The sequence below is a fragment of the Micromonospora purpureochromogenes genome, from assembly GCF_900091515.1.
Lineage (GTDB): Bacteria > Actinomycetota > Actinomycetes > Mycobacteriales > Micromonosporaceae > Micromonospora > Micromonospora purpureochromogenes.
Genome location: NZ_LT607410.1, coordinates 5828139 through 5881821, shown reverse-complemented (window position 1 = coordinate 5881821; position 53683 = coordinate 5828139). Strand labels below are relative to the sequence as shown.

Annotated in this window: 56 protein-coding genes, 3 tRNA genes and 3 pseudogenes (2 of these 62 only partly in view); 40 read left to right on the top strand and 22 right to left on the bottom strand. The window is 71.6% G+C overall.

The features are described 5' to 3' along the window. On the top strand, window positions 1-83 hold the end of the coding sequence (locus GA0074696_RS26830; RefSeq protein ID WP_088963652.1) for a YcnI family copper-binding membrane protein. It extends 655 nt beyond the left edge of the window; the window shows 83 of its 738 coding nt (coding positions 656-738); the start codon falls outside the window, past its left edge; its stop codon occupies window positions 81-83. A 134-nt stretch (window positions 84-217) separates the two neighbouring features. Next, window positions 218-1153 carry a hypothetical protein gene (locus GA0074696_RS32695; protein WP_088963651.1) on the top strand — a complete coding sequence of 312 codons (936 nt, stop codon included), beginning with the start codon at window positions 218-220 and terminating at the stop codon, window positions 1151-1153. Window positions 1154-1300: 147 nt separating this feature from the next. Here GA0074696_RS32695 and GA0074696_RS26820 read toward each other — a convergent pair whose 3' ends face one another. Next, a complete protein-coding gene (locus tag GA0074696_RS26820) occupies window positions 1301-2551 on the bottom strand; it encodes a glycosyltransferase family 87 protein (protein WP_088963650.1) in 1251 nt (416 codons plus the stop codon). 72 nt (window positions 2552-2623) lie between these two features. On the opposite strand from GA0074696_RS26820, the gene orn reads away from it, so the two are divergent. Both orn and GA0074696_RS26810 read left to right on the top strand, forming a co-directional pair. Then, window positions 2624-3214 carry an oligoribonuclease gene (orn, locus tag GA0074696_RS26815; protein WP_088963649.1) on the top strand — a complete coding sequence of 197 codons (591 nt, stop codon included), beginning with the start codon at window positions 2624-2626 and terminating at the stop codon, window positions 3212-3214. Window positions 3215-3325: 111 nt separating this feature from the next. Further along, window positions 3326-3401, top strand: a tRNA-His gene (locus GA0074696_RS26810). A 50-nt stretch (window positions 3402-3451) separates the two neighbouring features. Here the strand turns inward: GA0074696_RS26810 and GA0074696_RS26805 are convergent. Beyond that, the gene (locus GA0074696_RS26805) at window positions 3452-4738 is read right to left on the bottom strand and encodes a L,D-transpeptidase (RefSeq protein WP_088963648.1); all 1287 of its coding nucleotides are present in this window, start codon (window positions 4736-4738) and stop codon (window positions 3452-3454) included. 234 nt (window positions 4739-4972) lie between these two features. Next, a complete protein-coding gene (locus GA0074696_RS26800) occupies window positions 4973-6235 on the bottom strand; it encodes a L,D-transpeptidase (protein ID WP_088963647.1) in 1263 nt (420 codons plus the stop codon). Window positions 6236-6419: 184 nt separating this feature from the next. Here GA0074696_RS26800 and GA0074696_RS26795 point away from each other — a divergent pair. The 6 genes and pseudogenes from GA0074696_RS26795 (at window position 6420) to GA0074696_RS26780 (ending at window position 9610) form a co-directional block, all read left to right on the top strand. After that, window positions 6420-6495 (top strand) — tRNA-Lys (locus GA0074696_RS26795). 234 nt (window positions 6496-6729) lie between these two features. Beyond that, window positions 6730-6999, top strand: a complete 270-nt coding sequence (locus GA0074696_RS31005; protein ID WP_157746121.1) for a hypothetical protein — start codon at window positions 6730-6732, stop codon at window positions 6997-6999. Between the two features lie 32 nt (window positions 7000-7031). Then, a complete protein-coding gene (locus GA0074696_RS31000) occupies window positions 7032-7712 on the top strand; it encodes a recombinase family protein (protein ID WP_157746120.1) in 681 nt (226 codons plus the stop codon). Between the two features lie 275 nt (window positions 7713-7987). Next, window positions 7988-8113: pseudogene (locus GA0074696_RS32460) on the top strand (MarR family transcriptional regulator); the annotation flags it as partial. Window positions 8114-8181: 68 nt separating this feature from the next. Continuing rightward, a complete protein-coding gene (locus GA0074696_RS30990; protein WP_231925161.1) occupies window positions 8182-8793 on the top strand; it encodes a hypothetical protein in 612 nt (203 codons plus the stop codon). A gap of 142 nt (window positions 8794-8935) precedes the next feature. Further along, window positions 8936-9610: a YdcF family protein gene (locus tag GA0074696_RS26780; protein WP_088963645.1), complete on the top strand. Its 675-nt coding sequence runs from the start codon at window positions 8936-8938 to the stop codon at window positions 9608-9610. 6 nt (window positions 9611-9616) lie between these two features. Here GA0074696_RS26780 and GA0074696_RS26775 read toward each other — a convergent pair whose 3' ends face one another. Then, window positions 9617-10843, bottom strand: coding sequence for a helix-turn-helix domain-containing protein (locus GA0074696_RS26775; RefSeq protein WP_172894461.1), 1227 nt, complete (start codon window positions 10841-10843; stop codon window positions 9617-9619). Window positions 10844-11213: 370 nt separating this feature from the next. On the opposite strand from GA0074696_RS26775, the gene amcA (GA0074696_RS31255) reads away from it, so the two are divergent. From amcA (GA0074696_RS31255) to GA0074696_RS26750, 6 genes and pseudogenes are all read left to right on the top strand, one after another. Beyond that, a complete protein-coding gene (amcA, locus tag GA0074696_RS31255) occupies window positions 11214-11378 on the top strand; it encodes a multiple cyclophane-containing RiPP AmcA (protein WP_172894459.1) in 165 nt (54 codons plus the stop codon). Then, window positions 11375-11722: a hypothetical protein gene (locus tag GA0074696_RS26770; RefSeq protein WP_088963644.1), complete on the top strand. Its 348-nt coding sequence runs from the start codon at window positions 11375-11377 to the stop codon at window positions 11720-11722. The genes amcA (GA0074696_RS31255) and GA0074696_RS26770 overlap by 4 nt, the downstream gene beginning before the upstream one ends. Further along, the gene (gene amcB / locus GA0074696_RS26765; protein WP_088963643.1) at window positions 11719-12855 is read left to right on the top strand and encodes a cyclophane-forming radical SAM peptide maturase AmcB; all 1137 of its coding nucleotides are present in this window, start codon (window positions 11719-11721) and stop codon (window positions 12853-12855) included. The genes GA0074696_RS26770 and amcB overlap by 4 nt, the downstream gene beginning before the upstream one ends. Further along, entirely contained in the window at window positions 12852-13034 is a 183-nt protein-coding gene (gene amcA, locus GA0074696_RS26760) for a multiple cyclophane-containing RiPP AmcA (RefSeq protein ID WP_088963642.1), read from the top strand. Before amcB ends, amcA (GA0074696_RS26760) begins: the two co-directional genes overlap by 4 nt. Window positions 13035-13095: 61 nt before the next feature. Then, window positions 13096-13758 (top strand): pentapeptide repeat-containing protein, encoded by a 663-nt coding sequence (locus GA0074696_RS26755; protein ID WP_088963641.1) that lies wholly within the window; start codon window positions 13096-13098, stop codon window positions 13756-13758. A gap of 15 nt (window positions 13759-13773) precedes the next feature. Continuing rightward, window positions 13774-13938 (top strand): annotated as a pseudogene (locus tag GA0074696_RS26750) (kinase); the annotation flags it as partial. A 10-nt stretch (window positions 13939-13948) separates the two neighbouring features. Here GA0074696_RS26750 and GA0074696_RS26745 read toward each other — a convergent pair. Beyond that, window positions 13949-14470, bottom strand: coding sequence for a toll/interleukin-1 receptor domain-containing protein (locus GA0074696_RS26745; protein WP_231925160.1), 522 nt, complete (start codon window positions 14468-14470; stop codon window positions 13949-13951). Window positions 14471-14760: 290 nt separating this feature from the next. Between GA0074696_RS26745 and GA0074696_RS26740 the strand changes: the two genes are divergently transcribed. Beyond that, window positions 14761-15654 (top strand): phosphoribosyltransferase-like protein, encoded by an 894-nt coding sequence (locus GA0074696_RS26740; RefSeq protein WP_456238176.1) that lies wholly within the window; start codon window positions 14761-14763, stop codon window positions 15652-15654. A gap of 341 nt (window positions 15655-15995) precedes the next feature. Here GA0074696_RS26740 and GA0074696_RS26735 read toward each other — a convergent pair whose 3' ends face one another. Further along, window positions 15996-20204, bottom strand: a complete 4209-nt coding sequence (locus GA0074696_RS26735; RefSeq protein ID WP_172894457.1) for a phospholipase A2 — start codon at window positions 20202-20204, stop codon at window positions 15996-15998. Between the two features lie 463 nt (window positions 20205-20667). Then, entirely contained in the window at window positions 20668-20874 is a 207-nt protein-coding gene (locus tag GA0074696_RS26725) for a hypothetical protein (protein ID WP_157746118.1), read from the bottom strand. A gap of 237 nt (window positions 20875-21111) precedes the next feature. On the opposite strand from GA0074696_RS26725, the gene GA0074696_RS32080 reads away from it, so the two are divergent. Together GA0074696_RS32080 and GA0074696_RS26715 are read left to right on the top strand one after the other, a co-directional pair. Further along, on the top strand, window positions 21112-22086 hold the full coding sequence (locus tag GA0074696_RS32080; protein ID WP_231925159.1) for a helix-turn-helix domain-containing protein: 975 nt from the start codon (window positions 21112-21114) through the stop codon (window positions 22084-22086). 97 nt (window positions 22087-22183) lie between these two features. Next, a tRNA-Lys gene (locus tag GA0074696_RS26715) sits at window positions 22184-22259 on the top strand. Between the two features lie 153 nt (window positions 22260-22412). Here GA0074696_RS26715 and GA0074696_RS26710 read toward each other — a convergent pair. After that, the gene (locus tag GA0074696_RS26710; protein WP_088963637.1) at window positions 22413-23234 is read right to left on the bottom strand and encodes an alpha/beta fold hydrolase; all 822 of its coding nucleotides are present in this window, start codon (window positions 23232-23234) and stop codon (window positions 22413-22415) included. A gap of 374 nt (window positions 23235-23608) precedes the next feature. Here GA0074696_RS26710 and GA0074696_RS32690 point away from each other — a divergent pair. The 4 genes and pseudogenes from GA0074696_RS32690 to GA0074696_RS30980 form a co-directional block, all read left to right on the top strand. Then, window positions 23609-24016 (top strand): annotated as a pseudogene (locus tag GA0074696_RS32690) (low temperature requirement protein A); the annotation flags it as partial. Then, a complete protein-coding gene (locus GA0074696_RS32075; RefSeq protein ID WP_331716512.1) occupies window positions 23907-24728 on the top strand; it encodes a low temperature requirement protein A in 822 nt (273 codons plus the stop codon). The pseudogene GA0074696_RS32690 and the gene GA0074696_RS32075, both read left to right, overlap by 110 nt. A 395-nt stretch (window positions 24729-25123) precedes the next feature. Next, window positions 25124-26146, top strand: a complete 1023-nt coding sequence (locus GA0074696_RS26695; RefSeq protein ID WP_088963635.1) for a DUF4331 family protein — start codon at window positions 25124-25126, stop codon at window positions 26144-26146. 414 nt (window positions 26147-26560) lie between these two features. Beyond that, window positions 26561-27202, top strand: coding sequence for a hypothetical protein (locus GA0074696_RS30980; protein WP_157746115.1), 642 nt, complete (start codon window positions 26561-26563; stop codon window positions 27200-27202). A gap of 109 nt (window positions 27203-27311) precedes the next feature. Here GA0074696_RS30980 and GA0074696_RS26690 read toward each other — a convergent pair whose 3' ends face one another. Next, entirely contained in the window at window positions 27312-27893 is a 582-nt protein-coding gene (locus GA0074696_RS26690) for a TetR/AcrR family transcriptional regulator (RefSeq protein WP_172894455.1), read from the bottom strand. A gap of 217 nt (window positions 27894-28110) precedes the next feature. Here GA0074696_RS26690 and GA0074696_RS26685 point away from each other — a divergent pair, with 217 nt between their 5' ends. Both GA0074696_RS26685 and GA0074696_RS26680 read left to right on the top strand, forming a co-directional pair. Beyond that, window positions 28111-29553, top strand: a complete 1443-nt coding sequence (locus GA0074696_RS26685; RefSeq protein WP_088963633.1) for an MFS transporter — start codon at window positions 28111-28113, stop codon at window positions 29551-29553. A gap of 129 nt (window positions 29554-29682) precedes the next feature. Then, window positions 29683-30402, top strand: a complete 720-nt coding sequence (locus tag GA0074696_RS26680; protein WP_088963632.1) for a Clp protease N-terminal domain-containing protein — start codon at window positions 29683-29685, stop codon at window positions 30400-30402. 174 nt (window positions 30403-30576) lie between these two features. Here GA0074696_RS26680 and GA0074696_RS26675 read toward each other — a convergent pair whose 3' ends face one another. Both GA0074696_RS26675 and GA0074696_RS26670 read right to left on the bottom strand, forming a co-directional pair. Then, complete coding sequence (locus GA0074696_RS26675) at window positions 30577-31098, bottom strand: hypothetical protein (RefSeq protein ID WP_088963631.1); 522 nt, start codon at window positions 31096-31098, stop codon at window positions 30577-30579. Window positions 31099-31212: 114 nt separating this feature from the next. Continuing rightward, window positions 31213-31413 (bottom strand): DNA repair protein, encoded by a 201-nt coding sequence (locus tag GA0074696_RS26670; protein WP_088964827.1) that lies wholly within the window; start codon window positions 31411-31413, stop codon window positions 31213-31215. 221 nt (window positions 31414-31634) lie between these two features. Here GA0074696_RS26670 and GA0074696_RS26665 point away from each other — a divergent pair, with 221 nt between their 5' ends. Continuing rightward, on the top strand, window positions 31635-32297 hold the full coding sequence (locus GA0074696_RS26665; RefSeq protein WP_172894453.1) for a GNAT family N-acetyltransferase: 663 nt from the start codon (window positions 31635-31637) through the stop codon (window positions 32295-32297). A 332-nt stretch (window positions 32298-32629) separates the two neighbouring features. Beyond that, window positions 32630-32986 carry an STAS domain-containing protein gene (locus GA0074696_RS26660; RefSeq protein WP_088963629.1) on the top strand — a complete coding sequence of 119 codons (357 nt, stop codon included), beginning with the start codon at window positions 32630-32632 and terminating at the stop codon, window positions 32984-32986. A 49-nt stretch (window positions 32987-33035) separates the two neighbouring features. Here the strand turns inward: GA0074696_RS26660 and GA0074696_RS26655 are convergent, their stop codons facing one another. Beyond that, the gene (locus GA0074696_RS26655; protein WP_088963628.1) at window positions 33036-34487 is read right to left on the bottom strand and encodes a glycoside hydrolase family 3 protein; all 1452 of its coding nucleotides are present in this window, start codon (window positions 34485-34487) and stop codon (window positions 33036-33038) included. A 153-nt stretch (window positions 34488-34640) separates the two neighbouring features. Between GA0074696_RS26655 and GA0074696_RS26650 the strand changes: the two genes are divergently transcribed. Beyond that, window positions 34641-35816, top strand: coding sequence for an ROK family transcriptional regulator (locus tag GA0074696_RS26650; protein ID WP_088963627.1), 1176 nt, complete (start codon window positions 34641-34643; stop codon window positions 35814-35816). Between the two features lie 127 nt (window positions 35817-35943). On the opposite strand, the gene GA0074696_RS26645 is transcribed toward GA0074696_RS26650, so the two are convergent. Continuing rightward, window positions 35944-36957, bottom strand: coding sequence for an ABC transporter permease subunit (locus GA0074696_RS26645; protein WP_088963626.1), 1014 nt, complete (start codon window positions 36955-36957; stop codon window positions 35944-35946). Then, window positions 36954-37973: an ABC transporter ATP-binding protein gene (locus GA0074696_RS26640; RefSeq protein ID WP_088963625.1), complete on the bottom strand. Its 1020-nt coding sequence runs from the start codon at window positions 37971-37973 to the stop codon at window positions 36954-36956. The genes GA0074696_RS26645 and GA0074696_RS26640 overlap by 4 nt, the downstream gene beginning before the upstream one ends. 93 nt (window positions 37974-38066) lie before the next feature. Between GA0074696_RS26640 and GA0074696_RS26635 the strand changes: the two genes are divergently transcribed. Next, the gene (locus GA0074696_RS26635; RefSeq protein WP_172894451.1) at window positions 38067-38948 is read left to right on the top strand and encodes an ABC transporter ATP-binding protein; all 882 of its coding nucleotides are present in this window, start codon (window positions 38067-38069) and stop codon (window positions 38946-38948) included. Between the two features lie 68 nt (window positions 38949-39016). Then, the gene (locus GA0074696_RS26630) at window positions 39017-39919 is read left to right on the top strand and encodes a ribokinase (RefSeq protein ID WP_088964826.1); all 903 of its coding nucleotides are present in this window, start codon (window positions 39017-39019) and stop codon (window positions 39917-39919) included. Between the two features lie 58 nt (window positions 39920-39977). On the opposite strand, the gene ftrA is transcribed toward GA0074696_RS26630, so the two are convergent. Next, window positions 39978-40937, bottom strand: coding sequence for a transcriptional regulator FtrA (ftrA, locus tag GA0074696_RS26625; RefSeq protein ID WP_088963623.1), 960 nt, complete (start codon window positions 40935-40937; stop codon window positions 39978-39980). A gap of 72 nt (window positions 40938-41009) precedes the next feature. On the opposite strand from ftrA, the gene GA0074696_RS26620 reads away from it, so the two are divergent. Further along, window positions 41010-41468, top strand: coding sequence for a rhodanese-like domain-containing protein (locus GA0074696_RS26620; RefSeq protein WP_172894450.1), 459 nt, complete (start codon window positions 41010-41012; stop codon window positions 41466-41468). 11 nt (window positions 41469-41479) lie between these two features. On the opposite strand, the gene GA0074696_RS26615 is transcribed toward GA0074696_RS26620, so the two are convergent. After that, window positions 41480-42250: a hypothetical protein gene (locus tag GA0074696_RS26615; protein ID WP_088963622.1), complete on the bottom strand. Its 771-nt coding sequence runs from the start codon at window positions 42248-42250 to the stop codon at window positions 41480-41482. Window positions 42251-42364: 114 nt separating this feature from the next. On the opposite strand from GA0074696_RS26615, the gene GA0074696_RS26610 reads away from it, so the two are divergent. Then, a complete protein-coding gene (locus GA0074696_RS26610) occupies window positions 42365-43870 on the top strand; it encodes an alpha/beta fold hydrolase (RefSeq protein ID WP_088963621.1) in 1506 nt (501 codons plus the stop codon). A 48-nt stretch (window positions 43871-43918) separates the two neighbouring features. Here the strand turns inward: GA0074696_RS26610 and GA0074696_RS26605 are convergent, their stop codons facing one another. Beyond that, complete coding sequence (locus tag GA0074696_RS26605; RefSeq protein WP_088963620.1) at window positions 43919-44401, bottom strand: DUF6232 family protein; 483 nt, start codon at window positions 44399-44401, stop codon at window positions 43919-43921. Window positions 44402-44938: 537 nt separating this feature from the next. Between GA0074696_RS26605 and GA0074696_RS26600 the strand changes: the two genes are divergently transcribed. Next, the gene (locus GA0074696_RS26600) at window positions 44939-45340 is read left to right on the top strand and encodes a nuclear transport factor 2 family protein (RefSeq protein WP_088963619.1); all 402 of its coding nucleotides are present in this window, start codon (window positions 44939-44941) and stop codon (window positions 45338-45340) included. Here GA0074696_RS26600 and GA0074696_RS26595 read toward each other — a convergent pair. Beyond that, window positions 45286-45807, bottom strand: a complete 522-nt coding sequence (locus GA0074696_RS26595; protein WP_088963618.1) for a DUF6232 family protein — start codon at window positions 45805-45807, stop codon at window positions 45286-45288. The genes GA0074696_RS26600 and GA0074696_RS26595 overlap by 55 nt on opposite strands. 97 nt (window positions 45808-45904) lie before the next feature. Between GA0074696_RS26595 and GA0074696_RS26590 the strand changes: the two genes are divergently transcribed. From GA0074696_RS26590 to GA0074696_RS26575, 4 genes are all read left to right on the top strand, one after another. Continuing rightward, window positions 45905-46678, top strand: a complete 774-nt coding sequence (locus tag GA0074696_RS26590; RefSeq protein WP_088963617.1) for an enoyl-CoA hydratase-related protein — start codon at window positions 45905-45907, stop codon at window positions 46676-46678. A gap of 121 nt (window positions 46679-46799) precedes the next feature. After that, window positions 46800-48422 (top strand): acetolactate synthase, encoded by a 1623-nt coding sequence (locus GA0074696_RS26585; protein ID WP_088963616.1) that lies wholly within the window; start codon window positions 46800-46802, stop codon window positions 48420-48422. A 149-nt stretch (window positions 48423-48571) separates the two neighbouring features. Then, window positions 48572-49543, top strand: a complete 972-nt coding sequence (locus GA0074696_RS26580; RefSeq protein WP_088963615.1) for an ATP-binding cassette domain-containing protein — start codon at window positions 48572-48574, stop codon at window positions 49541-49543. Then, window positions 49540-50352 carry an ABC transporter permease gene (locus GA0074696_RS26575; protein WP_088963614.1) on the top strand — a complete coding sequence of 271 codons (813 nt, stop codon included), beginning with the start codon at window positions 49540-49542 and terminating at the stop codon, window positions 50350-50352. Before GA0074696_RS26580 ends, GA0074696_RS26575 begins: the two co-directional genes overlap by 4 nt. A gap of 121 nt (window positions 50353-50473) precedes the next feature. Here the strand turns inward: GA0074696_RS26575 and GA0074696_RS26570 are convergent, their stop codons facing one another. Genes GA0074696_RS26570 through GA0074696_RS26560 form a run of 3 tightly spaced genes read right to left on the bottom strand, consistent with a single transcriptional unit; the run spans window position 50474 to window position 51630 of the window. Next, window positions 50474-50884, bottom strand: coding sequence for a PLD nuclease N-terminal domain-containing protein (locus GA0074696_RS26570; RefSeq protein WP_088963613.1), 411 nt, complete (start codon window positions 50882-50884; stop codon window positions 50474-50476). 27 nt (window positions 50885-50911) lie between these two features. Beyond that, window positions 50912-51211 (bottom strand): DUF202 domain-containing protein, encoded by a 300-nt coding sequence (locus tag GA0074696_RS26565; protein WP_088963612.1) that lies wholly within the window; start codon window positions 51209-51211, stop codon window positions 50912-50914. Further along, complete coding sequence (locus tag GA0074696_RS26560; RefSeq protein ID WP_172894448.1) at window positions 51208-51630, bottom strand: YidH family protein; 423 nt, start codon at window positions 51628-51630, stop codon at window positions 51208-51210. The genes GA0074696_RS26565 and GA0074696_RS26560 overlap by 4 nt, the downstream gene beginning before the upstream one ends. Window positions 51631-51641: 11 nt before the next feature. Here GA0074696_RS26560 and GA0074696_RS26555 point away from each other — a divergent pair, with 11 nt between their 5' ends. Continuing rightward, complete coding sequence (locus tag GA0074696_RS26555; protein WP_088963610.1) at window positions 51642-52439, top strand: GNAT family N-acetyltransferase; 798 nt, start codon at window positions 51642-51644, stop codon at window positions 52437-52439. Between the two features lie 2 nt (window positions 52440-52441). Next, window positions 52442-52849: a hypothetical protein gene (locus GA0074696_RS26550; RefSeq protein WP_088963609.1), complete on the top strand. Its 408-nt coding sequence runs from the start codon at window positions 52442-52444 to the stop codon at window positions 52847-52849. Window positions 52850-52853: 4 nt separating this feature from the next. On the opposite strand, the gene GA0074696_RS26545 is transcribed toward GA0074696_RS26550, so the two are convergent. Next, a complete protein-coding gene (locus GA0074696_RS26545; RefSeq protein ID WP_088963608.1) occupies window positions 52854-53060 on the bottom strand; it encodes a hypothetical protein in 207 nt (68 codons plus the stop codon). A gap of 218 nt (window positions 53061-53278) precedes the next feature. Here GA0074696_RS26545 and GA0074696_RS26540 point away from each other — a divergent pair, with 218 nt between their 5' ends. Beyond that, window positions 53279-53683, top strand: partial view of an electron transfer flavoprotein subunit beta/FixA family protein gene (locus tag GA0074696_RS26540; RefSeq protein ID WP_088963607.1) — the 5' portion only. 375 nt of this gene lie beyond the right edge of the window; the window shows 405 of its 780 coding nt (coding positions 1-405); the start codon lies at window positions 53279-53281; the stop codon falls past the right edge of the window.

Sequence of the window (53683 nt, the reverse complement as noted above, 5' to 3'; positions counted from 1 at the left end):
GTCTGGTGGCCGGGCTGGCCGGTCTGCTCCTCGGTGGACTGGCCTTCGCCCGGACCCGCCGGGAGGCGACGCCGAAGGCGTGACCCGGTGCGACCGTCGGCCCGTCGGAGTCGCTCCGGCGGGCCGACGGCTGTCCGTCCCGAGCGATATGCGCAGATCACGGCGGTCTCGTCGGTAAGGTCGGCCGGGTACCCGGTCACCAAAGGAGACGGAACGGATGCGGTTCGTGCGGTCGCTCGTCGGAATGCTGCTGTTGGTCGTCGGGATTCCCGCCCTGCTGGCGGGGGGCGGCCTCAGCCTGGTCGCCCGGCACGCGAGCACCGACGGCACCTTCAACGCCCGCTTCGAGCCGGTGCGCACCGCGGGCCGGGCGGTCGTGGTGGAGGACCTGGACGCGCTGCTGCGCGCGGAGGCGCCGTTCACCCGGGTCGGCGAGGCGAGGCTGCGGCTGACGGCGCGTACCGCCGACGGGCCGGCCTTCGTCGGCCTGGCGCCCGCCGACGAGGTCCGCCGCTGGCTCGCCCCGGTCCCGCACGTCACGGTCGACCGGATCGCGCTGGCCCGCGGGCCGTTGCCGGTCCGGTTGACCGACGCCGGCGCCGCGCCGGCCGCCGGGCCCGCCGGCGCGGTCCCGGCCGCCCCGCTCGACGCGCCCTTCTGGGTACGCGAGGGGATCGGCGCGGTCGAGTGGACCCCGGGTGAGCTGACCGGCCGCCGGTTGAGCCTGGTGGTGATGCGCCCCGACGGCGGCGCGGACCTCGCCCTGGACCTGCGGGCCGAGCTGCGGTCGGACTGGTTCCGCCCGGTGGCCTGGGGTGCGCTGGCCGGCGGGCTCCTGCTGATCGTGCTGGGAGTGCTGGTGCTGCTGCGCCCGGTACGCCCGCGCGAGGTGGTCTTCGTGGTCGAGCCGGACCAGGTCCCGGTGCTCGCCGGTCGGCTGGGCGTCAGCTCGCTCAGTGGCCTCGGCGCGGCACCCGAGCCGGAGCGGCAGCTGGTGTCGGTCGGGGCGCCCGAGCGGTCCCGAGCCGCCATCGGCGCGGTGCCGGCGCGGCGTCCGGAGACCCTCGCCGACCTGCCACCGTGGCCGCCGGAGCGTCCGGAGGAGACGGCCGAACCGGTGCCCGGAAGCTCCCGGCCCGCCGGCGCGGACTGACCCGCCACGGCGAACGGCCCGCCGCGCTGCCGACGCGGAGGGCCGTCCTCACCGGGGGATCGGTGCTACCCGACAGACGTCTGCGGTAGGTGTCGCCAGATTAGCGGCGAAAGTAAGCCACTGGAAGATCTGTCCATTTGGCGCAACTTATCCGTGGGTCGGCTCCGCCCGGCGGCGCACCGGGAGCGTCACCAGCAACAGCAGGGCCAGCAGCACGTAGGCGTTGCGCACCAGGAACTCCGCCGGGGTGTCGGTACGCGCCGGGGCGACGCCCCAGTCGAAGAAGGACACCACCCCGTAGATGATCACGAACGCCGTGCCGATCGCGAGCGCGAGCAGCCGACGGCGGCGCCGGGCCCCCGCCACGGTGTCCCGGTCCGCGCGCAGCGCCGCGTCCACCAGCACCACCACGGCCGGGATGAACCAGTAGAAGTGGTGGGTCCAGGTGATCGGGCTGACCAGGCCGCCGACCAGCCCGGTGAGGGTCAGCCCGGTCAGTTCGTCGCCGGCCCGGGCGGCGCGGGCCGCCCGCCACAACCCGTAGCCGGCGACGACCGCGACCAGGGCCAGCCAGAGCAGCTGGTTCGGTCTGGTCGGTGCGTCGATGCGGCTGAGCAGTCCGAACAACGACTGGTTGCCGGTGTAGTCGGTGCGGCCGACCCGGTTGGTGGCCCACAGCTCGTGCGTCCAGAAGCGCCAGGAGTCCCGGGGCGCGAACGCCGCGGCGAGCAGGGTCGCCGCCGCCGCGGTGACACCGGCCACCACCGCCGCCCGCCACCGCCGGCTCACCAGCAGGTAGGCGATGAAGATGCCCGGAAAGAGCTTGAGCGCGGTCGCCAGCCCCACGCCCACCCCGGCCCAGCGACCCCCCCGGGGTACGGCGAAGAGCAGGTCGGCCAGGATCAGCACCACCAGCAGCATGTTGATCTGCCCGAAGGTGATCGTCTCCCGGGTGCTCTCCACCGCGAACACCAGCAGCACCGCCACCGTGAGCGCGAACGTCCGGGGCAGCCCGTGCCGTTCGATCACCGGGGCGACCAGCCAACGGGTGGTCACGATCACGCCGATCGCGGTCAGCACGGTGAAGACGGCGATCGTCACGCCCAGCGGGAGCAGCGCGAACGGCCGCAGCAGCAGCGCGCTGAACGGCGGATAGGTGAAGTACAGCTCGCCCTGGACCCGGTCCGGCTGCACGTAGTCGTAGAGCGGATGCCCGGACGACCACCAATCCATCGCCCGCATGTAGATCTTCAGGTCGAAGAAGTCGTGGACCGTGCCGGGCAGGTAGAGGGCCGGCAGCACGGCGGCCAGCGCCAGCACCGTGACGACCCGACGGACCGTCCGGCCCCCCTGGTCGTCGGAGCTGACGGCGGGTGGCGCGACCGGTTCTGCTGGCACGGGGAAACCCTAGCGGTCCGCTCCGCCACCGGTGCCGAGGCGCGACACCTGGGCTGCGGCTAGTCTGTCCCGGTGGCTGACCTTCTCGTCTGGATCGACTGTGAGATGACCGGGCTGGATCTCGCCGGCGACGCGCTGATCGAGGTCGCCGCGCTCGTCACCGATCCCGACCTCAACGTGCTGGGTGAGGGGGTCGACGTGGTCATCCACGCCGACGAGGCGGCCCTCGCGGCAATGCCGGAGATCGTGCGCACGATGCACGGCAAGTCCGGGCTGACCGAGGAGGTGCGGCGCTCGACCGTCACCCTGGCCGAGGCCGAGGACATGGTGCTGGAGTACGTCAGCAGCCACGTCAAGGACCCGCGTACCGCCCCGCTGTGCGGCAACTCGATCGCCACCGACCGGGGCTTCATCGCCCGGGACATGCCCCGCCTCGACGCCCACCTGCACTACCGCATGATCGACGTGTCCTCGATCAAGGAGCTGACCCGGCGCTGGTACCCCCGGGTGTACTTCGGCCAGCCGCAGAAGGGCCTCGCCCACCGGGCGCTGGCCGACATCCGGGAGAGCATCCGCGAGCTGGAGTACTACCGGCGGACGATCTTCGTACCCCTGCCCGGACCGGACGTGGAGACGGCCAAGGGGATTGCCGCCCAGCTGTAGACCGGGGCGTGGGTCCGCGCGGGCGGGGGGTGCGCAACCCGCTGGACGAGTGCGGCGGGGGTGTGGCTATTATTAGTCCGCACCGCCTGGGCGACCGGCGCGGAAGGCATGGTGGCTGTAGCTCAGTTGGCAGAGCACCGGGTTGTGGTCCCGGTTGTCGTGGGTTCAATTCCCATCAGTCACCCCAGACACGAAGGCCCCCTCCTCGCGGAGGGGGCCTTCGTCGTGTCCGGCCGGTCAGGGGGTCGGGTCCACGCTGGGAGCCTCGTCGCCGGGGGTGGCCTCCGGGCTCGGGGTGGCTTCCGGCTCCTCGTACGGCACGGCGCTGCCCTTGACGTACTCGTCCCAGCTCATGTTCCAGTCGGTCCAGCCGTTGCCGTTCTGGAGCTTCCGCTCGGTGCCCTTGACCGTGATCGGGTCGCCGATGCGGGTGTTCTCGAACAGCCACTTCCCGTCGGCCATCGAGACGTTCACGCAGCCGTGCGAGACGTTGACGCTGCCCTGCTTCCCCTCGGACCAGGGCGCGGCGTGGATGAACTCGCCGCCCCAGGTGAGCCGCTGGGCGTAGTCGATCTTCGTCCGGTACCCGTCCTCGGGGCCCAGCTCCTCCAGCGTGTCGAAGACCGTCTTGCGCAGCTTCTCGATCACCACCATGGTCCCGCTGGACGAGGGGGTGGTCTTCTTGCCGAGGCTGACCAGGATCGTCTTGACGACCTTGCCGTCCCTGGTGACGGTCATCCGCTTGGTCTTGTTGTCCACCTGCATCACCAGCGACGGGCCGATCTTGACGTCCACGGTCAGGTCGGAGCGGCCGTACCAGCCGTCGCCCATCGGCAACCCGCCGGCCTGCACCCGGTACGACACGGTGGTGCCCGACTGCCAGAACTCCTTCGGGCGGTAGCGGACCTCGGTGGGGCTGGACCAGTGCCAGATCCCCTCCTGCGCCGGCGTGGAGGTGACGGTCATCCGACGCTGGACGTCGTCGCGGTAGTCCTCTCCGATGGCCCGGCCGAACCGGACGATCAGCGGCATGCCCACCCCGACCACCTGGTTGTCGCCGAGGAAGCTGGTGATCCGTACCTGCTTGTCGGGCTTGGCCATCACGGTGAAGGCGCTGGTCGCGGTGGCCGGCTTGCCGTCGTCACCGGTCGCCGTGACGGTGGCGGTGTACTTCTCGCCGTACTCCAGGGCGCCCGCGGGGAGCCAGCTCTTGCCGTCCGCGGCGAGCTCGCCCTCGACGGCCTTGCCGCTGGCGTCCGTGAGTTCGACGCTGGTCTCCTTGGCGTCCTTCGTGGTGAAGGTGATGCCGGTGGAGGCCGGGACATCGGTCGCGTCGGCCCTGGGCTCGGTGATGGTGGCCGCGGCCTTCGGGGCGCTCTCGCCGCCGCCCTGCCAGCTCGACGGCTTGTCGTCGCCGGAGCCCGTGCAGGCGGAGGTGAGCGCCAGCGTCGCGGCGAGGAGCCCCGCCGCGAGTGCGCGGCGCCGCCCGGCGTGCCGGTTCAGCCGGTGGTGGGTAGCTCGCATGTTTCCCTCACAGTCGTGGTCCCCGATGCCCCATCCTCTCCCACTGACGCGAGAGAGCGCCGGTCGGTTGCCGGCCGTGAACAGAAACACGCCGATGGGGGGTGCGAATACCGGTAAAATGTGGGGCTTTCGCGAGGGCTGCTCGGTTCCTCCCGGCCCCACGCTCCAGTGACCGGCGCGGGTCGGGCCCGCTCCGGTCGGGCCGGCGTGACCGCCGACCCGACCGGGTGGGTGTTACAGCAGCGGACCGGAGCCGCCGTCCGGCACGGGCAGGGCGCTGCCCTTGACGAACTCCGACCAGCTCAGGCTCCAGGCCGTCCAGCCGTTGCCGGGGGCCACGCGGCGCTCGGTGCCCTTGATGGTGATCGGGTCGCCGATCTTCGTCTGCTCGAAGAGCCAGCGGCCCATCGCCATCGAGACGTTGACGCAGCCGTGCGAGACGTTCTGCCGACCCTGCACCCCCTCGGACCAGGGCGCCGCGTGGATGTACTCGCCACCCCAGGTCAACCGCTGGGCGAAGTCGATCTCGGTGCGGTACCGGTTGTCCGGGTCGGGGTCGTCCATGGTGTCGAAGACCGTCTTCTCCTTCTTCTCCATCACCACCAGGGTGCCGCTGGAGGAGGGAGTGCTCTTCTTGCCCAGGCTGACCGGCAGGGTGCGGACCACCTCGCCGTCCTGGTACACGGTCATCTTCTTGGTGCTGTTGTCGACCTTCATCACGAAGGACCGGCCGATCTTGGCGGTCGCCGTCCGGTCGACGTTGCCGTAGCGGCCGTTGCTCAGCGGCATGCCGGCCAGCGCGATCCGGACGTCGAGGGTGGTGCCCGGCTTCCAGTACTCCGGGGCCCGGTAGTAGGCCTGGGTGCCGTTGTAGACCCAGTGCCAGGCGCCCGGCTGCGGCGGGTCGGTCTTGACGAACATCCGCTTCTGCACCGTCGCCCGGTCTTTCTTCGGGATGCCCGGGCGGAACTCGACGACCACCGGCATGCCCACGCCGTACGTCTTGTCGTCGAAGAGGTAGAGGCCGGAGCTGATCATCGACTTCGGCTTGGCCATGGTGGTGAAGGTGCTGGTGCCCTGCCGGGTCTCGCCGCCGGCGCCGGTGCCGGTCACCGTGGCGGTGTACTCGGTGCCGTACTTCAGCGGGGCCGCCGGCACCCATGAGGAACCGTCCAGCCGCATCTTGCCCGCGACCTGCTTGCCGTCGGCGGAGGCGAGGGTGACCGAGGACACCGTGCCGCCGCCCGGCAGCTTCGCGCTGATCTCGGTGCTCACCGGCTTGTTCTTCGCCCCGTCGGCCGGGCTCACCGTCAGGCTCTCAGCCGGCGCGGAGGGCTCGGCCCCCTGCGGGGACGCGGGCGCGCCCGTACCCGGAGCCGTGCGGCCGCCGACGAACTCGGCGGCCTTCTTCTGGTCGTCTTCGCACCCGGTCAGTGCCAACGACGCCACCAGGGCCAGGGCACCCAGCATCGCCCCGGCCCGCGTGAACCTGCCCATTCCCACCTCAGTTCTCGCGTGCCTGGCGACATGGTGCCGTATCGACTCCGCCGTCCTGGTCCCGCCCAGCGGTCGACGGAGCGACTTGTGGCTTTTGCCCGTTAAGCTCAGCCGAACAGGGGAGCCGGGTATCGGATTGGAACCCGGCTCAGGGACCTGCTAATGTTCTCTCCGTTGCCAACGAGCGCCGCTAGCTCAACTGGCAGAGCAGCGGACTCTTAATCCGCGGGTTCGGGGTTCGAGTCCCTGGCGGCGCACCAACGATCAAGGCCCTCACCTGGTGGTTCACACCGGGCCGGGGCCTTTTTCGTGTCCGGTGGTGGTGGGTGGTCGCTCGGTGGGTGCTCGGGAGCCGTTGGACCGGCCCAGCGTGGCCGGGACGATGCGGCCAGGCGAGCCGCCGGCCGTCTGTCGGAGCGTGGCTCGGCAGGACCCCATAGGCCAGTTATGCCGGTTCTGTTTGCTATTGGGCACAAGGAAGATGCGATCGTTTAGTGGGAACGGACCATCGCCCGGCGAACCTGTATTCGGTCGTCCACGTCGGTCTCCCTCTCTTCTTTCACGACGAGAGGGAGGGCAATATGATCTTGGGGGACCTGCCGGGTGGCTTCCTGCTAGCTATCGCCTTGGCTGTCTTCCTGGCACTGGCCGCCTTGGCAGCCGCGGTGGCCGTGCTGCACCCGCAGCGGCAGCGACGCAACGATGCCTTTCGAGTACTTGCGTTGCTGGTCAGCCTGTTTCGACGTACGGGTGGTGCACCGTGACGTCAACGCGGAGGAGCGCGTACCGTGGGCCGATGCGCCGAACGGTGCCGGTCCTTGCTTACGTACGCTCTTTGCCGGAGGAGTCCGCTGCGGTCTTGAGCGCGCAGGCTGCAGCGATCCGCCGGGCAGTCGTCGCCCGCCAGCTTCCTGTGCCGTACGAACTCGTGTGGACCATCCGCGATGAGGCGGCCGAACACCCCAAGCGACTACCGGAAGCCTTGCGGCGATTGGAGATGGGCGCTGCTCAAGCACTGTTCGTCACGCGGTGGGACCGGCTCGGCCCAACCAACTTCGTCACAGGAGGGCTCAGACGTCACGCCATCGAGTTCGGCTGGGCGCTGGAAATCCTCGATGACATGCTCGACGATCAGGCCGATAACGTAGGCAGCAGTGGCCTGCGCTCTGCGCGAACCATAGAAGGTCTCGCCGAGGCCCGTTCCATCGGCATACGGCTCGGACGGCCCAGGCGCTGTAAGGACGACGTGCTTCGGACGGTGGTCGAGAAGTCCCTGCTGGGCGTCCGCCAAGTCGATATCGCTGAGCAATTGAATGAGAGAGGGGCGCCAACCCCGGGTGGCGGTGAACGCTGGTATCCCTCGCACGTCTCACGTCTGCTGCGCACGCAGGACGCTCGGCAGTACCGGCGGTTTCTCCTAGATTGTTTGGACGATCAAAGCGGTGCATCTCTCGAGAGACCCGCGGGAGAAGCTTGAAGGGGTTGGCGTCGGTGGGGACGCGGCGGGGTCCGGCCCAGCGGGGTTCCCGGCTGGCCGTGGTTATCGGTCCTTTGGCGTCGGAGACGGCCCGGTCGTGCCTATAGGCGGAATGCCGGTTCTGCGGCTTCCATCATCAGCTTTTCATATGAATCCATGAACAGTGATCATGGAAAAGTCTCACAACCCCGTTTTGAGGGTGTGGGAGCTCCATCGAGGGGCCACCGGCTTCGATCGGGATGGCCGGCCGTTGATGGGTAGGGGACCATCGATGGGTGGCCGACGGTGTGCAGGTGACGCCTCGGCGGTGGCGAATCCTGTCGTTCCTGGCGTTGCACGGTGTGGCCACGACGGATGACGTCGCGGTGGTGCTGGGGGTGTCTCGGTTGACCGCGCACCGGGACCTGACGTGGCTGCACGCTGCGGGGCTGGTGGGCCGGGAGCGGTCGGCGGAGGACCGGGCGCACGCGTGGTGGTATCGGATCACCGGGGAGGGCACGAGCTGCTCGGCCGCGACCTCGAAGTCTCCGGGCGGCCGGTGCCGTTGCACTTGGGTCAGCGGCAGTGGGGTGCTGCGCATTACCTGTTGTTCCTGCCGTTGCTGGCGGTGTCTCGGCAGGATCCGGGCCGGTGTGGGTTGTTCCAGTGGTTGGCGACGTTGGACACGTCGGTGTGGTTGCGGGAGCGGGACATGGCGCATCTACGTGCTGACGGGTACGGAGTGTGGCTCGAGGACGGCCGGTGCGTGCGGTTCTTGGCGCACGTCGATCCCGGTCCGGTTGGTGATGCCATCGCCGAGCGCGAGCAGTCCACCGCAGGCCTCGGCGCGGTCCTGGCCGGTTACCGCCGCACCGACCCCGTCGTGCCGGTCGGTGCGGTGCTGGTCATCGCCCGCGACGCGGCCCGGGAGGTCAACCTGCTGGCGGATCTGGTGAGCTGGCCGTTGCGGGCGCCGGTCGCGGTCACCACCGTCGACCTGCTGCACCAGCATTGGCCCACGAGCAGGTGTGGCGCACCCGAGGATGGGCGCCACGCGTCATCGGTTGATCGACCTACCCGAGGCGGCTGCCGATGGCGCTGATGGCGTCGGCTCTGTCTGAATATCCCTCGGTGGGCGGAGAAGCTAGAGCTGATTCGGACCGACCGGGCCTGGCCTACGCTGACGCCATGAGGGAACGGGGCGTGAAGCAGACTCCGGTGATGGCCCTACCTGGCGGGCGCTGATGGACCAGCAGGCGGCGCTGCCGACTCACGTGCTCCCGGAGGAGGTCCGGGCTGACGTGGAGACGTTGTGGCGCTACCACGACATGCGCCACGAGTTGCGCCCGTGCGACGTGGGGATCGGGTTGGGCAGCCATGACCTCGGCGTGGCTGTCATCGCAACGCGCTTGTTCCACGAGGGCCTGTTTCCAAGGATCGTGTTCACCGGCGCGAACGCCCCGACGACCGTCGAGCGGTTCCCGCGTGGAGAAGCAGTGCACTACCGCGAGTACGCCGTCGAGCAGGGCGTACCTGCGGAAGCGATTCTCGTGGAGCCGCGTGCCACGAACACCGCCCAAAACCTGGAGTACTCGCGTCAGCTCCTGGCCAAACACCGGATCCCGGTGAAGTCGGTGCTGATCATGTCGCGGCCCTACCAGCAGCGTCGGGCCTACGCCACGTGCAGGCTGATGTGGCCGGAGGTCGATGTGGTGTGCGCGTCGAATCCTCTGGAACTGGACGACTACGTGCGCAGCATCGGCGATCCGCGGCGGGTGGTGGACATGCTGGTGGGCGACACGCAGCGGATCGAGGTGTACGCGGAGCGCGGGTTCGCGATCCCGCAGGAGATGTCGGACGAGGTACGGGCGGCCTTCGGTCGCCTGGTGGCGGCTGGCTACACGAGTCGGCTGATCTGAGCCCAGCTACGAGCGCGGCCCTCCCGACCGGACGCCCATTCGGTCGCTGAGTTCGACGGCCAGTCGGGGTGGCCGGGGGCGGGTGAGGATGTCCCGGACGAGGTCGCGGGAGAGCCGGTGGTAGCGCACCTGGTCGGGGCCGATGACCTCGGCGTCCAGAAGCGCGGCGAGCGCGTCGTCGATGCGGTTCCACCGGGCAAGGGCTCGGGCGGTTTCGATGGCGTGCCGAACCTGCCGCTCGACGGGCACGGTGCTGGTGTCGAGTGGGGCGCCGATGGCGATGGCGCGTTGCACGTCGCTGAGTTCCATCGCCACGGTCGTCTTGTGGATCGACACGTTAGTCGGCCCGAACGCGGTCCACACGTGGTTGCCATCGGCACCGAGCCGCTGTGCGGCGGCATCGGCCTCGGCGATGTGGGTGTCGGCCGAGGCGCGGTCGTCGTCCCGAGCGGCGGCCAGCGCGCAGACGAGGTGCAGGCTCCCGTAGACCGACAGCAGCTGCGGAGTCGGCTTGACGAGCCGTGGCTCCAGGAACTGCGCCGCCGTGGCGGCGAGGCCGCGGGCTTGGCCGTACTCTCCGATGGACGCCAGCGAGTGCGCGGCGGAGCGGCTGAGTGAGCCAATGACGACGTGATCGTGGCTGGCGTTGGCGGCGGCCAGACCTCGGCTGGCGGCGGTCAACGCGAGGTCACCTTCGCCCAGCTTGGTAAGGAACAATGCGGCGAGCTGATGGGCGTAGGCGGTCATCGCATGCGCGCGCTGGCCGTCGTCTCCGTCGTACGCCTCGGTGGCGGTGAGGCAGTCGTGGATGAGGTAGGGCAGCCGGCGGGCGAGGATGCCGTACCGCGAGTGCTGGTAGGCGGTCCAGATCTCGGCGACGTCGTTCTCGATCTCGCGCAGGGCGGGAGCCTCGACGTCCCCCGTGCTGGCCAGCGCTGGCGCGAGGTGACGATAGTCGTGAAGCGCGGCCCGCAAGGCCGGGATCGTCTCGCGCCCTGAGTCGTCCGACCACTGGAACAGGCTCGGTGCACCGATCAGGTCGCCGAGGGACACGTCCAGGGCCTTGGCGATCGCGCGAATGACCGACAGCCGGTCCAGGTCGGCCCGGTTCGTCTCGACCTTGCGTAACCACTCCTGCGTCTTGCCGACCAGACCGGCCAGCACCTCCTGGGAAAGCCCTCGCCGACGCCGGTAGAAGGCGACGCGCTGGCCGATCGTCATGTCGTCCGTCATCCCTCGCACACCATCACCCTGCCCGCTGAAGGCCGCCGGACCCGGTACGGATTTTCCCGGTCCTCCGTACGGACCGCCCCTACGTTCAGTTCACCCCAGATCACCGGCGCGTGTCGATGCCGGTGTCGGGGATGACAGACAGGGAGCTGCAGATGGAGGGATCGATGAGCGGCGCACCACACCACGGCTTGGGCCGCTGGCTCGGCCCGTCTGGGAGCGAACTGTCTCGGCGCTTTCCCCGCCTGCGTACCGCCATGAGGGCTGCGCGGGTGGGTGATCGGCGGTCTGCTCCCCGCCGCCGTGATGCGGCGGCGGGCTCGCCCTTCCTCCGGCGAGCCCGCCGCTCATCGTCCCTGGTGGGGGTGGCGGCATGACGATGTACGTCTCGCGTAACGCCATGGCCAGCCAGTCCCGGCGCCCCGAGTCCAGGTGGACGTCCTCACAGGGGCAGGTGTGGCCCGCTGACCCGCCGCTGCTCACCTTTGTGTGGCGTCGGCTGTTCGAGCAGCAAGCCCGCGAGGGCGGTCGCCGGTGACCGGGCCGCAGCGCCGTATCGCGGCGAACCGGCTCGCGCCAGCCGAGGTGGAACATCTGCCGATGCGCCCCCTGTGGCTGTGCCGCCGGTGCGGGCAGCGGTGGCCTTGCGGCGCGGCGAAGCTCGCGCTCATAGCTGAGTACCGAGAAGTGCCGGTGAGCCTGTTCCTCTACCTGACTGGCTGCCTGCACGATGCGATCGACGACCTTCACCGGCTCAACCCGAGCGTCACGGGCAGCGCCGCCGACATGTTCGACCGGTTCCTCGGCTGGCCCGCCCGCCACACCCACGCCTACCGCGTCAGCACCACCACGGCCGTCAGCATCGAGGAGGCCTCCTCGTGAACGGCATCGGCCTCATCAACGCCACCGGCCAGCCGGCGGTCGCCGGCAGCTTCCACACCCTGGTCGTGCAGCCGACGAGCTTCTGCAACCTCGACTGCACCTACTGCTACCTGCCCGACCGGAGATCCCTCCGCCTGATGAGCGACGCGGTCGCGCAGGCCTGCGCGGAGTCGATCGCCCAGCAGAACAGCGGTCATCCGGTGAGCGTCGTGTGGCACGGGGGCGAACCCACCGCCACACCCATCGGGCTGTTCCGGGATCTGCTGGCCCCGTTCGAGGAGCTGCGGCGTGCGGGGATGGTGCGTCACGAGATCCAGACGAACGCGACGCTGATCAACCGACAGTGGTGCGAGCTGTTCACCGCTTACGGGTTCGAGGTCGGGGCCAGCATCGACGGACCGGGCGCGTTGAATCGGAACCGCCTCGACCGGGCCGGCACGTCGACAGATGCCCGAGCCCTGCGCGGCATGCAGACCCTGGCCGACGCCGGGCTTCGGTACTCGGTGATCTGTGTGGTCACACCGGAAACCATCGACCACGCGGAACCTCTCGTCGACTTCTTTATCGGCCTGCCCGGCTGCGAGTCGGTGGGCTTCAACATCGAAGAGCAGGAGGGCGCCGACCGGGCACCGGTGTCGGAGGATGCCGCCTACCGGTTCTGGAAGCACCTCATCGCACGTCGCGTCGGCGGCAGCCCGCTGCGGATCCGCGACGTGGACCGGCTGGCCGACTATCTCGCCGCCACCCGCGCCGGACACGTCGACCACGCGCCGTACGAGCCGATCCCGACCGTCTCTTGGGATGGGCAGGTGGTGCTGCTGTCACCGGAGCTGCTCGGCATCACAGAGCCGCGATACGGCGACTTCATCGCCGGCAACGTCCTCCATCAGCCGATCACCGCCATGCTCGCCCGCGCCGGCGACCTGGACTACGTCGCCGAGTTCGTCACGGCCCTCAACGACTGCGCCGACCACTGCGCCTTCTACGACTTCTGCCGCGGCGCCCAGGCCGGCAACCGCTACTTCGAGCACGCGACGTTCACCGCCCGAGAAACGACCTACTGCCGGACCACCCGACAGGCCCTCGTCCGCGCCGCCACCGACCACCTCACCCCTCAAGGAGGAGCACCATGACCAAAGCTCTCGCGACCCTTGTCAACGCCGCACCCGAGCAACTCGCCCGCCTCGGCGTCGACCCGCAGCGGTCGGTAGCGTCGATCGACGCGGCGAAGTTCGACAACCGCCCCGCCTGGGATAACAAGGGTAAGTTCGACAGCCGACCCGGCTGGGACAACTGGAACAAGAAGAAGTAGCCCCCACCACGGGACGCGCGGGGTGGCGTGCCCACCCCGCGCCCACACAGGTTGAGGACACATGCGCACCACCACGATCGGCGACGTGAAGATCCTGCTGCCGGACCTCGAACCGGACGACCTCGACACCACCACGGAACTCGCCGACGGCCTCACCGAGGCCCTCGTCAACGGCGCAGCGTGGCACGGGTTGCACCTTGAGGATGTCAGCATCCGCAGCAGTCTGATCACCGGCGTGGACCTGAGCGGGAGCACCTGGGAGGCGGGCAGCCTCTACGGCTGCGACTTCACCCGCACCGACTTCTCCGGAGCGACCCTGACCGGCATCACCATCGAACGGTGCGCGATCACCGGCTCCCGGTTCACCGGCACCAGACTCACCGACGTCCGCCTCAAGGACGTCCTGTTCGACGGCTGCCGCTTCGACTACGTCACCTTCCACCGCGTCACCGCCGCCGGCTCAATCGCGTTCACCGACTGCACTCTCACCAACGGCGCGTGGTCTTCCTGCCGACTACCGCGCATCGCGCTGCGATCCTGCGACCTGAGCGGTCTGGAACTGGACTCCTGCCACCTCGACGGCACCGACCTGCGGGGCAGCCGCCTCCAGGGCCTCAAGACGCCGCTGGACAACCTGCGCGGCGTCACCCTCGGCGAGGACCAACTTCCTGACCTCACCCAGCTGACCGTCGCCGCCCTCAACCTCACCGTGCGCAACGACTGAAGCCGAGGAGGCATCGTGCTCGCTGAACCCACTGGCAGCCCGGACACGATCCTCTTCTGCATCCGGGGCAACTCCGGCTCAGGCAAGAGCAGCATCGCCCGCGAGCTACGACGTCGTCACGGCCGTGGCTGCGCCCTGGTCGAACTTTCCCGCCGTCCTCTTGGTATACGTGACGTCCCCCGCCGGATGCCTAGTTCGCCGATGTGAGCGGCGCGGTCAGGTCGTCCTCGACGGCGACCAGCTCGGCGATCTTGGTGGCAATGTCTGCCATCGAATCATCCGCCGAGTTCAACCCGTTGCGGGAGGCAAGCAAGGGGCTAACCTTCCGGAGCTCGTCGTAGGTCGTCTCGTGCACGACAGGGATCAGCAGGTCACGTGCAAGGAGCTCCGAGAGCTCCTTGTCAGAGACGCCCCGACGGTCGACGCGTTTCAGTAGCGCAGGGGTGACCAGGACGAGACCCGTACGCGACTTTGCCAGGCCTCTGTCGATTTCCCGCATGAACGGTTGGCCGAGCACAATGTCCTTCTCGCTGAACCAGACCGACACGCCCTCTGCTACCAGCAGGTTGTGCAACTCCGTAGCAGCACCGCGCCGGTCATCCCAAGCGTGGCAGAGGAAGACATCGCAAAGGTCTGGCTCCTGACGCGCGCGCAACTCGACGGTGCGGCGAACGGGAGTCAGCGCCCGCACCTCGGCGGGCGTGTAAGTCACGGAGGAGGTCCTCGGCGACCAACGCGGCCGCGTTCTGCCGCTCATGGACCCGCCCCCACTGCTCGCGCCGCCCCCGCTACTGCTCCGCGGCGTGTTATCCGGCTGCGGGTAGTAGGGCCGGGGCGGTGAGTACCCATAGCGTCGGCCGCCGCGCCGGCACGCAGGGCACGCCGCGGCTGCGCTGGCGGTCCGATGGCCCCGGACCGGGGCCGTACATGAACTCACAACCACATGGTAGTCCGGCGACCCCGGAGCCATGTCGTTGACGCGTAGCCCGAGGTCGCCGGCACATTCCAGCAGGATGCGATTTCCCGAGGGGTAGAGGCGGTCGAGGCTGCTCGCATGCACCGCGACTCGGCCGAGTGTCGTTCTGCCGCTGGCAGCAGCTCGGCGCCAGCGGCCCGCGCATTGCGAACGCCCTCAAGAACCAGGCCAACTGGCACTCCGAAGCCGAGCTGAACCTGCAGGATGCGGAGGAAGCGTGGCCAAACTTCGACGGCCGCCCGCCGGAGTGGTTCGTCGTCACCGACGACATGGTCGGCTCGGGCAGGTCATTGCGCGCCTGCACGGAGGGGGAACACACGTCCCTGAAGCGGCTTCTCCGGCGATACCCGGACGCGAAGGTGAGGATTCTCGTCGTCGTGGCGTTCCAGGCCGGGCTGCAGGACGTGGTTGCCGATCTTTCGGAGTTCCGGGACCGAGTGAAGATCGGCGCATACCGGTTGCTCGGTGATCGCGACCGCTGCTTCACCGAGAGCAGCAAGATCATAACCGACGAGCAGCACCGGCATCTGCTGTCGGCCTTCTGCACCGCCGGCGACAGCCCAATGAAGATCAACAAGGCGTTCCGCCGGGGATATCGGGATCTAGCGGCCTTGGTCGTCTTCTTCGACACCGTGCCTAACAACAGCGTTCCGCTGCTGTGGCACACCAGCGGGCTCGTGGCGGCCCTTGTTCCCGGCGGCTGGCTGCTCCGTCTGACTCGCGGACGACACCAACGATGGGTCCCGGGTCGCGTTGCCCTGGTTCGTTTGACGCACGTCGCTGGACGTTTGTCGTTTGCGGCTGCCGATGTGGTTGGTGAGGGCAGCGGCCATTCGCGCGGCTTATCGCGGGGTGCTCCGTGGGTGCTCGCGATGGACGGGCCAGCACGCAGCGGACTGTGCGGGACGTCGTCCCGATGAGGATGGGGCTGGACGGCGAACGGGTGGACTCATGCGACGGGGCTGGACGCAATGACTCGACCAAGACCAAGCTCTTAATCCGCGGGTTCGGGGTTCGAGTCCCTGGCGGCGCACCAGCAGTAACACCTTCAGGCCCGGTCCGGATGGACCGGGCCTGATTCGCTGTCCAGGCCGTCTTGACCGGTCCGCACGCACAGCTACCTAGATCATCCCGGCCCCTGGCCACGGCAGCTCGTCGCACGCTCGGGGGGGGGGGGGGGGGGGGGGGGGGGCGACCGACGGCGCGGTGGCCGGTGACTCGACAGACGGGTCACCGGCCACCGGCCATGGCCTCCGAGCGGCTACAGCCCGTTCCAGGCGCTGCCACCCAGTAGCTGCACCCCGGCGAAGTAGATCGAGGCGTCATGCTCGCACTGGAGCTTGAAGGCGGCGTCCGCCTGGCACTTCTTCTGCATGTCGTACGCGAAGGCCCAGTCGATGTAGTCCTTTGTGCCCCACCAACCGTGGTTGCGGTAGCCGAAGTCGTGACGTTCGCACGGCCTCCGGAAGAAGTCGTTGTCGTAGATCACGATGTAGTCGGCGCGATGGTCCCCGAGCTTGAAGCTGCATCCGTCGGCGGACCAGTCGAAGTAGTACTCGCTCCAGACCGACTGGCTCGCCCGCGCGGAACTCCACGCGTCACGGCTGGTGGTCGTGGCCGCCGTGAAGGAGTGGTAGAGGTCGGGTTTCCTCTTCTTGACCTCGGCCCGCAACGGCCCCGATTCCACGGAGCCGGTGATGTTGAAGGCCCTGATCTTGAACTCGTAGGTGCCGCCCGGGAGGTTGTAGAGGGTCTCGTACGTCGAGTCGGGGGCGTTCCTCCGGTACACCTCGAACCACGACGAACCGGTGGAGACGTTCCTGAGGTGGACCGAGTACCAGACCCCCCGCGTCTTGTTCGGCGCCCAGCTCAACGACACCCAGGTGTCCATCACGGCCCAGGAGTGTTCCGGGTCCACCACGATACCGTCCGGTTCGGAGGGCATCGGCGGCATCGGCCTGGCGCTCGCGGTGTTGGTGGCGGCCGCGGTACCGGTGAGGTTCGTGGCCAGCACCCGGAAGTCGTAGGTGGTGCCGTTCAGCAGGAGCTTGACGGTGTACGAGCAGCAGGGGACCGCGAAGGGCAGGGCCTGCCAGTTGCCACCCCTGGCCCGCATTTCGATCCGGTACGAGACGCCCGCGGTGGAGCTGGCCGCCCACTTGAGGGTGGCCTGGCCGTCGCCCGGGGTCGCGGTCAGGCCCGAGGCGGGTTGCGGGAACGGCGGCATCGGCCGGGCGCTCGCGACGCCGGTGGCGGCGGAGTCCCCGGAGATGTTGTGCGCCCGCACCCGGAACTCGTAGGTGGTCCCGTTCCGCAGCAGCTTCACGGTGTACGAGCAGCAGGACACACCGATCGGCAGCTGGTCCCACACGCCGCCGACAGGACGCATCTCGATCATGTAGTTCACGTTGCTGGACGGGCTCGCCGTCCAGCGCAGCGTCGCTTGACCGTCGCCCGGGTTCGCGGTCAGACCGCTCGGGGCGGCGGGCAACGGCGGCATCGGCCGTGCCGACGCGACGTTGGAGGCCCCGCTCGCGCCCGCCCAGTTCGAGGCGGTCACCTTGAACTCGTACGTGCTGCCGTTGGCCAGGTAGGACGCCGTCATCGAGGTGCCGCTGACCGGCAGCGGCAACTTCTGCCAGGACTGCCCGGCGGAGGCGTTGCGCTGGTAGACGTCGTACGTCACGCCGCTGGTGGAGCTGGCTGTCCAGGACAGCCGTGCCTCACCGTCGCCGGCAGAGGCGGTCAGCCCGGTCGGGGCGGCTGGCAGCCCTCCGGTGGCGGTCACCCGCACGGTCGTCGACGTCGGCCCCTCTCCGCCCGCGTTCGAGGCGGCGACCTTGTACTCGTAGACGTGGCCGTAGGCCAGGTAGGCCAGGTCGACCTCAGTGCGGTTGGTCGGGAACTGCCCCTTGGTGAAGGTGGCCTGCCCGGCGGTCACGTCGCGGAAGTACACCCAGTAGTAGAAGCTTCCGGCGGCGGGCGGATCCCAGTCCAGGTGGATCGTGCCGTCCCCGGCCGACTCGCCCCGGAGGTTGGTGGGTGCCGCGGGTGGGTCGTAGTGAGCGGTCGCCTGGGCCGCGGCGGACTGCGGGCCCGCTCCGGCGGCGTTCGTCGCCGTGACCTTGAACTCGTAAATGTGGTCGTGGGTCAGGACGTCGGCGGTGAATGTGCAACAGGTGGTGACGGGCAGTGGCAGCTTGCTGAACGCCTGACCGGCGGTGACGTCGCGCTGGTAGATGTCGAACCACAGGTTGTCGCCGGGGGCGGTCCAGGCGAGCTTGATCGTGCCGTTGCTCTGCGCGGTCGCGGTCAGCCCGGTCACCTGGCCGGGCAGCGGCATCTGCGGGGTGGCCTGCACCAGATTGGTCGCGGTCGACTCGCCGCCCTGACTCGTCGTGGTGACCTTGAATTCGTAACGGTGCCCGTTCATCAGGTACGCGGCCTTGACCGTGCAGCACTCGGTGATCGGCAGCGGCAACTGCGTGAAGGCGCTCTCGCCCGCCGTCACGTCGCGTTGGTACACCAGGTACCACACGTTGGGCGTACTGCTGGCGGACCAGTTCAGCACGACCTCGCCGTCGCCCACCGTGGCGGTCAGGCCCGACGGCGGGGCCGGCTTCGGGTACGCGGACGTCGCGCTGGCCGGCGCGGAGGCGGCTCCCTCGCCACCGCGGTTGGACGCGGCCACTTTGAACTCGTACCGGTGGGCGTGGGTCAGGAACGCGGCCGTCATCGAGGTCGCCTCGGTCGGCACGTCCAGCTTCGTGAACTCCGTCTCGCCGGCGGTGACGTCCCGCTGGTAGACCCAGTAGAAGACGCTCGTATCGAGGCCCGTCCAGGAGACTCCGATGGAGCCGTCGGGATTCGCCGTGGCGGTCAGCCCGGTGGGGGCCGGGGGTGGCGCGTAGCGGGCGGTGGCTGTCGCCGTCGCCGACGCCGGCGAGTCGCCGCCTCCGTGGGAGGCCACCACGTGGAACTCGTATACGTGGCCCGGCTCCAGCCATTGCATGGTGTGGCTCGTGACGGTACCGCCGAGCCGGGTCACGAAGGAGCGTTCCGTCTCACCGGCGGTGACGTCGCGGCGGTACACCTGGTAGTTCCAGGCGGTCGGGACAGGCGCCCAGGAGAGCGTGATGCTGCCCTGGTCGTCGGCGGTCGCAGTGACAGCGGTGGGTGCCGGAGGAGCGCTGACGGTCGGAGTCGCGCTCACCGTGTCCGAGAAGCCTCCCTCGCCGGCGGCGCCGACAGCGGTCACCTTGAACTCGTACACGTGCTCGCTCATCAGTCGGTCGAGCTTTGCGGAGGTTCCGGTGACCGTGCTGGCCAACCGTGCGAAGTGCGTCTGGCCAGCGGTGGTGTCCCGCTGGTAGACACGGTATCCGGTTGCGCCGGCGACGGGCTGCCAACTCAGGGTCGCGACACCCAGGCTGTCGATGTCGACGGTCAGGCCGGTCGGCCTGCCGGGCAGGGTGGCCGGATCCGGTGTCGGCCGCGGCCACGTCACCTCGACGAAGCGTGGTCGGTAGATGCTGGCGTCGGCGTACGTACGCGCGTCGTCCAACGTGTTCACGTTGTATGACACCAGCAGCTTCCCGGTCGGCGCCAGATGGGGATGCAGGCGTGCGTCGTAGCTGACGATCGGCTCGCCAGGCACCTGTTCCGGGGCCGTGAACACGTACTGCGGGGTGTTGAACGGGCCGGTCGGCGACGGTGCCGTGTACGTCAGGTACTGCGCGTCGAAGATGAGGTTGTTCTCGTGCGTGAGCAGGACGTACTCGTTGCCGACCTTCTGCACCCCGTACGCGGTGCCGACGCCGCTGAGCACCCTGGCGGCCGAGGACTCGGTGGCCGACCAGCCGAAGCCCGTCCAGAACTGCCAGGCGCCGCCGAGGCCGCCGCTCGGCACGCGCGCGATCTTGGCGAACCTCAGGCCGTCCGACGATTCCGAGCCGTACACATAGGTGTAGGCACCGTCCTCGAGGATCGCCGAACCCCAGGCGACGGTGTTGCTCAGGGGCAGGTCGGTGACACCGGTCAGCGTGAGACCCGGCAGGGCGAACGTTGCCAACGAGGTGCCGGTGATCTCGAAGTCCAGGTTGCCGGTGCCGGACCGGCGGTACCGGTTGTAGAGCACCTTCAGGGCGCCGTTCTCAACGGTGCCGTCGGCGACCCAGAAGTACTCGTCGGTCTGGCTGGGCTTGACCAGCGCCTGCGGTGCGGTGCTGGTGCCGCCGTGCAGCGTGTCGACCAGGGAGGTGCCGCTCTGTACCACGATGGTGTTGTTGACCAGGGGGGTGCCGGTGGGGCGACTACCGTCTGCGTTGACCGTGCCGAGGAAGGTGTCCGAGAACAGCCAGGCCGTGCGGCCGTCCGGCAGCGGCACCGACGCCGTGCTGTCGCCGCCGGTCCAGTGGCCGCCGGCGTTGCCGTAGTCGTTGAACGTGGTGTTGAGCTGGGCCGCCGACATGCTGGTGATCTGAGGTGTCTCCGCCCGAGCAGGGTCGGGGCTGACGGCCGGGGCGATGCCGAGAGTGAGGAGGACGGCGGTGGTTGCCGCGCGCCATCGCGTTCTGCGGTTGCGTCTCGCGGTGGTGATCATATGGGTGGTCACTCATCTCTTGAGTCGATGATGTCTGCGGGGAATTCGCGGGCAGCCGTGCCGCCTGGCGCGGTGCGGGATTCGTCAGTCGCGGAAGGCCGGCAGGGCGCTGATGCGACGGCGGATGGCCTCGGCCACCTGCACGGCCGCGAGGGAGTCGGCGCCGAGTACGAACAGGGTCACGCGAATTTGTTCCGGACCCGCCCGTACCCGAACGTGCTCGACCTGCTCCGGCGGTTGTGTGTGCGCCCAGATCAGATCGCGAAGGATTTCCTCGTCGGTGGGGTGCGGTCGTTGCCGACGGGGGAGTGTGAAGACCGCCATCCGCACGTCAGGCCCACTCGAAGCCGCCATCGACGGCGTCGCCGCCCATGAGGGACGCGCCTGCGGGACTTGTGGCCCATTCGAAACCGCCGGCCACCGGCACGACGGAGGTCACCGCACTTCCGCCGAGCCCCGTCGTGTGGGGCGTTCCCGTGCCGATCGTGACCGCCGCCGTAGCGGCGACGATAAAAATGATGCGCATCGATGGATTCATGGCGAACTCCGTCCTGTGGCGGGAATGCGGTGAATTCGAGTCCGGCGGTTCCCCGTGTGGAGATCGATCGCCGGCTCTGCGCAGAGCCTGCCGGCCCGGTTCGGTGATGTCACGATCCGCGGCCTGGCACGAAGCTGCATGGCACCTTGATGCCAGCAGCCCATCATTCCGTCCCACGGCCTTGCGCATCGAGAGAGCCGTCCAGATACTCGGCTCACCACGGGGGCGGAGGTTGGGGTGCTCGAACCACTGGGCGTCACGGAACAGGCCGAACAGGTTTATCGCGCGATGCTCGCGCTGCCCGACATGGGGGTCGCCGATCTGGCCGGACACCTCGCCATCGAGGACGACACGGTCCGTGCCGCGCTCGACGAACTCGCCGATCTCGCCCTGCTCCGGCCGTCCTCCGTTCAGCCGGGCTCGATGCGGCCGGTGTCCCCGGAAGTCGGGCTCGCGGCGCTGCTGGCCCGCGCCGAGGCGGACGTACTGCAACGCCAGCGCCAAGTCGAGGCCACCCGCGCGGCGATCAAGTCCATCGCCGCCGAGCAGCACGCGGCGCGCGCCCAGGAGGGTGTCCGACGGTACGAGGACGTGGACGCCGTACGGCTCCGGCTGGAGGAACTGGCGATGGACGCCCGGGTCGAGTGCGTGTCGCTCAATCCGGGCAGTGCTCAGGCGCCGGCCGGAAGGGAGTCGAGCAAGCCCCTCAACCAGCTCGCCATCGAGCGGGGCGTCGCCATCCGCTGCGTGTACCAGGACAGCTACCGCAACGACCCGGACGTGGTGGCCTACGCGCGCTGGCTGACCGGCCTGGGCGGCCAGATACGGACGACGCCGACACTCCCCATGCTGATGGTCGTCGTGGATCGACGTACCGCGTTGTTGCCGTTGGACCCGAACGATTCGAGCCGGGGTGGCGTCGAGGTGACACACGCCGGGGTGGTCGCCGCCATCTACGCGCTGTTCGAGCAGATCTGGCGCACCGCGAACCCGATCGGCGTCGCGGCACCGGTCGCCGAGGACGGCGTCGAGCCGTTCGAACGGGAGGTGCTACGGATCCTGGCGGCCGGCCACACGGACGAGGCTGCGGCCCGCAAGCTCGGACTGTCGCTTCGTACCGTACGGCGGATCACGGCCGCCCTCATGGAACGCCTGCAGGCCCGCAGCCGTTTCCAGGCCGGGGCGCACGCGGCGCAGCGCGGGTGGTTGTGACAGGAGGAGGGGCTACCGATCACATCGGCGAGATCGGCGGGAACCTGTCTCCGGACCCGATCGGCGGTTAGGTAGGGTGCCCATCCGTTGCCAGCGAGCGCCGCTAGCTCAACTGGCAGAGCAGCGGACTCTTAATCCGCGGGTTCGGGGTTCGAGTCCCTGGCGGCGCACCAGCAATCATCTGGGCATCCACCCTCGCGGGTGGATGCCCAGATGTTGTTTTCAGGGTGAGTGACGACGCCGGCCGGGACCTGGCCGCCGCTGCCGCCGATCCCGGCCGAGTGCCCCGCGCCGGACGTCTGACCGGACGCTGGCGACGAGTCCGGTCAGCTCTGCAGGAACGTGAGCAGGTCCTTGTTGACCTGGTCCTGCATGGTCGACGTGACGCCGTGCGGTGCGCCCCGGTAGTAGATCTCCTGCGCGTTCGCGACCAGCTGGGCGGTCTTGTGCGCCGAGTCCTTCACGGGGACGATCTGGTCGTCCTCGCCGTGCAGCACGAGCGTCGGGACGTCGAACTTCGCCAGGTCGTCACGGAAGTCCGTCTCGGAGAACGCCTTGATGCTCTCGTACGCGTTCAGCAGACCGGCCTGCATGCTCCACAGCCAGAACTGGTCGAGGATGCCCTTCGAGACCTTGGCGCCCGGTCGGTTGGCGCCGTAGAACATCTGAGCCAGATCCTGGTAGAACTGCGACCGGTCAGCGAACAGGTTGGCGCGCAGCTCGTCGAAGACGTTGATCGGCAGTCCCTCCGGGTTGTCCGGGCTCTGCACCATGATCGGCGGTACGGCCGAGATGAGGACCGCCTTGGCGACCCGCCCGGTGCCGTGGCGACCGATGTACCGGGCGACCTCACCCCCGCCGGTCGAGTGGCCGACCAGGGTGGCGTCGCGTAGGTCGAGTGCCTCGATGACCGCTGCTAGGTCGTCGGCGTACCCGTCCATGTCGTTACGGCTGCGAGCCTGGCTCGACCGGCCGTGACCACGGCGGTCGTGCGCGACCACCCGGAAGCCGTTCTGGACGAGGAAGAGCATCTGCCCGTCCCAGGCGTCCGCGTTCAGCGGCCAGCCGTGGGAGAAGGTCACGACGGGGCCGGTACCCCAGTCCTTGTAGTAGATGTCGGTGCCGTCCTTGGTCGTGATGAAGCTCATCCGGTTGCTCCCATGTGTCGAGCTCGTGGCGAGCGAGCGAGCGAACGACGGGGGCAGGCGCGTCCGAACCTGCCTTGCGGCAACCGCTGCCGGAGCGGGCACCCATGGACCGTGATCGCGGGTCACTCTTCCCGATGCTAAGCGCGGATGCGGGCCTAGATGGGCGCTTCACCGGGACGCCGCGACTTGTGGGCCGAACGACGGATGAGTCGCCCTGTAGGGTGCGCGACATGCACGCCGGGCAGGGGCCGCCGAGAGGGTGAAGCAGGGGATTAGTCAGCCGCCTAGGGTTCCGCCTATCCGCGTCCGGAGGCCCTGACCGGCGTGGTACGACTGCGTCAATAGCGGCGCGAGGCGGACGAAAACGGCGGAAGATGACGGTCGGTGGCTTGCGTGGTCTGCTCCGTGGCCGCGAGGGGGAGCTCCTACTCGACCTGGTTTATGTCTTCGCGCTCACCCGGATCTCGGAGCGGCTGATCGTGGACTTCACCACACAGCGGCGGGTCGTTCTGCCAGAACTCGGTCAGACGGCGTTGTTGCTGCTGGCCCTCTGGTTGACCTGGGTCCGCGCGGCGATCGTGACCAGCGCCTTCGAGCCGCGAAGATGGGCGATCCGGCTCGTGCTCGTCTTGGTCATGTTCGGCAGCATGATCATGGCGGTTACGCTGCCCTTTGCGTTCGGCGATCGAGGCGTGGTCTTCGCGGTCACCTACGTCGCCATCCAACTCGGCAAGCCCCTCGTCCTCCTGCTCGCCCGGTACGACCTTGAACGGCACAGTCCCACGCGGGCACTCTGCTGGGCAGCGGCATCCGCCCTACCCTGGATCGCTGGGGCGGTCCTCTTCCCGCAGAGTCCCGCGCGCGGGGGTCCTGTGGACGCTGGCGTTGGTGCTGGACTACACGGGACTCATACTCGGCTGGCCCGTTCCGGGACTTGGCCGCACCCGTATCGAGGACTGGAAGCTCGCCGGCGAGCACCTCGCCGAGCGTTATCAGCAGTTCGTTGTCATCGCGCTCGGCGAGACGATCCTGCTCACGGGACTGACGTTCGCCGGGCAGTTCACCCCCGATCGGGTAGTGCCGAGCGTCGTGTCCTTCGCCACCACGATTCTGATGTGGCGAATCTACTTCCACCGCGCTGGGACGGTGTTGCCCGCCGCCATCGAGGCCATCCCCAGCCCAGCCCGCCTCGGTCGGGCTGAGTTCCACACCCACCTGCTCATCGTGACCGGCATCCTCGCCACCGGCGTCGGCCACGCACTGGTCATCCACCATTCGGTCCTACACGGGGACCCGCTGTGGCTCACCGTCATCCTGGGTGGGCCCGCGCTGTTCCTGGCCGGGCGGTCCCGTCTCGAGCACGAGGTGTTCGCCCGGGTTTCCGCGTCCCGGGTCATCGGACTTCTTGCGCTTGCCAGCTTGGCGCCGGTGATGGTCCGCCTGCCGCCGCTGATCGCTACCAGCACCGCAGCCACCGTGCTGGCCGGACCGTGACTATGGACATGCCTCTTGGTCCGCGGGTTCGGGGTTCGAGTCCCTGGCGGCGCACCGGTGATCAAGGCTCCGCCTGGTGGTTCTCCATCAGGCTGGAGCCTTCTTCGCGTCTCTGTGATGGTCTGGCTGCTTGGGAGCGGTGGGACCGTTCCGGCCGGCGGTGGACGCCGTGCAGTGATCGTGGACACGTGCACCCGCCTGCCTTACGCCAGCCACGTGTTTGAGGGCGGGTTCCGGACGCAGACACCGACGGCGGGTGTCATGTGGGCCCGTCGTCTCCTGCTGCGCGATGACGTGCCCAGCAAGGCATGCAAAAGGGCTCATAAGCCCTAAAAACAGAGCAAATGTCGCCTAGTCTCAGGGTGCCGTGCCCGGATCCCTCGAGGAGTCAGCCGATGTCGCACCATCTCGACACCCCGCTCGCCGCGCAGAACGGTCAGCTCTACCTGAACGACCTGTACGTCTTCGACGGCGAGCGCGGCACGGTCTTCGTCATGGACGTCAACAGCTCGGTGACCCGGGCCGACATCAAGCGTGGCTTCCACCACGAGGCGCGGTACGAGTTCAAGATTCACTTCAATGGCGCCGATCTCGAGGAGCTCACCTATCGGGTGGCCTTCGGTGAACCGGACGCCGACGGGCGGCAGGCGCTGACGCTGCACGCTCTGACCAGCACCGAAGCGCGCAGCGACGCGGCGACCGGCGAACTGCTCGTCCAGGGGCGAACCGGCGAGGTGGTGAGCAACGACGTCCTGCGGCTCTGGGCCGGCCGGATCACCGATCCCTTCTACATCGACCTGGACCAGCTCGCGACCGTCAACGACGCCTTCAAGAACGGCGCCGAGCTGGACCGCTCGAAGTGGCGACCGGAGAACGCGAAGAACAGCTTCGCCGGCACCACCGTCGAGTCGATCGTCCTCGAGGTGTCGCACGACGAGCCGATGCTGCGCGACGGGTCGCAGATCGGCGTCTGGTGCACCACGAAGCTGGCGACGGACGCCGGCGGATGGCGGCCGATCAACCGGGCCGGCCACCCTATGATGTGGCCGATCTTCTGGCCGACCGACACCGATTTCTCCGACCCCGCCAACGTCCGGCACCCCTGCGACGACCTGAAGGCGGACGGCGAGAACATCGCCTCGACCGTCGCGCGGGTGGTCGCCGCGAACGGCACCGCTCCCGATCCGAACGCGTACGGCTGGAGCGTGGCCCGGCAGGTCTACCCCGATCTGCTGTCGTACCGGGTCGGGACGCCGGCGAACTACGGCTTCGCCGTGCGGAACGGGCGCACGATGCTGGACAACGCCCCGGAGGTGATGTTCTCCCTGGTGCTGAACACGGGGATGACCTCGGGTCTGACCGCGGACGTGACCCAGGGGGCCCGCTCCAGCACGTTCCCCTACGTGGTGGCCACCTGACGCGGTGGTCGCACGCCGGAGGTCGCGCCGCACGGGACCGGGTCGGAGCTGCGGGTCAGCGCAGGGTGGCGGCGGACGTAGTCCGTCGAGGGCGACGCCCAGCACCCCTTCGTAGCCGGACCAACTGTTGCACGACCGCGCGACGGTGGCCGTCCAGGTCCACCCAATCTGGTGGAACAAGCAGGCCCACCTCAGCGGGGGCAGCCCTCCCGTGGCGGTTCGAGACCCGCCGAGACGCCGGCGGCCGGCGGGTGTGGGCGCCGACCTGCCGCCGTGGTGCGGTGTGCACGTCCGGGCAGACGCCTGCCGTTGACCGCTACCGGCCGAGAAGGTCAAAAACATCGAATTGGGCATGCTGGGGGTCGGTGCCCACTAGCCTTCTCCAATGTGCCTGATCGCCGCTGAGGAGATTCGATGCCGAAGGAACGACTGAGCCTTGACGCCCTGCTTGAAACGCAGGGTGCGATCCGTGGAAGTGTCGAATCCGTCCCCGGCTCCAGCGACCAGGTGCGGGTCACACCCGTGCAGTCCGGCAATGGATGTGCCTGCGGCCGGAGCATCGTCATTGCCAAGAATGAGATCGAGGCGGTGACCGTCACCGACGAGGTGCGGGACTGCTGTGGCAAGCGACTTCCAGTGGTCGAGATTTCTTTCGTCAACGAGACGGTCGCTTCTGTGTTCCAGCAGGTCCACGCGTCGGCGGTGCACCGACGGACCCCGCCGCCTTCGCCGCCGCCGGGGCACTTCGCGGCACCTTCCGCCGTTGCCCGCCGTCCCTACTTTGCTCCGACCCGTCCGCTCGCGTATGGCCGGAATCCTTGGCCAGCGCCCGGGTTTGGCTCGCAATTCATGGACGTCTCGCCGTCCGGATTGATGTGGGAAGACGACCCGTATGGCACTTCACGATGCAATGCGGCTTGGCTCAATTGCAAGGCGGCGTGTGCGGATAATTCGCGGGAGAATCCGAACTATGACTGGTCAGGTTGTAGTTGGGAGTGCGATCGCATCTTTGCCGGATGTAATGCTGAAGCAATCGACAAGTGGCCGGGGTGGTGAAGTCGCGAGCGGCTCGGACTCGCAAGGCGTCGGGGCCGTTCTGCCCGCGAGGGTGTGCTTGGACCAGCGACCGTACCGCGCTGGGGCCGCCGTCAGCATCGAGCTCGCGTCAGCGCAGGCTGGTTGGCGGGCGTAGTCCGTCGAGGGCGACGCCCAGCACCCGTTCGCGCTGCTCCGGCTCGGGGAACTGGGCCATGGTGAGGCCGCTGAGCAGCCGGACCACGTCGTCGAAGCTGATGTCGGCGCGGACCGCCCCGGCGCCCTGGGCGCGGCGCATCAGCGGCTCGCCCGCGGTGTAGATCTCCGTGCGGCAACTCCGGAAGATCTCGGAGTCGTGCAGCAGTTCCTCGGCCAGGGCCCGCTTGGTGGCGACGTAGCCGACGAACCGGTGCAGCCAGGCGACGAGCGCGTCCCACGGGGGCAGGTCGGCCAGGTCGGCGGCGGAGCGACTCAGCGCCCGGACCTCCTCGACGTAGACGGCTTCGAACAGGGCCTGCCGGGTGGGGAAGTTCCGGTAGAGGGTGCCGATGCCCACCCCGGCGCGCCGGGCCACCTCTTCGAGCGAGGCGGACGCTCCGTTCTCGGCGAAGGCCTCGCGCGCGGCCGCGATCAGCGACTCGTAGTTGCGCCGGGCGTCGGCCCGCTTGGGGCGCCGTGCGAAGACGTCGGGTTTCTGTCCCGCGCTGGCCATGACGTGCGTCACCTCACCTCGGTTGCAACCGGAGGCACCCCTCCGCTAGCTTAGTGGAGGCACTCCTCCGGAACTGTCCGGAGCCATGCCTCCGCTTAGCTTACCTCCCCGGGCACACGGCGCCGATCCCGCCGAACAGGCGACCGGCGCCGCCCCGAAGCCCTGACGAGCGCACCTGCCCGTCGTCCTCTCCGTACGCGGAATTGGAGTTTCCCGCATGACAGAGACCGTCCGTCGCGGCTCCCGCCGGCTCACCTTCCTCGTCCTGGCGGCCGGCACCGGGTTCTTCGCGATGCTCCAGTCGCTGATCACCCCCGTGCTGCCGACCATCCAGCACGACCTGCACACGTCCCAGAACACCGTCACCTGGGTGCTGACGGCCTACCTGCTCTCCGCGTCCATCTTCACGCCGATCCTGGGCCGCGTCGGCGACATGGTGGGCAAGGAACGGATGCTCGTCGTCTCCCTCGGCGCGCTTGCTCTCGGCTGCCTGCTGGCCGCCGTCGCGCCGAGCATCGGCGTGCTCATCGTCGCCCGGATCGTCCAGGGTGTCGGCGGCGCCGTCTTCCCGCTGTCGTTCGGGATCATCCGCGACGAGTTCCCCGCCGCGCGCGTCTCCTCCGCGGTGGCCGCCATCTCGGCGATCGTCGCGGCCGGGGGCGGCCTGGGGGTCGTGCTCGCCGGCCCGATCGTCGGCGCCCTCGACTACCGGTGGCTGTTCTGGATCCCGATGGTCGTCGTCGGGCTGACCGCCGTCGCCGCGTACTTCGTCGTGCCGGCGTCGCCGGTGCGTACCCCCGGCCGGATCGACTGGCGGGCCACCCTGCTGCTGTCCGGCTGGCTGGTCGCCCTGCTGCTGCCGATCAGCAAGGGCGTCGCCTGGGGCTGGACCTCGGCTCGGGTGATGGGCCTGCTGGCGCTCGCCGCGGTGCTGCTGTCCGGTTGGCTGGTCGCCGAGATCCGCTCCAGCAACCCGCTGATCGACATGCGGATGATGCGTCTGCCCGGAGTCTGGACGACCAACCTGGTCGCCCTGCTCTACGGCGCGTCCATGTTCTCCGTCTACGCGTTCCTGCCGCAGTTCGTGCAGACCCCGACGGTGGCCGGCTACGGCTTCGGCGCGACCGTCACCCAGGCCGGCCTGCTGATGCTGCCCATGCTGGTCGGCATGTTCGTTGCCGGCCTCCTCGCCGGCCGGCTGGAGTCGCGCTTCAGCGCCAAGGCGCAGCTCGCCACCGGCGCGGCCTTCAACGTGCTCGCCTCCGCGATGCTGACGGTCGCGCACGACACCCGCTGGGAGATCGGGGTGGCCGGCGCCCTCGTCGGCCTCGGCATCGGGCTGGCCTTCGCCTCGATGGCCAACCTCATCGTCGGCACCGTCCCGGCCGGGCAGACCGGGGTGGCGACCGGCATGAACGCCAACATCCGCACCATTGGCGGCGCCGTCGGCGCGGCCGTGGTCAGCGGCGTGATCACCGCCCACCCGCAGGCGAACGGGCTGCCCCGGGAGGCCGGCTTCACCCTGGGCTTCCTGGTCCTCACCGGGCTGGCCCTGGCGGCCGCGGTGGCGGCGCTCGCCGTCCCGTCCGGGCGGCGCGCGTCGGCCGACCGCCGGCCGGCCCCCGTGCCGGAGCTGGTGACGGTCCCCGCGGGCCGCTGATTCGCCCGGCGCACGCTCGGCCGCGCGCCCCCGTCCGGACGGGGGCGCGCGGCCTGCCGCGTCCGTGGACCGACGGTAGATCGTCAACTTGTCGTTGACGACGAAGGCTCGTCAACCTATGGTTGACGCATGACGGATCCCATCCAGATGGCCAACCCGGTACGCCTCGACGACCTCATCCAGGCCATCAAGAAGGCCCATCCCGACGCGCTCGACCAGCTCAGCGACGCGGTCATCGCGGCCGACCACCTGGACGAGCTGGCCGACCACCTGATCGGCCACTTCGTGGACCAGGCCCGGCGCTCCGGTGCCTCGTGGACCGAGATCGGCAAGAGCATGGGGGTCAGCAAGCAGGCCGCCCAGAAGCGCTCGGCCGCGAAGGTCGACGCGGCCGCCGCCCTCGACCCGAGCGCCGGCTTCGGCCGCTTCACCCCGCGGGCCCGCAACGTGGTCATGGCCTCGCAGAACGAGGCCCGCGCCACCGGGCACGCGGAGATCCGCGCCGAGCACCTGGTGCTGGGGCTGCTGGCCGAGCCGGAGGCGCTGGCCGCCAAGGCGATCGTCGAGGAGGGCGTGTCGCTGGACGACGTGCGGCAGGCGGCGACGGCGGCGCTCCCGCCCCCCGCCGACCAGGTGCCCGACCTGATCCCCTACGACGCGCAGGGCAAGAAGGCCCTCGAACTGACCTTCCGGGAGGCGCTGCGCCTCGGGCACAACTACATCGGCACCGAGCACATCCTGCTCGCCCTGCTGGAACTGGAGGACGGCTCGGGCGTGCTCTCCGGGCTGGGACTGGGCAAGGACGGTGTCGAGGAACGGATCATGGCCGCCCTGGCGCTGTACCGGTGACCCTCGCGGGGGACGCGATGTCCCCCGCACCGGGGAGTTCCCGCCCTCCGGATGTCGGCAGAGTCCCAGATGGACCGTCCCATTGTCGCGCCCGGCCGGCGCGGGGGTGGTGACGGTCCGTCGGTGGCCGGGGCGCGGCACGGGGGGACGCCCCGGCCATCGACGGGTACGGGGTCAGGCGACGGCGACGGGGAAGCCGTAGCGGGCGGCGTGCTCCGGGTCGGTCGGGTCGACCTGCCGGATGCCGGCGTCGGCGAGGCGCTTGTTCACCTCGTCCAGCTGCTCGCGGACCAGTCGGGCCTCCTCCTCGGTGACCCGGCCGCGGTGCGGCCGGCCGGCGTGCTCGATGGTGCCGTAGTCGATCTTTTCCGCGCTCTTGCGCGCCTTCGGCGGGCGTACCCGTTCGGCGGTGCGCAGCAGTTGGGCCATCGGTACGTCGGTGGCCATCGCGTCGAACTCGCTGGCGGTCAGCACCACCCGGCGCGGCTCGCCGCCGCCGTGCCGGTCGTGGATCTCCACCACCGCCACGTCCAGCGCCGCGTCGTCGATGCTCTCCACCTCGATCGGGGTGGCGTCCAGCTGCACGGGCCCGGCCACCAGGTCAGGGTGCTCCAGCACGACGACCTTGACCACCTCGTCGTCGGCCCGCAGTACCGTGCCACTGAAGTCGGAGACGTGGATCGTCTTCTTGCCCATGCGCGGAGCTTCTCCTGTCGTAGGCCGAGTTTCGGACCACAAGACGCTACCCGACAGGTGTGCGAAAGCCCCGGCTGGACGCCCCGGGTGTGTCGCCGCTTTCTCCGGCGCGGGTCAGCGGGCGGTGAGGCCCCGGCGGGAGGAGACGCCCGCGGGAAGGCTGTTGAGGTCGCCCCAGGAGAGCGCGGCGTTCACCCCGCGCCCGGTCCGCGCCTCCCGGTACGGCGCTTGGGCCGGAAATCGCCCGGCGGCCTCGGCCGCCCGCCAGATCCTCGCGGTGTCCTGCTGGTACCGGTCATTCGGCTGATTCGGCATGACCATTACCGTCCCAAAAGAAGTTGTACATGTATGGAAATGAATATGACGGTCGATCGATGTCTCGGGTTCCCGGGCATCGGCCTCACTCGGTACGTCTACCCGGGCGGTCAGGCCGTCAACCGGCCCACGTCCGGCGCAACGTGCGGTCGGCCCGGCCGGCACGGCGTACGGTGATCACGACGAGGTGGTCGTACCCGAGCGGGCGAGGGAGGTGTCCGGTGCTCGACCGCCGGCTCTACCTGCACCTGGTCACCTGGCTGGGCCAGTGGCCGGCCGGCCCCGGCCTGCACGTCGTCGGCTCCCGCCGGCGCGGGCGACCGGCCTGGGACGGGCGGCTGCGACCGGCGATCGCCGTGCAGTCCGCCGGCAGCACCGTGCTCTCGGTGCCGCCGGAGCGGGTGGAGGCGATCCGCGCGCTGGCCCGCGGGCCGGAGGCCGAACTGCTCGCGGCGCTGCCCGCCGCCGTCGGCCAACCGGACTGGATGCTGGCCGACGACGTCTTCCGCTGGTGCCTGGACCCGGCCCCGCTGCCCGAGGTGGGGCAGTGGGTCCCACCGACCGACTCGGCGTTCCCGCCCTGGCTGCGGCTGTTCGACCGGGAGGTGCTGGTGGTCCGGGACGCCGACGGCGGCTACCTCGCCGGTGTCGGGATCAAGCGGCACGACAAGCACGGACACGAGCTGGCGGTGGGTACGGCGCCGGCCGCGCGTGGCCGGGGCCTGGCCCGCAAGCTGGTCGCCCAGGCCGCCCGGCGGGTGCTCGACGAGGGCGCCGTCCCGACGTACCGGCATGATCCGGCCAACGTCGCCTCCGCCCTGGTGGCCGACGCGGCCGGCTTCCCGGACCGGGGCTGGCGATCGTACGGCGTCTATCCCCGCTGACCGCGCCGTGCCGCGTTGTGGTGGCAGGGCGCGGACCGTGGATTCCGGGCCGAATCCACGGTCCGCAGCCTTCCCCCAGGCCCTCTGTGCGTCGGCGGACCCGCCGACCGGTCCCGCTGATGGTGACGCTACGTACGGATCGGCCCGTGAGCAAGAGGTAACCGACCGTTTCGGCGTGTCCAGTAGTGGACTTGAGCTGCGGCAAGAGTCGTCGACCCGGTGGGCGGCGATGGTGACGGAGCGTGCGGGGCGGGGCGGGCGGCGGACCGGGTCCGGGCTGTCGCGCCGTCCGGCGGGTATCGTCGTGCCGCGACGGCGGCGAGGAGCGGGACATGCGGGTGGACAGGCGGCACGAGGACGGCGGGCGGATCGTGCTGCGGCCCGTCGGCGACCTGGACATCGCCACCGCCGCCGTGGTGCAGGACGCTCTGGACGCCGCCCTCGACCTGCCGGACACGGTGGAGCTGGTGGTGGACCTCGCCGAGGTGCCCTTCCTGGACTCGACCGGGGTCGCCGCCCTGCTGCGCGGGGCCGCCGAGGCCGTCGGTCGGGGTGCCAGGTTCCGGGTGGTCGACCCGCAGCCGGTGGTGGCCCGGGTGCTGCGGATCACCGGCGTCGACAGCCTGATCGGGCTCGCGCCCCGGCACCAGAGCCCGTCCGCCGTCGACCCCGACGCCCCTGCCGCCTAGCTGTAGCGCCCCGGCCACCGCTGGCCGGCGGCAGCGCCGCAACCAGGCCTCAGCCGATCAGCCCCAGCGCCTCCGCCGCCGCCCGGCCGTTGGCGTGGCTCGCCCCGTAGGTGGTGACGAAGGCGCGTACGCCGGTCGGCCGCCAGCGCCCCGGCCAGCCCATCTCCACCACGGTCACCGGGTACGCGGCGGCCAGCGCGTCGACCAGCGCGGCGCCGCCGGGCAGCCGGTGCAGGTGCCGCCCGACCAGCACGATCGGCCGGCCGTCGGCGAGCCGCCCCAGCGCGGCGGGATCGGTCTCGGTGGCGACGACGCGTACCTCCTCCAGGCCGTCCAGGTGCGGGCCCAGACCCCAGGGCACCCGCCCCTCGGCCATGGTGGCGGTGGCGTGCAGCTGCACCACCAGCGGCCGGGCCAGCCCGTCGACCACGCCCTCGACGCGGACCGCCCGGCGCGCGGCGGCGTACCCGAGGTCGGTGGGGATGGTCGGCGGGATGCCGGCGGCCCGGGTCCAGGCGGCGAGCGCGGCGGTGCGGTCGGCCGCCTCCTCGACCCGGGCGCGGTCCAGCCGGCCGTCGCCGATCGCCGCGACGATCTCGCCGGCCACGTGCTCGACCAGCGCGGCGTCGACCTTCGCGCCGATGCAGAGCAGGTCCGCGCCGGCGGCCAGCGCGCGCACGGCGGCCGGGCCGACCCCGCCGGCGGCCAGCGCGGCGCCCTGCATCTCCAGCGCGTCGGTGATCACCGTGCCGGTGAAGCCGTACTCGCCGCGGAGCAGGTCGACCAGGACGGCCCGGCTGAACGTGGCCGGCCCGTCCCCGGTCAGCGCCGGCACCCGGATGTGCGCGGTCATCACGGCCCGGGTGCCCGCCTCGACGACCGCCGCGAACGGCGGCAGGTCGCGCTCGCGCAGCAGGGCCGGGGACACGTCCACGGTGGGCAGCTCGTGGTGCGAGTCGGCCACGGTGGCGCCGTGCCCGGGGAAGTGCTTGGCGCAGGCGGCGACCCCGACCGACTGGAGACCCTCGACGGCGGCGGCGGAGTGCGCGGCGACCCGGGCCGGATCGGCGCCGAACGACCGGGTGCCGATCACCGGGTTCTCGTCGGCGGTGTTGACGTCGACGGTCGGGGCCAGGTCGACGGTGATGCCGAGGGCGGCCAGCTCGGCGCCGATGGCCGCGTAGACCCGGCCGGTGAGCGCGGTGTCGTCGACCGCGCCGAGCGCCGCGTTGCCCGGGTACGGGCTGCCGGTGGCGTGCGCCAGCCGGGTGACGTCGCCGCCCTCCTCGTCGATGGCGATCAGCACGTCCGGCCGGCCGGTGCGCAGCGCGAGGGTGCTCGCGGCCACCTGCGCGGGATCGTGGACGTTGGTGCCGAACAGGGTGTGCCCGGCCAGCCCCTCGGCGACCAGGTCGACGGCCCACTGCGGCGGCACCGGCCCCGGGTACGCGGCGAGCAGCGTGCCCAGCGCGAGCCGGCGCAGTCCTGGATCCAGCCCCACGTGTCTTTCCCCCTTCGGTGCCGGACGGCACGAGTGTCGCACCGGGAGCGGTCGGTCGTCCGAGTTCCCGGGTACGGGGTGGCCGATACGCTACGGGCACCCGCCCGCAGGTCGATTCGGTTGGCGAAGTTTACGGAAACCAGAGGACGTGGCATGAGTGCGACCCGGCTGCCCGGCACACCCCGCCTGTTGCGGGCGCTCAACGACCGAGCGGCACTGGAGCTGCTGCTCGAACGGGGCCCGCTGACCCGGGCCCGGCTCGGCGAGCTGACCGGCCTGTCCAAGGTCACCGCCTCGCAGCTGGTCGAGCGGCTGGAGGAGCGCGGGCTGGTCACCCGGGTCGGTGAGCAGGCCGGCGGGCGGGGCCCGAACGCCCAGCTCTACGCGGTACGCCCGGGCAGCGCGCACGTGGTCGGGGTGGACGTCGGCGCGGAGCGGGTGGTGGCGGCCTGCGCCGACATCACCGGAGCCGTCATCGGCCGGGTGGAGCAGTCCACCCGGGACACCGACGACCCGGTCGGCGTGGTGCACAACGCCGTGGTGCGGGCGGCGAGCAGCGCCGGCGCGGAGCTGTCCAGCGTGCGGCGGGTGGTGCTGGGCACCCCCGGCCTGGTGGACCCGGGCACCGGCGACATCACCTTCGCCTTCAACCTGCCGCGCTGGCACCGCGGCCTGCTCGCCGCGCTCCGCGAGGACCTGCACACCCCGGTGGTCTTCGAGAACGACGTCAACCTCGCCGCCGTCGCCGAGGCGCAGTCCGGCGCGGCCCAGGGGCTGGCGGACTTCGTGCTGGTCTGGGTGGGCGCCGGCGTCGGTCTGGCGATCATGCTGGGCGGGCGGCTGCACCACGGCAGCACCGGCGCGGCTGGTGAGATCGGCTACCTGCCGGTGCCCGGGGTGCCGATCCCGCGCGACGTCTCCCGCCGGGCCAAGCCGGCGTTCCAGCAGCTCGCCGGGGCGGACGCCGTTCGCGCGGTGGCCCGTGAGCACGGCTTCGACGCCGGCTGCGCGGCCGACGCGGTGCGCGACGCCGTCGCCGCCGGTACGGCCGGCGCCCCGATGCTCGACGAGCTGGCCCGGCGGCTGGCCCTCGGCGTGGCCAGCACCTGCGTGGTGCTGGACCCGCCGCTGGTGGTGCTCGCCGGCGAGGTCGGGCAGGCCGGCGGGGCGGCGCTGGCCGAGCGGGTGCAGCAGGAGGTCGCCGCGATCACGCTGGTCCGGCCCCGGGTGGTGCCGACCGGGCTGACCGAGGAGCCGATCCTGCGCGGCGCGCTGCGTACGGCGCTGGACGCCGTCCGGGACGAGGTCTTCGGGTCGACGGTCGGCTGACCCCCGTCGCCGTACGCCACCCGCCATGTGAAGGAATTCTTCACCACCGGCCCGACCTCGGCAAGATCCTGCCGAGGCCGGGCCGGTGGGCGCCGTCGTCGTGCCGGGCGCCCGGCCCGACGACCGCTCAGATCAGGTCGCGCCGGCGGAACACCGCGAACGCGGCCGCCGTCACCGCGCCGGCCAGGGCCACCAGCACCAGCAGCGCCGGGGCCCAGGTGATCGTGTACGTGCCGTCGCAGAAGCCGAAACCGGTCGAGTTCCGGCAGACCTGGTCGTCGTAGAGCTCCATCCGGCCGTTGAGCCAGGCACCGATGTAGGTGGAGAGCATCAGCTGGTCCGGTCGGGCCACGTCGAGGATCTCGAACACCAGCCGCGCGCCCAGCTCCCAGACCACCGCGTACGCGGCCACCGCGCCGAGCGCCGCCGAGGTGTGCCGGCCCAGCGTGGCGATGCCGAAGCCCAGCGCGGTGGCGAGCAGCACCAGCACCAGGCCGCGCCCGTAGCGGCCGCCCAGGTCCTGCCAGAACGCCGCGTCCAGCCGGCCCGGCAGCCCGGCGGCCTGCGCGATCGTCCAGAACGTGCCGAGGTAGACCACCGTCGCCACCAGCGACAGCAGCGTCACCACCCCGAGCAGCGTGCCCAGCTTCGCGCCGAGCACGGTGAGCCGGCGCGGCCGCCACAGCAGCAGGTTGACCACCCCGCCGGAGTTCAGGTCGGCGCCGATGTAGGAGGCCCCGACCAGGAAACCGAAGAGCACCAGGAAGGCGATCAGGAAGTAGAGCAGCGGACCCGCCTGCTGGCCGAAGACGAAGACGCCGGAGAGGTAGTCGGCGACCACCGGCAGTTGGTCCCGGAGCACCGGGTCCACCTCGCTGCAGTCGGCCGGCAGGTAGCTGTTCTCGTCGACCGGCAACTCGCCCGCCTTGACCTTCAGGCAGTACTGATGGTCGGCCTCCATGCCGCGGATCACCTGGGCGAGCTGCGCCTCCGCCGCGGCGACCTCGCTCGCCGACGGCTGGTGCGACCCGACCAGGGTGGTCGCCGTGGTGATGGCGAAGGCCAGGGCCAGCAGCACCAGCATCAGCTGGACGAAACGGCGGGCGGCGAGCCGCTCCGCCTCGGCACGGACGAGGTTCACGCCTGCACCCCCCGGCCGGCGGTCACGTCGATGTCGATCATGGGTGCGTCAGGTCCCTCCCCGGGCAGGGCGGCCTCGCCCACCTGCCGCGGCAGTGTCGGATGTGGTGGGGTGCCGGTCAGCTCCAGGAAGACGCTCTCCAGGTCGGGGCGGATCGGGGTCAGCTCGCGTACCCAGACGCCCTGCTCGCCCAGCGTGCGGGCGATCAGCTCGGGATCCTCCGCGCCGGTGACCACCAGCCGCCCGTCGTGGTCGGTGACCGACAGGCCGGCCGCCCCCAGCAGGTCGGCGGCCCGGCCCGGCTCCGCCACCCGTACCTGCCACTCGTGCTGGTCGTAGCCGGCCAGCACCTCCTCGACCCGGCCCGCCGCCACCCGGCGACCCCGGGAGATGATCGTGACGTGGTCGCAGATCAGCTGGATCTCGGCCAGGATGTGGCTGGAGACCAGCACCGTCACCCCCGCCTCGGCCAGCGACCGCATCAGGTCCCGCATCTCGCGGATGCCGGCCGGGTCCAGCCCGTTCGCCGGCTCGTCCAGGATCAGCAGCTCGGGATCCTTGAGCAGGGCGGAGGCCACCGCCAGGCGCTGCTTCATGCCCAGCGAGTAGCCCTTGACCCGGTCCTGGCCGCGGTCGCGCAGCCCGACCTGCTCCAGCACCTCGTCGACCCGGCCGGTCGGCACCCCGCCGGCCAGCGCGAGCAGCCGCAGCGTGCGGTGACCGGTGAAGTTTCCGAAGAACTGCGGGCTCTCCACGATCGCGCCGACCCGGCCGGCCACCCGGGCCAGCTGTTCCGGCGCGGGGGCGCCGAGCACGCTCATCCGGCCGCCGTCGGCGCTCACCAGGCCCAGCAGCGCGCGCAGGGTGGTGGTCTTGCCGGAGCCGTTCGGGCCGAGGAACCCGTGCACCTGCCCCGCCTCGACCACCATGTCGAAGCCGTCCACCGCGACCCGGCGCCCCTGCCGCAGCGTGTGGAACGTCTTGTGTAGGCCCTCGATCTCGACGACCGCGCTCATCCGCAGCGCTCCTGACCTCGATCGGGCATGTGACGTCCTCCGGAGATGGTGACCAACGACACGGGGCCTCACCCTAAGGCGAGGCCGCCGCCCATGGGGGGCACCCCGCGGGCTGCGTGGTTGGATGGAGCGGTGACTGGTGACCTGATCCCCGGCGCCGCCGGCGCCCCCGCCGCCCCCGCACCCGTGGACGAGGATCTGGTGGTCAGCCTCGACGGTGTCGGCGTCCGGCGCTCCGGCACCGCGCTGCTGCACGACGTGGACTGGCGGGTCGAGCTCGACGAGCGCTGGGTCGTCCTCGGCCCCAACGGCGCGGGCAAGACCACCCTGCTCAACCTGGCCGCCGGCCGGCTGCACCCGACCAGCGGCACCGCGCACGTGCTGGGCGAGCGGATCGGCCGCACCGACGTCAACGAGCTGCGGATGCGCATCGGCCTCTCCACCTCCGCGCTGGCCGAGCGGGTATCCGCCGAGGAGCGGGTCAGCGACGTGGTGGTTACCGCAGCCTGGTCGGTGGTCGGCCGGTGGCGGGAGAGCTACGACCGCACCGACGAGTCCCGGGCCCGCGCGCTGCTCGGGCAGCTGGGTGTCGGGCACCTCGCCGAGCGGGCGTACGGGACGCTCTCCGAGGGCGAGCGCAAGCGGGTGCAGATCGCCCGCGCCCTGATGACCGACCCCGAGCTGCTGCTCCTCGACGAGCCGGCCGCCGGGCTCGACCTGGGCGGGCGCGAGGACCTGGTGGCCCGGCTGGCCGAGCTGGCGTACGACCCGGACGCCCCCGCCCTCGTCCTGGTCACCCACCACGTCGAGGAGATCCCGCCGGGCTTCACCCATGCGCTGCTGCTGCGCGAGGGCGGGGTGGTCGCCCAGGGGCTGCTCGCCGAGACGCTCAGCGGCGACAACCTCTCCAAGACCTTCGGCCTGCCGCTGGTGGTCGAGCGGCGCGGCGAGCGGTACACCGCCCGGGCCGCCTGAGCCGGCCGGCTCCCGGCCGACGGCTGGTCCTAGACTCGCCGCAACGTGCAGGTCGGCAGGAGGTCGTGGTGCGGCAGACCCGGGTCGTCGTGGTGGGCAGCGCGAACATGGACCTCGTGGGCACCGGCCCGACGCTGCCGCGGCCCGGGGAGACCGTGCTCGGCAGCGACTTCGTGACGGTGCCCGGCGGCAAGGGCGCCAACCAGGCGATCGCCGCGGTCCGGGCCGGCGCGTCCTGCGCCTTCCTCGGCGCGATCGGCTCCGACGCCTTCGGCGTCACCCTGCGCGCCCGGATCACCGCCGCCGGGGTGGACACCGGCCAGCTGCGGGTGGTCTACGGCGCGTCCGGGGTGGCGCTGGTCATGGTCAACGTCGTCGGGGAGAACGCCATCCTGGTGACCCCCGGCGCCAACACCGCCTTCACCGGCCTCACCGGTGGCGAGCTGGACGCCGTACGCGGGGCAGACGTGCTGGTCGCGCAGCTGGAGATCCCGGTCGAGACGGTGACCGCCGCGGCGCTGGCGGCCCGGGAGGCCGGCACCCGGGTCATCCTCAACGCCGCGCCGGCCCGGCAGGTGCCGGCCGAGCTGCTGGCCGCGGTGAACCTGCTCGTGGTCAACGAGCCGGAGGCACAGGCGCTCACCGGCCGGGGCCGGGACGAGCCGCGGGCGCTGCTGGAACTGGTGCCCCGCGCGGTACTGACCCTCGGCGGCGAGGGCGCCTGGTACGGCGACCGGGACGGCGCGGACGTGCACGTGCCGGCGGTCCAGGTGGACGTCGTCGACACCACCGCCGCGGGCGACGCGTTCACCGCCGCGCTGGCGGTGGCCTGGGGCGAGGGCCGGGAGGTGCTGGACGCGGTGCGCTGGGCCGCGGCGGCCGGCGCGGCCTGCGTACGCCGGCTCGGCGCCTCGGTGGCGCTGCCCCGGCGGGACGAGATCGACGCGCTCTACGCCCCGCCGGCCGGCTGACACCACCCACCCGCGACCCCGGCCGCCCCGGAGCGCCCGGTCAGCCGCGACCGCCAGGTCAGGTGGCGTCGCGGGGGAACGCCCGGCGGTACGCCGACGGCGAGGTGCGCATCGCCCGGCCGAAGTGGTGCCGGTAGGTGACCGCGCTGTCGAACCCGACCGACCGGGCCACCTCGGCGACCGGCAGTCCGGTCGACTCCAGCAGCACCAGGCTGGCCCGCACCCGCTGGTCGATCAGCCAGCGGATCGGGCTGGTCCCCGCGGCCCGGGCGAACTGCCGCAGGTAGGTGCGGGAGGACATGTGCGCCTGCCGGGCCAGCCGCTGCACGGTCAGCGGCTCGGCGAGGTGGGCCAGCGCCCAGTCCATGCTGCGGGCGATCCGGTCGTCGCCCGGGTCGGCCGGCACCGGCGCCTCGATGAACTGCGCCTGCCCGCCGTCGCGGTGCGGCGGGATCACCAGCCGCCGGGCCACCGCGTTGGCGATCGCCGCGCCGAAGTCCCGGCGGACGACGTGCACGCAGAGGTCCAGGCCGGCGGCACTGCCGGCGCTGGTCAGCACGTCGCCGTCGTCGAGGTAGAGCACGTCCGGGTCGACCTCGACGCGCGGGTACCGCCGGGCCAGCAGGTCGGCGTACCGCCAGTGGGTGGTGGCCCGCCGGCCGTCGAGCAGGCCGGCGCCGGCGAGCGCGAACGCCCCGGAGCAGATCGACATGATCCGCGCGCCGGCCCGGTGCGCCCGGCGCAGCGCGGTGACCAGCTCCGGTGACGGGTCGGCGGTCACGTCGGGCACGCCGGGGACGATCACCGTCCCGGCCCCGGCCAGCATGTCGAGGCCGTACGGGGTGTGCAGGGCGGCGCCGCCGACCACCGGAACCGGGCCGGGGCGTTCCGCGCAGACGGTCAGCGCGTACCAGTCGACGTCGAACTCGGGGCGGGGCAGCCCGAACACCTCGGTGACGATGCCGGTCTCGAAGACCGACATCCCCGGGTACGCCAGCACGGCCACCGTACGGGTCATGGCGGGATATTAGCGGAGGACGTCGTTCCCGCCACTCCCGCCGGTGGCGGTGGCCGACCCAGGATCGGAGGCATGTCGTACACGCTCTCGGTGCCGCCGGCCGACCCGGCCGCCGCCGCCGCCCACTTCCTCGACCGGCTGAGCTTCGAGACCGACGTCAGCGACGTGCACGCCGACCTGACCGCCCGGGTGTCCGGCCTGGTGGTGGTGGACTCACGGGGGCCGGACGCCTGGCGGCAGGGGCACCTGCCCGGCGCGGTGCACCTGCCGACGGCCGAGATCGCCACTCGTGCCGCCGGGCTGGTGCCGGCCGGCGCGGCGGTGGTCACCTACTGCTGGGGGCCGGGGTGCAACGGCGCCACCCGGGCGGCGCTGGAGTTCGCCCGCCTCGGCTACCGGGTCAAGGAGATGCTGGGCGGCTACGAGTACTGGGTCCGGGAGGGGCTGCCGGTGCGTACCCCGACCGGGGAGACCCGCCGGCCGGTCGACGACCTGACGGCTCCGCGCACGGCCGTCCGCTGCGACTGCTGACCCCCGGCCGGTCAGTCGGTCGGGTCGTCGGTGAGGCGCTCGCCGCGGCGGCGCAGCATGTTGAGGCCGGGGATGCCGGCGACGGCGAGCTTGAGGTCGCGGGTGACGTCGAGCAGGTCGTGCAGGTCCGGGCCGACCCGGTCCAGGGTGGCCAGGATCGGCAGGATGTCGGCGGTCAGGTGCTCCTTGAGCTTGGGCAGCTCGTCCACCAGCCGGATCGCCGCGGTCACCTCCTCGTGGCTGAGCTGCTCGATGAAGCGGGTCGCCATCGGCGCGGCCCGGCGCAGCGCCGGCTCGTACGCCGCCATCAGCTCGCCCGCCGTGGCGGTGGCCTGCTCGGCGGCGACGATCGTGCCCGCGGCCCGGCCGGCCACGGCGTCCGCCTCGGCGACCACCGTGCCGGCCGCCCGGGCCACCCGCTCGGCCTCCCCGACCACCACGGCCGCCGCGCCGGACACCTGCTCGGCCTCGCCGACCACCACGGCGGCCGCCGCGGCGACCTCGGTGGCGGTCTCGATCGCGGTGGTCGCCGCCGCGCTGATCACCGCCACCTCGCGGACCGCCGCCTCGGCGTCGGTGAGTACCCGGTCGGTCCGGTCCAGGGTGCCCTCGATCCGGTCCACCACCCCGTTGATCCGGGCCAGCAGCGCCTCCACCCCATCGAGCACCGCGAACGCGCGGGCCGGCACGGCGGCGAACGAGGCGGCCGAGCCGAACGCCTGGTCGAGGGCGGAGCGGGTGAGGCCGACGACCGCGGTCGGCCGGGGGAGGGGGATAGCCATGTGACCAGTGTGCGTCGGCCCGGCCACCGGCGCCCGACGGCGCGGTCCCGGTCACTGCCCGGCTCAGCGTCGCGCGGGCACCGGCCCGCGCGCTCGGGCGATAGGGTGCCCGGCATGTCGGTCCGCCCCCTCGGCGCCACGCCGGTCGCCGGCCGGGTCGCGGTCCTCGCGGTCCTCGCCGCGCTCGCCCTGGCGTTCGGCGGGTACGGGCTGGCCCGGGCCGACGGGGGGCTGACCACTCGACGGGCGACCGTCGACGGGGTGCCGTTGACCGAGGTGCGGGCCGCCGGCGTGGCGGGCCGCCGACCCGGCGTGGTGATCGCCCACGGGTTCGCCGGCTCGGCCCGGCTGATGCGTCCGATCGCCGACACGGTGGCCCGGCAGGGCGCGGTCGCGCTGCTGCTCGACGTCGCCGGGCACGGCGCCAACCCGGCCCGGCTGCCCGGCGCCGGGCGGGACGCCGCCGACTCCCGCGCCACCCTGGAGCACGACCTGTCCGTCGCCGTCGCGTACCTGCGTTCCCGGCCGGACGTCGACCCGGCGCGGATCGTCCTGGTCGGACACTCGATGGGCGCCGGCGCGGTCATCCGCTACGCCGCCGGCCACCCGGACGTCACCCGCACCGTCGCCATCTCGCTGCCCGACTCCGGCGACCTGCCCGACGGCCGGCCGGACGGGCTGCTGCTGATCGTCGGCGGCGCGGAGTTCCCCGCCTTCCGCGACACCGCCGAAACGACGTCCCGCCGGGGGGTCGGGCGGCGGCTGGTGGTCGTACCCGGCGTCGAGCACATCTCGGTGCTCTTCGCCGGTCGTACCCATGACGAGGTCGCGGCGTGGGTGGGTGGCGGTGGAGATCCGCCGCGACCCCTCGCGCGGCTGGCGCCGGCCGGGTTGCTGCTGTTCGGGTTCGGGCTCGGCTTCGTCCCGCTGGCGATCCTGCTGCTCGGCCGCCGGCCCCGGCCGTCCCGGCGGGCCGCCCCGACCCCCGTGGTGCTGGCGGTGGCGGCGTCCGCCGCCGGCCTGGGTGCGCTGGTCGGCGCGCTGGCGCCGACCACCCGGCTCCCGCTCGCGGTGGGCGGCCACGTCACCGGTTTTCTGCTGGTGACCGGCGTACTGCTGGCCGCCGCCGCGCGGTGGTGGCCGCTGCCCGCCGCCACCGTGACCCCGGTCCGGGCGACCGCGCCGGTCGCCCGCCGCGCGCCGGTGCGGTCCGTGATCGCCGCCGTCCTGCTCACCGGGTACGCGGTGACCGCCGTCGCCGTCCCGATCCACCTCGGGTTCACCTCGGCGCTGCCGGTCGGCGACCGGTGGTGGTTGCTGCCCGTGGTGGCCGCCGCCTGCCTGGTCTTCCTCACCGGCGCGGAGCTGGCGACGGCCGGCCGGAGCTGGCGGTACGCGGCCGTCGGCGGGATCGCCGTGCTGGCCCTGACCGCCTTGGCCCTGGTGGGGCTGGCACCCGGGTTCGTGCTGCTGGTGGTGCCGCTGTTCGCGGTGCTGGTCGGCTGGCAGGCGGCCTGGGCGGCGGTGCTGCGTCGGGCTGGCGCGCCCCGGTGGCTGCCGGCCCTGGTCGGTGCGGCGCTGCTGGCCTGGCCGATGGCCACCACCCTGCCGTTGAGTTGAGTCGCCGCCGGGTCGCCGGGTGGGCGGCGGCCTCGGCACGACGGGTGGTCATCGGTGCTCCCCCTGGTGTTCGACGGCGCGCTGCACGGCCCGGTAGATCTGCCCGAACCGTAAGGCGTCCGGGGTGCGCACCAACATCACCTCCTGCCCGTGGTGCTGCACCCACAGCTCGTGCACCCGGTTGCCGCGCTCGTAGGAGCGGTCCAGCCAGCTCAGCGGCAGCTCCAGGAACGGGGTCAGGGCCAGCGCGCCGACCGCGCAACCGGCCACGATCACCAGCGCCAGCTTCCAGTTGCCCCGGTCCTGCGCCGACCAGGCCAGCGAGATCACGCAGACCAGCGCCACCAGTGGTGGCAGCGAGAGCAGCAGCACGAGTACGCCGCGGCCCAGCACCCGCCCCCGGACGGCCAGCGTCGTCGCACCCCGCGCGTGCCAGACGTACGTCACGTCGGCGATCCGGACCGCCTGCCCACCGGCCCGGATCGACTCCGAGGTCACCTGGACGGTGTCGTCCCGGTAATAGAGGGTCATCACTAGACCCTAACCATCCGTGGACCGGACCGGCCCCCGTCGCTCCGGCAGCCGGTCGCCCCTCCGGTCCGCGCGTCCGCCCGGGGTCCAGGGTGCCCTGCTGGACGCTGTCGAGCTGATGTCGTCAACGACTCACCCGGCCGGGCATGCCCGGCGTGCGGTGCGGTGTCGAGCCGTGTCTGCAACGGTGGCGAGTCCGGCCTTCGCGCAACGCACGACGAATGGCTCGACGTCGACGAGTGGAACGTCATGGGTGTCGAAAGGCGGCGGTGACACCCGTGGGGTTCCACCGGTGGCCCGAACCGGTGGCGCAGGGGGGAGTGGGGGGGGAGGCTCGGGGACGGTGGGTTGTGGGCAGTGGAGGGGCACCACTGCGGCTGAGTCGTTGACGACATCAGCTCCACAGCGTCCGAGGGGGCGCCCGCCACCGCCGGGAGCCGGCACGGGGCCCAGTGCTCAAGGGAGCGCGGACCGGGGGAGCGGCGGCGTCGCCGGCGGGACGGCGGGAAGGGGCCGGGCGGCGTACCGTGCGGGCGCATGGTCGACAGCGAGCGCAACGTCGAGGTGGTCCGCCGGTACCTGCGCACGTTCGTCACCCGGGACCTGGCCGAGCTGCGGGCGGTGGTCGCCGAGGACGTGGAGATCTACGGGTCCGGCCGGGCCGTCCGGGGCCGGCACTTCGTCGAAGGGGCCGTCGCCGCGCCGGGGCTGACCGTGCTCGACCAGGAGATCCGGGAACTCTTCGCGGCGGGCGACCGGGTGGTCGTCTCGATGGCGCAGACCTACCGGCGGGACGCCACCGGCGCCACGGCCGTGCAGAGCGCCTGCAAGATGTACCGGTTGGCCGGCGGCCGGATCGTTCAGTTCTGGGGCGAGCAGGATCTCTACGGCCTGCTGCGGGGGCTGGAGATGGTGCCCGACGGGCCGATCGAGTTCTGAGGGCCGAGCATCGGGCGGCGGCTCTCCATCGCCCGCTGCACCGCCCGGTAGACCTGGCCGAAGCGCAGCGCGTCACCGGTGCGCAGCAGCAGCACCGGCCGGCCCCGCCAGCGGGCCCACATCTCCCACTGCCGACTGCCCCGGGCGTACGAGCGGTCGAGGTGTTCGAAGAGGAAGTCGGCGAGCGGGCCGACGGCGAGCCCGACCAGCACCGAGGCGCCCACGATGGCGACGGTGACGGTGAGCGAGCGGTGCAGCCAGACGGCCAGCGCCACCCCCAGCACGGCGGCGACCAGGGGGCCGGCCAGCGCCACGCCCAGGGCGCCGCGTCCGGCGAGCACCCGCCACGAACGGCTGCCCCGCTGGTGCCAGACCATGCCGATCTCGGCGAGCGGGAAGGTGCGCCCGTCCACCCGGATCGCGGTGGAGGTGACCTGCACCGACCTGTCGTCGTAGTAAGTGATCATGGCGGTACTCCCGGTGGCGGGGCTGACACCAGCCTACGTACCCCAACGACCGGGCCGTAAGGTTGGCACGCGACTTCGACGAGGAAGTGAGGGCAGCGTGAGCGAGTTCGTGCGGCTGGAGACCAAGGACGGCATCGGCACCATCCGGCTGGAGCGGCCGCCGATGAACGCGCTCAACACCCAGGTGCAGGAGGAGTTGCGCGCCGCGGCCGCGGCGGCCACCGCCGACGCCGGCGTCCGCGCCGTCATCGTGTACGGCGGGGAGAAGGTCTTCGCCGCCGGCGCGGACATCAAGGAGATGGCCGACATGTCCTACGTGGACATGGCGGAGCGGGCCGCGGACCTGTCCAGCGCCCTCGGCGCCATCGCCCGGATCCCCAAGCCGGTGGTCGCCGCGATCACCGGGTACGCCCTCGGCGGCGGCTGCGAGCTGGCCCTGGCCTGTGACTGGCGGGTGGTGGCCGAGGACGCCAAGCTCGGCCAGCCGGAGATCAAGCTCGGCATCATCCCCGGCGCCGGCGGCACCCAGCGGCTGGCCCGCCTGGTCGGCCCGGCCCGCGCGAAGGATCTGATCATGTCCGGCCGGATGGTGGACGCCCAGGAGGCGCTGCGGATCGGCCTGGCCGACCGGGTCGCCCCGGCCGCGCAGGTCTACGACACGGCCGTCGAGCTGGTGACGCCGTACCTGACCGGCCCGGTGCAGGCGTTGCGCGCGGCGAAGCTCGCCGTCGACGGCGGCCTGGACATGGACCTCAACTCCGGTCTGGCCTGGGAGAGCCAGCTCTTCGCGGCGCTCTTCGCCACTGACGACCGGCGCGAGGGCATGGCCGCCTTCGTGGCGAAGCGCAAGCCGGACTTCACCGGCCGCTGACCGTCGGCCCGGGCCGGCGACCCGCGTGGTCGCCGGCCCGCCCAGGTGAACCGAGAAGTGTTCACATCTTCCGTACCGGCCAGTAGCCTGTGACACCGGTCATGTGACGAGGGGAGCGGCGATGACGGAACGGGTCGAGGGCCACGGCGGGGAGCTCGCGCTGGCGGCGCTGCGCGCCAACGGCGTACGGGAGATGTTCACCCTCTCCGGCGGGCACGTCTTCCCGCTCTACGACGCCGCCCACAAGCACGGGTTCCCGATCTACGACGTGCGGCACGAGCAGTCGGCGGTGTTCGCCGCCGAAGCGGTGGCCAAGCTCAACCGCCGTCCCGGCCTGGCCGTGCTCACCGCCGGCCCCGGCGTCACCAACGGCGTCTCCGGGCTGACCAGCGCGTTCTTCAACGCCTCTCCGGTGCTGGTGCTGGGCGGGCGGGCGCCGCAGTTCCGCTGGGGCTCGGGCAGCCTCCAGGAGATGGACCACCTGCCGCTGGTCGCCCCGGTCACCAAGCACGCCGAGACGGTGTTCAGCACCGACGACATCCCGCGCGCCGTCACCGCCGCCCTGACCAGCGCGCTCACCCCGCACCGGGGCCCGGCCTTCCTGGACTTCCCGCTGGAGGCGGTCTTCAGCGTCGGCGACGCCGAGCTGCCCGCGCCGGTCGCCGTCGCGCCGGTCGAGCCGGACCCGGACGAGGTGGCCCGCGCCGGCCGGCTGATCGCTGGCGCGCAGCGCCCGGTGTTCATCGCCGGCTCCGACGTGTACGCCGGCGACGCGGTCGCCGCCCTCCGCGAGGCCGCCGAGGCGCTCGGGGTGCCGGTCTTCACCAACGGCATGGGACGCGGATCGCTGCCGCCGGAGCACCCGCTCGCCTTCGCCAAGGCCCGCCGGGTCGCCCTGAAGAACGCCGACGTGGTCGTCGTCATCGGCACCCCGCTGGACTTCCGGCTCAGCTTCGGCGACTTCGGCGACGCGGCGGTGGTGCACATCGTCGACGCCCCCAGCCAGCGGGCCGGGCACGTTCAGCCCGCCGTCAGCCCCGCCGGCGACCTGCGGCTGATTCTCTCCGCGCTGGCCGGGCAGAGCGGCGACCGGGTCGACCACGCCGACTGGATCGCCCAGCTGCGCACCGCCGAGGACGCCGCGAAGGCCCGCGACGCCGAGGAGATGGCCGCCGACACCGACCCGATCCGGCCGGCCCGGGTCTACGGCGAGCTGCGCCGGGTGCTCGCCCCCGACGCGATCACCATCGGCGACGGCGGCGACTTCGTCTCGTACGCCGGCCGCTACCTGGAGCCGGCCCAGCCGGGCACCTGGCTCGACCCCGGTCCGTACGGGTGCCTGGGCACCGGCATGGGCTACGCGATGGGCGCCCGGGTCAGCCACCCGGACCGGCAGATCTGCGTGCTGATGGGCGACGGCGCGGCCGGCTTCTCGCTGATGGACGTGGAGTCCCTGGTCCGGCAGCGGCTGCCGGTGGTCATCGTGGTCGGCAACAACGGCATCTGGGGGCTGGAGAAGCACCCGATGCGGGCCATGTACGGCTACGACGTCGCCGCCGACCTCCAGCCGGAGCTGCGCTACGACAAGGTGGTCGAGGCGCTGGGCGGGGCCGGCGAGACGGTGGCCAAGGCCGCCGACCTCGGGCCGGCCCTGGCCCGCGCCTTCGACGCCGGGGTGCCGTACCTGGTCAACGTGCTCACCGACCCGACGGATGCGTACCCGCGCTCGTCGAACCTGGCCTGAGCACGACGTCGCGACCGCCGCAGCCGGGTGACCGGCGGCGGCGGTCGCGTTCTGTCAGCAGCTAAATCAGCGGAATGTCAGCGGCCGTCGTCGTAACGTCAGACCCCTCGCGCATCGTTGGGCGACCAGCGATAACGATCGGAGTTCTGATGACATACGCGATCCGCGCCGAGGGGCTGGTGCGCCGCTTCGGCGCCACCACCGCTCTCGCCGGGGTCGACCTGGAGGTTCCCACGGGGACGGTATTCGGGTTGCTCGGCCCCAACGGCGCCGGAAAGACCACCGCGGTACGGGTGCTGGCCACCCTGCTCGCCCCGGACGAGGGGCACGCCACGGTCGGCGGGTACGACGTCGGCCGCGACGCCCACCGGGTGCGCCAGCTGATCGGTCTGACCGGCCAGTACGCCTCGGTCGACGAGACCCTGACCGGCACCGAGAACCTGCTGCTCATCGGCCGGCTGCTCGGGCTCGGCCGGGCCCAGGCGCGGGCCCGCGCCGCGGAGCTGCTCGCCGACTTCCAGCTCACCGACGCCGCCGGCCGGGCGGCCAAGACCTACTCCGGTGGCATGCGCCGCCGGCTGGACCTGGCGGCCAGCCTGGTCGGGCGGCCGCAGGTGCTCTTCCTCGACGAGCCGACCACCGGGCTCGACCCGCGCAGCCGCAACGAGCTGTGGGACATCGTGCGCACCCTGGTCGCCGACGGGGTGACCGTGCTGCTCACCACGCAGTACCTGGAGGAGGCCGACCAGCTCGCCGGGCAGATCGCGGTGGTCGACCACGGGCGGGTGATCGCCCAGGGCACCCCCGAGGAGCTGAAGGCGAAGACCGGCGGACAGGTGCTCACCGTGCGCCCGGTCGACCCGGCCGACCTGCCGACCGTGCGGGCCATCGCCGGCGAGGTGGCCCGGGCGACGCCGGAGGTCGCCCAGACCACCGTCACCGTGCCGGTGAACGACCCGGACGTGCTGCCCGCGGTGGTCCGCCGGCTCGACGCCGCCGAGGTCCAGGTGGCGGAGCTGGCCCTGCGCGGTTCCAGTCTGGACGAGGTCTTCCTCTCCCTCACCGGCCACCGGGCCGAGCAGGACGCCTCCGCCGACGTACTCGAAGGGACCCCGGCATGACCGCCGTCACCGCGCCCGCTACCGCGCTCGCCCCGGCCCGCCGGCTCGGCGTCGGCGCCGGCCTGCGGCACACCCTCACCCTCGCCTGGCGCAGCCTGGTGCAGATCAAGCACAACCCGATGGAGCTGCTCGACCTGAGCATCCAGCCGGTGATGTTCGTGCTGCTCTTCACCTACGTCTTCGGCACCGCCATCGCCGGCTCGTCCGGCGAGTACCTGACCTTCATGCTGCCCGGCATCATGGTGCAGAACGCGCTCTTCGCCACCATGACCACCGGGTTCGGGTTGAACAACGACCTGACCAAGGGGGTCTTCGACCGGCTCCGGGCACTGCCGATCGCCCGCTGGGCGCCGCTGGCCGGCCGGATCCTCGCCGACACGGTCAAGCAGGCCTGGTCGATCGCGCTGCTGCTCGGCGTCGGGATGATCCTCGGCTTCCGGGTCGGCAACGGTCTGCTCGGCGTGCTGGCCGCGTTCGCCCTGCTGCTGGCGTTCACGCTGGCCGCGTCGTGGATCTCGGTGCTGGTCGGGGTGCTGGTCAGCGAGCCGGAGAAGGTGCAGATCTTCGGCTTCATGGTGATCTTCCCGCTCACCTTCACCAGCAACATCTTCGTGCCCACCGACCGGATGCCCGGCTGGTTGCAGAACTGGGTCGAGATCAACCCGGTCACCGTCGTCGCCGACGCGCTGCGGGGGCTGCTGGTCAGCGGCCCGGTGGCCGGCCCGGTGCTGCAGACCCTGCTCTGGGGCGCCGGCATCGCGGTGCTCTTCGCGCCGCTGTCCCTGCGCGCGCTCAAGCGTCGAGTGTGACCCGGACGGCCTCCCCGGCCGGCTCCGGTACACCTCGGCGAAGGCTTCCGCAGAGCGCCGGGCGGGCGGCGTCCGGGCCGCTGCGGGCGGCCGTCACCGGGGACGCGCGAGCGGGGCCCGCCTAGACCTCCGGGCGATCCTCCTCGCGCGGCGGGTCGCCCTCGCGGTGGCGCAGGTCGTCCTCCCGCCGGCGCAGGTCCTCCTCCCAGCGGCGGAACAGTTCCTCGTCGTTGCGACGGGAGCGTTCGGCGATGGAGTCGAGGAACTCCCGGTCGTCGTCGGGCGCGACCGGTCGGTGCCGGTCCCGTCCGGTGGGGGCGGGGCCGGCCGGGCCGGGCCGGGCGGGGGTGGTCTTGCGGCCGGCGAGGAACCAGGCGATCGAGCCGACCAGCGGGAAGAACAAGATGATCAGCACCCACGCGATGCGGGGCAGCGCACGGATGTCCTCCTCGTCGGCGGAGAGACAGCTGATCAGCGCGCAGACGGCCAGGACGATCTGGACCGCGAAGAGCAGGAGGGACAACCGGGCCATGCCCCCATGATGGCGCACCGCGGCCCGTCACCACATCCCGCGTAGGACCAGCGGCACGGCGAGCAGCGCCAGCACGGCGGTGGCCAGGGCGACCGAGGGCAGGGCCGGCGAGCCGACCGGGATCGGCCCGCTGCCCGCGGCCCGCCGCCAGCAGGCCGCCAGCGCCCCGGCCCAGACCAGCACCACGGCTGCGGCGAGCAGCGCGCCGGGCACGTCCCCGGTGAGGGCGAGCCGGACCGCCAGCACCGTCACCACGGTGAGCGCCAGGGCGGTGCGCCGCCAGGCCAGCCGGGTGCGCTCCGGTTGCAGCCCCGGGTCGCCGGTCACCGGCCGCCGACCCCCCTCGCCAGCACCGCGACCACCAGCAGCAGCGCGCCCAGCCCGACGATCAGGGCGAGCACGGCGGGGAATCGGGAGACCGGCAGTTCCTCGCCGAGCCGGATGGCCCGTTCGGTACGTGCCCAGTGGTCCACCGCCCGCACCGCCACGGTGCCGCCGAGCAGCAGCAGCCCGACCGCGATCGCCTCGCGCAGATGGCGCACCGGCATCGGTGGCAGGAACTGGGCGGCGGCCAGCCCGCCGGCGATCAGCGCCAGCCCGGTGCGCAGCCAGGCCAGGAAGGTGCGTTCGTTGGCCAGCGAGAAGCGGTAGTCGGGGGCGGTGCCGACCGACCTGAGCTCCGACGGGTCGAACCACCGCCTGATCGCCTGCCACACGGCGTCGATTATCCGCTTTGTGCCGGGCATAGCCTGGACGGATGACCGATCTTGAGCCTGGCGCGCTGCGCGCCGCGTACGACAGCCAGATCCGCCCGGAGATCCCGGACCCGGTGCCGGCCGGGGTGACCGTCGAACGGGACGGCCCGCTGGTCCGGATCCTCGGCCTCGACCACGGCGGCTTCCTCACCTACCGGACGCTGGACGGGCTGGCCGGCGCGGAGCTGGACGCGCTGATCGCCCGGCAGGTCGAGCTGTTCCGGCAGCGGGGCGAGTCGGTGGAGTGGAAGCTGAACGCCCACGACGAGCCGGCCGACCTGGCCGACCGGCTGCGCGCCGCCGGATTCGTGCCGGAGGACCGGGAGACCGTCCTGATCGGACCGGTCGCGCCGCTGGCCGGCGCCGTCCCGGTGCTGCCCGAGGGGGTACGCCTGCGCGAGGTCACCTCCCGGGCGGACCTGGAGCGGATCGCCGCGATGGAGCAGGAGGTGTGGCAGGCCGACCGCAGCCACCTGGTGACCGGGCTGGAGAAGGAGATCGCCGCCGACCCGCAGTCGATCACCGTGGTGGTGGCCGAGGCGGGGGACCGGGTGGTCAGCGCCGGCTGGGTCCGCTACCTGGCGAACACCGGCTTCGCCAGCCTGTGGGGCGGCTCGACGTTGGAGCAGTGGCGGCACCGGGGCATCTACCGGGCGCTGGTGGCGTACCGGGCGCGCCTGGCGGACCAGCGGGGCAAGGCGTTGCTCCAGGTGGACGCCTCGGAGGACAGCCGGCCGATCCTTCAGCGGCTCGGCTTCGTACCGGTCACCACGACCACCCCGTACGTCTACACTCCGTGATGATGGAGCAGCGGCTGACGGACGACGAGCGGCTCACCCTCAAGACCGGCGCGTTCGGGGCGGTCTTCCTGGTGTCGAACGCCGATCCGGGCATGTTCGCCATGATCCGGGAGAGCATCGCCGCGTCCGGGGCGCTCAACGGCGCCAGCGGGGTGGTGAAGGAGGCGCTCACCACCGGGCCGCTGCCCAGGTTGCCCCGGGACTCCGCGCTGGAGGTCGAGTCCGTGGTGCTGCCGGCGCTCGGCCGGGCGGTCGACATCCTGCGGGAGAAGTCGCCGCAGGACCTGACCGTGTACCGGGACGTGGTGCTGGCGGCGGCCGACCGGGTGGCCCGGGCGCACCGGGGCGTCGCACCGGCCGAGGCGGCCGTGATCGAACGGATCAGGGGAGCCCTCGCCGAACCGGCGTGACCGCCTATCCGCCCGCCGGGGGCGGCCCGCCCGCCGGGTCGCCGCCGGGCGCGGTCCAGACGGTGTGCACGGTGTCACGGACGCAGAGGTCGCGGACCCGGCCGCACGCGCACCGGTACGCCTGCTGCGTCGCCGGGCGGCCGCAGCGCTCCGGTGCGCGGTCGCCGCCGGTCTTCGCGCCGATCGGACGCCCCGCATCCTGTCCCGACATGTCGTGACACCTCCCGGTTTGTGAGTCTAGCCGGGCGCGCGGCTCCGGTGAGCTGTGTCACTCTGAGTGCCCGGGAAGCCGAACCTACTGGCAGGTAACATTGCGCCGTGGGCAACTGCACAAGCGCCCGCGGTTGACCGGGCGTCAACGGACGCGCGAGGCTGCGCCCGTGACCGGGCGAGCGATCGCCACACCAACAGGAGGGTCGTCGAAACGCGATGAACATCGTCGTACTCGTCAAGCAGGTGCCCGATTCGGGCGCGGACCGCAACCTGCGTCCTGACGACAACACCGTCGACCGCGGTTCGGCGAACAACGTCATCAACGAGATGGACGAGTACGCCATCGAAGAGGCGTTGAAGATCAAGGAGGCGCACGGCGGCGAGGTCACCATCCTGACCATGGGTCCGGACCGGGCGACCGAGTCGATCCGCAAGGCGCTCTCCATGGGCCCGGACAAGGCCGTGCACGTGGTGGACGACGCTCTGCACGGGTCCTGCGCCGTCGCCACCTCGAAGGTGCTCGCCGCCGCCCTCGGTCAGCTCAACGCCGACCTGGTCATCTGCGGTGCCGAGTCCACCGACGGCCGGGTCCAGGTCATGCCGCACATGATCGCCGAGCGG

Excerpts from the sequence above, each read along its gene's own strand:
- GA0074696_RS31000 (WP_157746120.1), top strand. The coding sequence starts at position 7,032 with ATGCGCCGAACGGTGCCGGTCCTTGCTTACGTACGCTCTTTGCCGGAG.
- GA0074696_RS26580 (WP_088963615.1), top strand. The coding sequence starts at position 48,572 with ATGACATACGCGATCCGCGCCGAGGGGCTGGTGCGCCGCTTCGGCGCC.
- GA0074696_RS26780 (WP_088963645.1), top strand. The coding sequence starts at position 8,936 with ATGGACCAGCAGGCGGCGCTGCCGACTCACGTGCTCCCGGAGGAGGTC.
- GA0074696_RS30980 (WP_157746115.1), top strand. The coding sequence starts at position 26,561 with ATGCCGAAGGAACGACTGAGCCTTGACGCCCTGCTTGAAACGCAGGGT.
- GA0074696_RS26755 (WP_088963641.1), top strand. The coding sequence starts at position 13,096 with ATGCGCACCACCACGATCGGCGACGTGAAGATCCTGCTGCCGGACCTC.
- GA0074696_RS26775 (WP_172894461.1), bottom strand. The coding sequence starts at position 10,843 with ATGACGGACGACATGACGATCGGCCAGCGCGTCGCCTTCTACCGGCGT.
- GA0074696_RS26575 (WP_088963614.1), top strand. The coding sequence starts at position 49,540 with ATGACCGCCGTCACCGCGCCCGCTACCGCGCTCGCCCCGGCCCGCCGG.
- GA0074696_RS26545 (WP_088963608.1), bottom strand. The coding sequence starts at position 53,060 with ATGTCGGGACAGGATGCGGGGCGTCCGATCGGCGCGAAGACCGGCGGC.
- GA0074696_RS26595 (WP_088963618.1), bottom strand. The coding sequence starts at position 45,807 with ATGATCACTTACTACGACGACAGGTCGGTGCAGGTCACCTCCACCGCG.
- GA0074696_RS26640 (WP_088963625.1), bottom strand. The coding sequence starts at position 37,973 with ATGAGCGCGGTCGTCGAGATCGAGGGCCTACACAAGACGTTCCACACG.
- GA0074696_RS26615 (WP_088963622.1), bottom strand. The coding sequence starts at position 42,250 with ATGGCTATCCCCCTCCCCCGGCCGACCGCGGTCGTCGGCCTCACCCGC.
- GA0074696_RS26570 (WP_088963613.1), bottom strand. The coding sequence starts at position 50,884 with ATGGCCCGGTTGTCCCTCCTGCTCTTCGCGGTCCAGATCGTCCTGGCC.
- GA0074696_RS26605 (WP_088963620.1), bottom strand. The coding sequence starts at position 44,401 with ATGACCCTCTATTACCGGGACGACACCGTCCAGGTGACCTCGGAGTCG.
- GA0074696_RS26690 (WP_172894455.1), bottom strand. The coding sequence starts at position 27,893 with ATGGCCAGCGCGGGACAGAAACCCGACGTCTTCGCACGGCGCCCCAAG.
- GA0074696_RS26680 (WP_088963632.1), top strand. The coding sequence starts at position 29,683 with ATGACGGATCCCATCCAGATGGCCAACCCGGTACGCCTCGACGACCTC.
- GA0074696_RS26560 (WP_172894448.1), bottom strand. The coding sequence starts at position 51,630 with ATGCCCGGCACAAAGCGGATAATCGACGCCGTGTGGCAGGCGATCAGG.
- GA0074696_RS26650 (WP_088963627.1), top strand. The coding sequence starts at position 34,641 with ATGAGTGCGACCCGGCTGCCCGGCACACCCCGCCTGTTGCGGGCGCTC.
- GA0074696_RS26600 (WP_088963619.1), top strand. The coding sequence starts at position 44,939 with ATGGTCGACAGCGAGCGCAACGTCGAGGTGGTCCGCCGGTACCTGCGC.
- GA0074696_RS26620 (WP_172894450.1), top strand. The coding sequence starts at position 41,010 with ATGTCGTACACGCTCTCGGTGCCGCCGGCCGACCCGGCCGCCGCCGCC.
- GA0074696_RS26685 (WP_088963633.1), top strand. The coding sequence starts at position 28,111 with ATGACAGAGACCGTCCGTCGCGGCTCCCGCCGGCTCACCTTCCTCGTC.
- GA0074696_RS26610 (WP_088963621.1), top strand. The coding sequence starts at position 42,365 with ATGTCGGTCCGCCCCCTCGGCGCCACGCCGGTCGCCGGCCGGGTCGCG.
- GA0074696_RS26805 (WP_088963648.1), bottom strand. The coding sequence starts at position 4,738 with ATGCGAGCTACCCACCACCGGCTGAACCGGCACGCCGGGCGGCGCCGC.
- amcA (WP_088963642.1), top strand. The coding sequence starts at position 12,852 with ATGACCAAAGCTCTCGCGACCCTTGTCAACGCCGCACCCGAGCAACTC.
- GA0074696_RS26635 (WP_172894451.1), top strand. The coding sequence starts at position 38,067 with ATGGGGGGCACCCCGCGGGCTGCGTGGTTGGATGGAGCGGTGACTGGT.
- amcA (WP_172894459.1), top strand. The coding sequence starts at position 11,214 with ATGACGATGTACGTCTCGCGTAACGCCATGGCCAGCCAGTCCCGGCGC.
- GA0074696_RS26550 (WP_088963609.1), top strand. The coding sequence starts at position 52,442 with ATGGAGCAGCGGCTGACGGACGACGAGCGGCTCACCCTCAAGACCGGC.
- GA0074696_RS26735 (WP_172894457.1), bottom strand. The coding sequence starts at position 20,204 with ATGTCGGCGGCCCAGCTCAACACCACGTTCAACGACTACGGCAACGCC.
- GA0074696_RS32695 (WP_088963651.1), top strand. The coding sequence starts at position 218 with ATGCGGTTCGTGCGGTCGCTCGTCGGAATGCTGCTGTTGGTCGTCGGG.
- GA0074696_RS26585 (WP_088963616.1), top strand. The coding sequence starts at position 46,800 with ATGACGGAACGGGTCGAGGGCCACGGCGGGGAGCTCGCGCTGGCGGCG.
- ftrA (WP_088963623.1), bottom strand. The coding sequence starts at position 40,937 with ATGACCCGTACGGTGGCCGTGCTGGCGTACCCGGGGATGTCGGTCTTC.
- GA0074696_RS26695 (WP_088963635.1), top strand. The coding sequence starts at position 25,124 with ATGTCGCACCATCTCGACACCCCGCTCGCCGCGCAGAACGGTCAGCTC.
- GA0074696_RS26670 (WP_088964827.1), bottom strand. The coding sequence starts at position 31,413 with ATGCCGAATCAGCCGAATGACCGGTACCAGCAGGACACCGCGAGGATC.
- GA0074696_RS26555 (WP_088963610.1), top strand. The coding sequence starts at position 51,642 with ATGACCGATCTTGAGCCTGGCGCGCTGCGCGCCGCGTACGACAGCCAG.
- GA0074696_RS26710 (WP_088963637.1), bottom strand. The coding sequence starts at position 23,234 with ATGAGCTTCATCACGACCAAGGACGGCACCGACATCTACTACAAGGAC.
- GA0074696_RS26660 (WP_088963629.1), top strand. The coding sequence starts at position 32,630 with ATGCGGGTGGACAGGCGGCACGAGGACGGCGGGCGGATCGTGCTGCGG.
- GA0074696_RS26675 (WP_088963631.1), bottom strand. The coding sequence starts at position 31,098 with ATGGGCAAGAAGACGATCCACGTCTCCGACTTCAGTGGCACGGTACTG.
- GA0074696_RS26725 (WP_157746118.1), bottom strand. The coding sequence starts at position 20,874 with ATGAATCCATCGATGCGCATCATTTTTATCGTCGCCGCTACGGCGGCG.
- GA0074696_RS26800 (WP_088963647.1), bottom strand. The coding sequence starts at position 6,235 with ATGGGCAGGTTCACGCGGGCCGGGGCGATGCTGGGTGCCCTGGCCCTG.